Below are 52,140 nucleotides of genomic sequence, written 5' to 3'. Positions count from 1 at the left end.
TTTCATTATATCGTTGTCTTGATTCGCTCATGGACAGACACCTCTTAGATAATAGTTAAGATTATTATTACTTCTACACTAAGAGACGTCCACTTTTAATTCTAAGTGCAATCCTACAGCTATTTCTGGCCTACTTCCTCCAAATTGTCATTTAACTGGAAAAAATCCAGTTATTTGAGCCGATTTTGGTCATTCGGGGGAGATTAGGCTAATTTAACTGCAGGAAATCCAGTTAATATCTCAAAGATGGTTATTTCGGCCAATTTAACTACATGAAATCCACTTATTCCAACAGACTCTCATCAAAACGCGATATCTCCTGAAAACTCCAGTCATTTCATCCAAACTTGCCCACTCGAGCTCAATCCCACCGAATCAACTACTTGAAAGATATCTATTCCACGGGTAACACCGTCGTGCTTTCTTTTTTCTCTTTGTTCTGTGCTTTCATCAATTTATCCTTCATTTCATCCCTCATCGGTCGACGATCCTTCAGCGACATGTGCTCAGGTGTTTCTTGATACGTTTTCCTTCTGCCAATTCGGCGCAAATTTTCTGGCACTAAGTTGAATTTTTCATCTTTCATGAGTGCGATGATGCCGGTGCTTTCTGGCTGTTTCTGAATGCCATAGATCTCATTGAAATATTCATCGGCTCGGCCTGGTATATAGTTTTTCGGCTCGGGGTAGCCCACAATCACGCCTTCGTAATTACGTAGGATGACCTTATCCTGACTTTGCGAGATTAAATAGTTGGGTTGAAGCGCAATTTTCCCTCCACCGCCGGGTGCATCGACTACAAAGGTAGGTACTGCATATCCCGAGGTGTGCCCGCGAAGGGATTCAATTATCTCTAGCCCCTTCGAAACTGGCGCCCTGAAATGACCAATGCCTTCGGATAAATCACATTGATAAATATAGTACGGACGAACACGTATTTTCACAAGCTCATGCATGAGCTTCTTCATAATATACGTGCTGTCGTTGATACCAGCGAGAATCACCGATTGATTACCGAGCGGAACGCCTGCATTGGCTAGCATTTCGCAGGATTTTTTGGCTTCTTCCGTGATTTCCAAAGGATGATTAAAATGCGTGTTCAACCAAACGGGATGATATTTCTTGATAATCGAGCACAAATGCTCCGTAATTCGCTGTGGGAAAACTACAGGAGCCCTAGTCCCGATCCGAATGATCTCGACATGGGGAATCGCTCGCAAATTTTTTATAATATACTCCAAAATATTGTCGTTAATGAGCAGGCCATCCCCGCCAGAAAGCAGTACGTCACGCACCTCCGGTGTATTACGGATATAGGCGATCGCATCGTCCAATTGCTTCTTGGGTACGCCCATACCCACCTGGCCAGAGAATCGGCGCCGTGTGCAGTATCTGCAGTACATCGAGCATTGATTCGTTACCAAGAATAGAACCCTATCAGGGTATCGATGAGTTAATCCTGGAGTAGGGGAGTCTTCATCCTCGAAAAGAGGATCCTCGAGATCGTATTTGGTTTTCAATAATTCTGCGGAAATAGGCACCGATTGCATGCGAATTGGGCATCGCGGGTCATCTGGATTCATCAAAGATGCGTAGTAAGGCGTAATATTTAAAGGAATAGTCTGCGTTGAAATGCGAACGCCTTCTTCCTCCTCAGGTGTTAGATTCACTACCTTTTTCAAATCGTCTAGGGTACGAATGGTATGGGTTAGCTGCCAAAGCCAATCATTCCATTGCTCATCCGTTACATGTTTCCAAAGTTCAACTTGCTTCCAGTCACGTCGTTCCATCATTGCACCTCCAGCATGAATATCTTCTCATGAGTAGTAAGATGCAAAAAGGATGCCAACATTTCACTATACACCATGAAAATGAAAAAAGTCTCCTGTTGGGAGACTTGAGTGTTTTGTGTCGTTGGTAGTTAATGACGTTAAAAGAGAAATCCCCTTCGCCGACGAATGAGAAATCGGAAAGCTGACTTAAATAATAAGAACAACAGTGGACTTTTCTTATGAACAGGATGACGAACGGAGCGAGGCACTAAATAATTCATAGGAGTAACGTACTCTGATACAACTTCTATTTCTGCAGTTATGCCATGTGCACGGAATAGTGGCACTTCTAAAGTACTGGCGACCTCGCTTTTACTTTCTAGCAGCAAATCTATTTTTCGCTCATATTCCGTAATACGATTAGTCAGCATGAGATTCTCTTCTTTGAGTTTATTAATATGTTCATATAGTAATTTCATCGTAAGCTTCGGTTTCTCTTGTGATTCATTGGTATCTGTATGGTAAATGGGGGTTGGCAGAGTCATCACTTCTTCATCACTTTTTGCTTTGTTTACCACATTACTTCCTCCTTTTACGAATGGATTTCGCAATAAACAAGTCACGCTTTGAATGCTTGTTTATATCGTAAAGGATTTGGTGAGTGATGTTGCTCGAAAATCGTTGTCGTTTTGTAATCTTTCTTGGAGAAGAATAGGATGAAATCTCAAACTTGTATCATTTAATCATCAAGGCTTCCTACCAATCCCATAGCGGTTCAACTTATATTGCAAAGCTTGGCGCTTAATGCCTAGCGCTTGCGCCGTGAGCGTAATGTTATAGTGATGAAAAGCTAGCGCATCCGTGATCGTTTCCTTTTCCAATTGCTTAACTCTATCAGGTAATTTACTGGCAGATCGCACTGCCATTTCATCGTTCCAAGTAGCTGTAAGTATAGATGGTGACGGTATTGTATTAGGATTTCCCGCGAAATAGGCGGGGAGGTGATGTTCTTCGATCATTTCACACTCCAGCTCCATCATGTTATAGGTGGATTCGATCGCATGACTCAATTCCCGAATATTGCCAGGCCAATGATAGTTCATTAAGCATGCCAAAGCCGAAGGAGATACGCCACTAATTTTCATACCGAACATGTGGTTGAATTTTTCAATTAAGTGGGAAGTGAGGAGAGGTATATCTTCTTTTCTTTGGACAAGTGGCGGTAGGTATAAATTCACGACATTCAGCCGGTAAAAAAGATCACTGCGCAGTAAGCCCTTGGCTAAAGCTTCTTTCGGATCGATATTCATGGCAGTAATGATGCGAACATCGACTTGTTGTTCATGGGTTCCACCGACTCGCCGAACGATGCCGTCTTGGAGGACCCGCAATAATTTGGCCTGCAGAAATAAGTCCAAGCTATTTAACTCATCGAGAAAAAGCGTTCCCCCATTGGCTTGCTCAAACAATCCAGCACGGTCAATTGCCCCCGTAAACGCACCTCTTGCGGTGCCGAACATAATCCCCTCCATCAGCTCGTTGGGGACAGCTGCGCAATTTTGGGCTATAAATAAGCGGTTTCGACGGGCTCCTGCATTGTGTATGCTTTGGGCGAACAATTCTTTTCCTGTTCCGGTAGGTCCAGATATCAACACAGGCGAGCTCGTACGTGATGCCTTTTTGGCAAAGGCAATGGTTTGCTGAAAAGCTTCGCTTTGGCCAATTAAATCACTGAAATGGTAGCGAGCTGAGCTTGCATTTTTCTTATCTTTTAACGGAGATTCGTAGATTTGATGCCTGAGATCAAGAATTTGATCATGGAGATGAACAATACTAGTTATATCCTTCGCCACTTCTAAGGCCCCGATGATTTCGCCATTTTCCAATAATGGGTAAGTACTGTTAATGGTCGTAATCCTTTTCCCGGTTACACTCACATAGGTCTGAATTTTCTCTCGTATTTCAATCCCCGTTTGCAGGACTTTCATGAAAGTACTCGTTTCATTCGTTAGGGAAGGAAATAGGTCGAAGAAGTTCTTACCCACCACTTGTTCCCGCTTAAAACCATCCGTTTCAGCCATCTTCTCATTATAAAAAATGGTAATACCCTTGTTATCAATCAGGTGAACACCGACATCAATGATCGTCAACATTTGCTCAAAATATTTCGTTCCATGCTCGTTCTGCTCGGACATTATGTTCACCCGCCTCACGAAGAGTGTTCTGTGGTTCAATTAACAGCTTATGATTTATTTTTTGGAAAATGACAAGTGTGATACTGCCGAGAGTCATGGATAAGAAGTCCAAGGTTGAAAAATAAAAAAATCCTTGTTCTGAGTAAGAATTTTTCATCGTTAAATTGGGAAAAATATACAAACAATACATTAGAATGGACGCCAAAATATGAACTTTATATGGGAAGCTTTGATCATACTATTTGTTGGTTTTTGTTTGATGCGAATTGCCGGTAAAAAAACAGTTTCAGAAATGACGGGTCTTGAGATCATTACACTATTATCGATTGCATCAGTCATAGGCCATGCAATTTCTGGAGAAGGATTATGGAAGACAACCGTGATATTGACAATTTTTGTAGCCTTTCTAATTGTTGTGCAGTACCTGGCAATTAAATTCCAATGGATTGAATTCATATTTATGGGTAAGGCAACGCTCGTTATTCAAGACGGGGAAATTATACTCGAAAACATAAAAAAGTTGCGAATGTCCGTTGAACAATTAGAAACAAGGCTTAGGGAAAAAGGCATTACATCTGTGTCAGATGTAAAAGTAGCGACAATTGAAATAAGCGGTCATCTTGGATACGAGTTGATGAGACATGCAAAGCCAGTAACTATGGGAGAATTGGATAAGATTTTAGCTCAATTACACTTCATCCAACACCCGCAGAAATATAGGGAGAGTGCAAATCTGTTTGATGAGGTTATTGAATCACAAAAAAATATGTCACAGGATTAATAATTGAAGATGGCCATTCGTACATTTCACAGCTAGAAGGAGTTGCATCTACGTATGCATCTCCTCTTTTTTTGTATTTGCTTCTTTTTATGATGAAAGTGATTTCAGTGAAGGGACAGGAATAAAATAAAGGAAAAAGTATTGGTGAAATTGGCGATCTAATGAATGAAATTGATAAGAAGGTGGGTTTTCTGTGAGCACACAAGTCTATCAGCCCAAGAATCATGTCAGGTTTGTTACGGCGTCAGCTTTATTTGATGGACATGATGCTTCCATTCAAGTTATTCGAAGGATTTTACAAGCATCGGGGGTTGAAGTGATTCATCTTGGTCATAATCGCGCCGTCGATGAGGTCGTTCATGCAGCCATACAAGAAGATGTGCAAGGCATCGCTATCAGCTCATATCAAGGCGGTCATATTGAATATTTGACGTATATGTATGACCTTCTCGAGCAGCATGGTGCTGGGCATATTCGAATTTTTGCAGGCGGAGGCGGGGTCATCGTTCCCTCGGAGATCCAAAAATTACACGCTTACGGGATTGCCAAAATCTTTTCACCTGACGATGGACGTGAACTTGGACTTCAAGGCATGATTAATTACATGATTCGAGAGGTTGACAAGCCCACACCAAGGAAGCTTGCGGATGAACTCCCTGTATCGAATGAAAATCGTTGGGGGATCATCGCAGGCGCCATAACTACTGCTGAAGAAGTCGCTGAAACTGGCCCAATTACGCAATCCTTACTACAGTCTCCAAACGCACAAACCACTGCAGCAATCGCACCAGTCCTTGGCATTACTGGAACAGGAGGAGCTGGGAAGAGTACGCTCACGGATGAATTGGTTCGGCGCTTTCTCGCGCAATACCCAGATAGAAGCTTAGCCATTATATCGATCGATCCCTCTAAAATGAAAACAGGCGGCGCACTCCTTGGTGACCGGATTCGTATGAATGCTGTGAACAGCCCTCGGGTCTATATGCGAAGCTTAGCAACTCGGCGAGCAAAATCAGAATTGAGTCTTGCAACCAAAGAAGCCATACAAGTGGTCCAAGCTGCTGGCTATCATTTGGTGATCGTCGAAACGAGCGGGATTGGACAAGGGGACTCCGCCATTGTGGAGCTATGCGATGTTTCGATGTATGTCATGACAAGTGAATTTGGTGCAGCGTCTCAACTGGAGAAAATAGACATGATCGATTACGCTGACGTTATTGTCATTAATAAGTTTGAACGACGCGGTTCGGAAGATGCATTACGCGATGTGCGCAAACAATTTCAGCGGAGCCACGGCTTATTTGACAAACCTGCTGAGGAAATGCCTGTGTTTGGCACGATTGCCAGTCAATTCAATGACCCTGGAACAAATGTACTATTTGCCAAAGTCATGAGGCTAGTTGAGGATAAAACAGGCGGTGATTGGCCAACAGATGAACCGGCGAACATTCAACCTGTTACTACAAAGAATGTCATCATTCCACCTGACCGAACCGGTTATCTCGGTGAAATTGTGCAAACGGTCCGACAGCATAAGAAGTTCTCAGCTCAGCAGGTCAAAATAGCACGTAAGCTATTTCAACTGCAAGGAACGAAAGAGATCATGATGTCAGATCACCATGGGCAAGCGGAGACCACAGAGGAATGGCAAATTGTGATTGCAAAGTTGAACGAAAGATTAGCACATTATACGACCATGCTTGATCCAGAATGTAGGAAGTTGCTACAAGAATGGCCGCTAATTCGTCAAGCCTATTCACAGGGTCAACTTGTCACCCATGTTCGTGATCGAGAAATGATAACAGTTATGTTTACCGAATCGCTCTCCGGTACTCAGATTCCCAAGATCAGCCTGCCGAAGTATGAAGATGATGGTGAAATCCTTGGTTGGCTGCTGAAGGAAAACTTACCAGGATACTTTCCTTATACGGCTGGTGTGTTTCCATTTAAACGGACTAATGAAGAACCTAAGCGCCAATTTGCTGGAGAAGGAACACCTGAGCGCACCAACCGTCGATTCCATTATCTCTGTCAAAATGATGAGGCGAAGCGATTGTCGACGGCTTTCGACAGTGTTACCTTGTACGGGCAAGATCCTGACTATCGCCCTGATATATATGGAAAAATAGGCAACAGCGGAGTGAATGTATGTACTTTCGCTGATATGAAAAAACTGTTCTCAGGGTTCGATTTATGCCATCCATCCACTAGTGTTTCCATGACCATTAATGGACCTGCACCCATGATCTTGGCCATGTTCATGAATACTGCGATTGAGCAGCAAGTGGATTTCTATGTACAGAAACACGGCAATCAACCGACTGCCGAGGCATATGAGCAAATAAAGGCATGGACGCTTCAAACCGTTCGCGGCACCGTACAAGCGGATATTCTAAAAGAAGATCAAGGGCAAAATACTTGTATTTTTTCTACAGAATTTGCATTGAAAATGATGGGAGACATTCAGCAATACTTTATTGAGCATAAGGTGCGTAATTACTACTCCGTAAGTATTAGCGGCTATCATATTGCAGAAGCGGGAGCGAATCCCATAACGCAATTGGCTTTCACAATGGCGAATGGATTTACCTTTCTCGAATATTATTTGAGCCGTGGGATGCGTATCGACGATTTTGCGCCGAACCTCTCCTATTTTTTCAGCAATGGTTTGGACCCCGAATATACCGTCATGGGAAGAGTCGCTCGGCGGATATGGTCAACCGTCATTCGAAATAAATATGGCGGGAATGAGAGAAGTCAGAAGCTAAAGTATCACATTCAAACATCAGGTCGCTCATTACATGCGCAAGAAATGGACTTTAATGATATTCGTACCAGCTTGCAGGCGCTCATGGCTATATATGATAATTGCAACTCGTTGCACACGAACGCCTATGATGAAGCGATTACGACGCCGACAGAAAATTCCGTACGCAGAGCGATGGCGATTCAATTGATCATCAATAAGGAATATGGCTTGACGAAGAACGAGAATCCGCTTCAAGGTTCTTTTATCGTGGATGATTTAACCGATCTCGTGGAAGAAGCCGTATTAGCTGAATTCGAGCGAATTCATGAGCGGGGCGGTGTATTAGGTGCCATGGAAACACAATATCAACGTGGCAAGATCCAAGAAGAATCCCTTACCTACGAGCACAAGAAGCATGCTGGAGTGCTGCCGATCATTGGCGTGAATACCTTCATAAAACCAAATGCAGTTAACGATGCGGTGGAAATAGAGTTGGCACGCTCAACAGTAGAAGAGAAAGAAACGCAGATTCTTGGGCTTCACGCATTCAAGGAACAACATAAGTCGGCATGTCCTGCAGCTCTGGAGCGATTAAAGCAAACGGCCCGCAACAATGGGAACCTTTTCGAAGAACTCATGGAAACGGTTAAGGTGGCATCCCTAGGGCAGATCACATCAGCATTGTATGAAGTCGGCGGACAGTATCGGAGGAATATGTAGGAATTAGAGGTCAATAAATTCATGTGGCTCTCTCGTCCATTCCATGATATATATGAAATGACTCAAATTTGTTGAATGGAGTGAGATGAATGAGAATCGCCACACAATTGTATACGCTTCGCAGCTATTTACAAACCCCACAGGACATTAGCGAAAGCTTGAAAAAAGTGAAGCATATGGGGTACCAGGCCGTACAAGCATCAGGAGTCGGACCTATCGGCATTCATGAATTTAAAGCGCTTACGGATCAAGAAGGCTTGACCATTTGCGCAACTCACATCGGTTACAACGATTTATTAAACGATATGGATTCCGTCATTGAGAAGCATTTGGCATGGAATTGCAAGTATGTCGGCTTAGGCAGTCTCCCGCCTGAATTTCGAGAGACCAGCCAAGGCTACGCAGCTTTTGCCAAACAAGCATCAGAATTCGGGAGACAACTGAAAAGTGCTGGTTTACAGTTCATCTATCATAATCACGACTTTGAGTTTGCCAAATATGACGGAAAGACTGGCATGGAGATTTTACTTGAAGAGTCGGACCCAACTTCCGTAGATTTTGAACTAGACGTGTATTGGGTGCAAGCTGGCGGAGCTGATCCGATCGACTGGATTCGCAAGGTGGACGGACGAATGAAGGTTGTTCATTTCAAGGACATGATGATTACTCCGGATCGGAAACAACGCTTTGCGGAAATCGGCGAAGGGAATATGAATTTCAAAGGTATTATTCAAGCCTGCGAGGAGATCGGTGTAGAGTGGGCCGCGGTAGAGCAGGATGACTGTTATGACCGTAATCCTTTCGAAAGTTTGGAGATCAGCTTTGCTAATCTTGCAAAATTAGGCATGGAAGCTTAGCTGTTCAGATATAAGATGAAGAAAGCCCGCGATCCAAGGTGGGTTTTCTTTTGTTCAATCAAGCTTGTCTAATCATGTGTTCTAACCGCAAAGCGGCTGAGTATATTTTTAGGGAAGGTTTTGGAGCTGCTTGGGGAGGTTGATCCGATTGCACGCGTATTTCTTACTATGGTTTCTCCTTTCGGGGGGCTGGGCACAGCCGGGACAGCAGGGAAACCCGTTGGATTCAATTTGTTCAAATACAAATGTAAGCGCAACCAAAAGTTCGCAAATCGACATGAAATCAATCCATTACACGAACAAAGCACTTTTCTTAACCTATCATCATCTGGATGATCAGGAATCGTTCATCACCATTACTCCCACCAAATTTAAACAGCATCTGCAAGCTTTAAAAGATAAGCACTATAACGTAATCACGATTGAAGATTATGCTTGCTTCCATGCACATCGGAAAGCCTTACCTCCTAATGCGGTTGTTATCACTTTTGATGATGGATACAGATCCTTTTATGAGAAGGCATTTCCGTTGCTTAAGCAAATGGGGTATCCAGCGACGAATTTCCTTATTTTAAGTGATGTTGAATCTGACAATCCTTCCTTGCCATTTCTGTCTTGGAATCAAATTCTAGAAATGAAACGCGAAGGCTATAGCTTTTACTCACATACCTATGATCTTCATCAGAAAAAACGTGATGAGGCAGGGAATTTAGTGCCACCATTGACTAATCAGCTCTTCCTACCCAAGGAGAACCGAGTGGAATCGGAAGAAGAGAGAAAGCAGCGTGTGAAAGAAGATTTGCTGTTGGGTGAGGCATTTCTGAAGACGAAGCTTCACAATCAGTTTTCGTTTCTCTGTTTCCCATTAGGGGAATACAATCAGTCAGTTATCCAGGACGCGAAACAGATTGGATTTACGTTGTTTTTCACAACAAGAGAAGGCATTAATACAGGCAACAGTGAAGAAATCACACGTATAAGTGCAGGAATGCCGTATGTTTCCTCTGACATTTTGCTCAAAAAAATGCAGCTTTATGATCAGAAGTAGTTATCATTCGATAGAATGCCCGAACATTCATACACAAAAAGCTTAGTCTGCCGGTCAGTGCCGCACAAACTAAGCTTTTTTAGTGACTAACCCGCAGTTTGTTCTTCTAACTTATCCTCCTGCATGCTGGGTCTGTTCTTGGGTCTATACACACCGAGCATCATGCCTGTACCTAGTGCTGTACATTCAAGTGGTTGATCCGCGATGTGTACGGCGACGCCAGTCTCTGCGCGAATACGCTCATCGATCCCTTCCAGTAACGCGCCGCCTCCGCAAAGTAGTATCCCTTGTTCCATTACATCGCCTGCAAGTTCGGGTGGGCAAAGCTCCAGGGTCGCCCGAATCGCTTCGATCAATGCACCTAAGAAATCATTAACCACGGTGTAAATTTCACTCGAGACCAAGCGGATTGAACGGGGTAAGCCATCTACCAAATCACGTCCTCGAATGTCAAGCGTACGTTCATCCGTTGAAGCTATTGCAGTCCCAATTTGTTTCTTAATGAGTTCCGCGGTTGGTTCACCGATTTCCATGTTATATTGTCGTTTCACATAGTCCATAATGTCACGATCAATCGATAAACCTCCCCGGTTTATCGTATGACTTGCGACAATACCTCCGAGCGATAAGACGGCTACTTGGCTCGTTCCACCACCAATATCGAGTACTAAGTGACCAATAGGCTCGTCTAGCATAAGTCCTGCACCGAGTGCTGCCGCAATTGGTTCCTCTACAGCAATCGCTTTTTTGGCGCCTTTATGGACGATTGTTTCTTCAATCGCACGCTTTTGCACATTCGTAATACCACAAGGAACGGTAATATAAATTTGCGAGCTGCGTAGAAAAGAGGGACGACCTTGAATCTTTTTTATAAAATATTTCAACATGATGCTTGTCTTGTCAAAATTAGCGATGACACCATTTTGTAAAGGGTACGTGATATCCACATGGGCAGGAGCACGACCAATCATCGCTTGTGCTTCAGCACCTGCGGCCAGCAACTCACCTGTATTTAGATGAAAGGCGACTACCGATGGTTCATTAAGCACAATCCCTTTTCCTTTTTCGAAAATAACGGTGTTGGATGTACCTAAATCAATTCCATATAACTTATCAAACTGCTTGAACATTACTTATTTCCTCCTCAGATTGTAGTTAGGCATGGCTTGGAGGTGGCATTCACGTCTGTATAGTATTCTTGTTATAACTCGGATTTAAGGGGGCGCATGCCAAATTACCAGAAAAATGTAGTTTATAGAAGGGAATAATTGTCATAAAAATAGCATTATTTGTAATAGTCACTTTAGCCAATTATTGGATGAATTGATTATTAGGAGGACTTACCGGAGTAACCACGAATACCTAAATAATCCAATTCTGAGGTATAAACGAAGGTGAAGGTGGAAGTATGAAAACAACCATCCCTGATCGATATAAACTGGTATTAGGTGTAATGCGTCAATGTGGTATTATGGATTAGCTGAATGAATATCTAATTGATAGAAAAATGTAAAATCATCTCATGATACGAGGGACTAACAATGAGTTTAAACATAAAATCGGTTATCGAAGCGTTAATAGCCCCGGTCGGAAGGCTCGAGCAAACCGTCGATACACTAAAATTCGGCAATCCTGATACAGAGGTAACTGGGATTGTGATCGCTTTCATGCCGACGCAATTTGTCATTGAGCAAGCCATACAGCGTGGAGCGAATTTAATTATTTCGCATGAAGGGCCATTCTTTTCACACCATGATGATAGCTTAAAGCTTGAGAATGACCTCGTATATGAGGAAAAAAGACAACTGCTGGAAGCATCGGGCATCGCGTTATTCCGGTTCCACGATTATATGCATCGCTATAAGCCGGATGGTGTCATGGAGGGGCTAATTCAGGAGCTCGAATGGGAGCCTTTCGTACAAGAGCATTATGCTGCGTCCTCCATCGTGCAAATTCCCTATGAAACGGTAAGAGGAATTGCTGAACATGTAAAGGACCGCCTCGGTATTGCTTATGTAAGAGCACACGGTGATCTTGGTATGGCGTGTACGAAGATCGGTTTGCTCGCGGGCTATCGAGGCGGAGCTCAGAATGCGCTTCCACTTTTTGAAAAAGAGCAACTGGATCTTATTATTTATGGTGAAGGCCCGGAATGGGAAACGCCTGAGTACGTACGGGATGCTGTATTTCAAGGAAGGCACAAGGCATTGATTGTTCTTGGGCATGCGGAGAGTGAAGAGCCGGGAATGAAGCTGCTAGCTAATAATCTTACAAACAGGTACCCCGAGATTCCTGTTCATTACATCAAAGAACGTCCGATTTTCCAGGTTGTATGAGTTGTGATGTTTATAAAGTAAAGGAGCAGTTGCCGCGGCAGTCTGTTCTTTTTATCGTTAAGGGAATTATGGATTTTACAACAACTTTTCATATGAAAAGGGAAATTATCCCAATCCTGACACTGGAAATGGTAGTATGGAGATATGGTTAAATTTTCAATAAGCACCATTCATTCAATCCGTTATTGAAATAGCGAGAAAATCGATAGACAATAATATTAAAGTCTAACCTGTGGAGATTTTGGTAGATGAACTTAAATGATATTCTAAAACACATAAATAATAACTTTCCTAATTTCGGTAATGAAATTCACCTGAGATTCGAATTAGGCGAGCCATTCAAAAATGGAACTGATGAAAGAATGCAACAAGTGGTATATAGAGTCACTACTTTGTTCGATAAAGTATTCGCTCAAAGTGAAGAACTATTCGTTGTGATTAAGGATTGGGAATCTCATTTCGATCCGATGTTTGGTAATACCACTCCTGCGTATGTTTATGATCTATTTGGAGAAATGAATTATGAACAACAAACGTTAATTGAAACAGACGAGGAAGAAGATGAGGACGGAAATACAATACATATCAATAAAGAATGTGATTTGAGAGTATATAAACTTAGGGTTTCTAATATCCCATATAGAGATATCCTTGTAGGTATTGGAAATTATGAACAAGGCCGAGAACCTTCGATTGGACAAAGCGTATATTTTTTGGATGTGAAGAGGAATCTCATATTCCACATGTATGATGACAGAGGTTGCATCATTCACTCAACTTCTACACGCCAGCTGAAAGAAATCTATTTAGCATTTAACGACTGGTTAGTTGATTATTGGCGAGAGTATTTTGTGCGCTTATTTGAAAGTAAATGAGTACTATCAGAGCACGAAGATGAGGTGAAAGTGTATGGAATACATCAGGGATTACGCTATGTATGCATCGGTATTTGGCATGTTTAGTTTTGTTTGGTTCGGTTGGGCACAAGAACGTCCCAGATCTAGCTGGCGAATATATATTGGGATTGCATCTGGTATTGCGCTATTGGTTTGCTTATTGGGTGTCTATTTAAGCGTGAAGAACTGGGATGCACCATCCGCTTTGAATGAGGCGTCCGCTTTTCGCAATTATTTGATTTCGTTTTATGCTGAATTTGTTGTGGCTGGTGCGGGAGCTTTTGTACTAATCAGAACGAAGCGCAAAGCATATATCGCTCCTTGGGTCGCTTTTGTTGTTGGCATTCATTTTATTAGCTTGAAAAGCGTATTCGATGATCCCAGCTTATGGATTCTTGCGACGCTTATGGTTGTTGTCTCGATTGTTGCCGTATTTGTGTCACCCAAGCTCCAAGTGGCGAGCAGCGCGATTACGGGCATTGGTGCCGGCACGGTTTTATTTGGATTTGCCCTGTTAGGATTGATACGATTTATGGCCATACAGTAATCAGTCAAGCACCTCCCTTGCTCGTATACACATACACTGTAATAACTTAGAATACATTATTCTAAGCAGCGGTGATGAGGAGGGGTACATGTGAGATACACAGTGCAATATATACCTCTAAGCAAAATTAAGCAGGAAGGCAACATTACGAAGACTTCACAACGAAAGAAAGAGTTCAAAAAAGTTGCCCAGGATCTTATGCACCTTTTGATTGTGTATAAAAGCAGAAAAGATGGCGGGTATATCATCCAAGATGGCCATCAGCATTTCGATTTCATAAAAAAGCACACCAATAAAAATCGAGCAGTATGTCTCGTAGAGGAGAGCAAACTATCCGATAATTTTGGAAAACTGGTTCAACGATTCCGAAAACGACAACTGCCTTTTGAAGTTCCCTATCTCAAACCAGATCGGATTGAAGTTAACAGCTGGAATATCATTCGTAAATTTCTGAAACGTGAACCCCGCTTTCAAAAGTTGTCCCATAGACAGCAATTGAAGGTGCTTCGGTTAGGTATTCAATATAGGAAAACAACCGTTCAATCGATGCAAGCAAAAGTAGAAGAATTATTAAAAAAGATGGTTATCTGATTATATAATAAAAATAAGTAACTTTAGTGGAGGAGCTGCTTAATGTGGCTCTTTTTTGATTTCGTTGAAGTATACAGATTTTACTTGAAAGACATGAATGGTAAAATAGGATTTGAGATTGGTATTATTTTGCGAGATATGAAGGAGGCAAATATATAATGAAACTTCGCTGTGCGATATTAGATGACTACCAGCAAGTAGCGATGACTGCCACAGATTGGTCCCGAATTATGGACAAAGTGGAGGTCAAGAGCATAGATCGGCATATTGATGAACCGGATGAATTGATTGAACAGATCGCCGACTGTGAAATTGTCGTGATTATGCGTGAACGGACGCCTTTCCGCGCTTCGCTGCTTGCCAAGCTTCCCCGCTTGAAGCTGCTCATTACCACAGGTATGCGCAATGCATCGATCGACATGACCGCTGCTGCGTCGCAAGGCATTATCGTTTGCGGCACGGGAGGTGCTGGCAACGCAACCGCAGAGCTCACATGGGCATTGATTTTGGGGCTTGCGCGCAACATTGTGCAGGAGCATGGCGCGATTCGCAGCGGTCAGTGGCAAAGCACGATTGGAACGGATTTGTACGGCAAGACGCTTGGCGTACTTGGACTCGGCAAACTAGGCAGCAAGATCGCCAAATTTGGCCAAGCATTCGGTATGGATGTGATGGCGTGGAGCCAGAACTTAACGATAGAGCGGGCTGACGAAGTTGGCGTGAGATTAGCTGCTTCCAAAGAGGAACTTCTTGAGAGCAGCGACTTTGTATCTATCCATCTTGTATTAAGCGACCGAACAAGAGGACTGATTCAAGCGGCAGATCTAAAGCGAATGCGTCCTTCCGCATATCTGATCAATACGTCACGCGCACCGATTGTGGATCAGTCTGCACTTGCTGAGGCTTTGCAAAACGGCTGGATCGCCGGCGCAGCGGTAGATGTTTTCGAGGTGGAGCCATTGCCGAAAGACGATATCTACCGGTCGCTTCCGAATCTTCTCACGACACCACATATTGGTTATGTATCGAAAGCGAATTATGAAGCATTTTATAAAGATGTTGTTGAAGATATTGAAGCTTTTCTAGCGGGATCGCCAGTCCGAACGCTTGCTTGAATAAACTCTCCAGTCATTTTCATGCGGGTAGGGTAGGGTAGGGATGCCCAAGGACGCAGCTTGATTAGTAGCGTTTCTAGCCACGGATGATGCCGTATGGATAACGGGTCAAGTGTTGCATTCCACTATTGGCTTTCACTAATTTGCATACGAACACAAACAGATACCCCCAGCATGCCGGGGGTATCTGTTTGCGCTTATTCCAAAGCGTTTTCAAGATTCTTAAATTGATTAGAAAACATCCGGGAATACGTGCCGTCTTGACTCATCAACGAGCTGTGATTGCCTTGTTCAGCGATCTCGCCACGATCAATGACCATAATCGTATCTGCGTCCCGAATTGTATTCAAGCGATGCGCAATAATGAAGCTTGTGCGCCCCTTCATGATGGAGAGAAGGGCTTCCTGAATATGAAGCTCCGTCCGCGTATCAATGCTGCTTGTTGCCTCATCCAGAATGAGAATGGAAGGATCCGCCAGTATGACACGCGCTATTGCAAGCAATTGGCGCTGCCCTTGACTTAAATTACCGCCGTTCTCGGAAAGCAGCGTATCGTAACGCTTGGGCAGTCGGCTGATGAAGGTGTCTGCATTCGCAAGCTTTGCTGCAGTAACTACTTCAGCATCCGTCGCGTCAGGTTTACCGTATTTGATGTTCTCTTTAATCGTACCTGAGAACAGATAGGTATCCTGCAGCACGATACCAAAGCTGCGGCGCAGACTATCACGGGTATAAGATTTGATATCCCGTCCGTCTATCAAGATCGTGCCGCTTGTCGCATCATAGAAACGGGTCACCAGATTAACGATTGTCGTCTTGCCTGCGCCTGTGGGGCCAACGAGTGCAAGGCTGCTGCCTGCTGGCACCTCGAAACTGACTTGCTTGATAATCGGCATATCCGGACGATAACCGAAGGTTACGTCCTGGAAGGTGACTTGACCGATTGGCTTGTGAAGCTCAATAGCCCCAGCTTCATCTTCCACTTCCTCTGCCTCGTCCAACACCTCAAAGGCACGTTCTGCCCCTGCAACGCCAGACTGCAGCACGTTATATGTGTTCGCGATTTCATTCAGCGGTCTAACAAATTGGCGCGAATAGCTCAGGAAACTCGCAATGACGCCGACTGTGATGTGGCCTTTGACGGCCAGAACGCCGCCGACAATGGCAACGGAGGAAAAGCCAATGTTATTGATGACGCTAAGAAGCGGCATCAGAAAACCCGACCAGATTTGCGCCTTCAAGCCAACCTCATACAATCGACCATTCACACTATTGAATTCATCGATCGCTTTTTTCTCTCGATTGAAAGCTTTGACTACAAGAAGTCCAGTAATCGTTTCTTCAATATGTCCATTCAGCTTGCCAAGCTGTGCCTGCTGTTCTTTGAATAGCACGCTGGTACGCTTTGTTATAGTTCTTGCTAACAAGAACACGAGCGGAACAGTAATGAGGCTCGCCAGAGTCAAGGTGGGGCTTAGAATCAGCATCATCACTAAGGAACCGACAATAGCGATTGAACCTGACATTAACTGCGTTGTCGATTGCGAGATCGAGTTGCTTACGTTATCAATGTCGTTCGACAGCCGACTCATGATATCACCATGCGATCGGCCATCAAAAAAAGCAAGAGGCAGCTTTTGCAGTTTCGCAAACATCGTTTGCCGAAGTCTCTTCACTACGCGTTGTGCAAGTCCAGCCATGACCCAGCTCTGCAAAAAGGTAAGCCCGCCATCAGCGATGTATGTGGAAATCAGAACGATTAAAACCACATCCAGGACGTTATAATCAACTTGGCCTCCAGCCATCGCATCTACGGCTACACCTATGAGATAAGGTCCGGCCAGCGTCAAAGCAGAGTCTGCAATAATAAAAAGAAAAACAATTGTCAGCCATTTTCGTTCCGTATTTAAATAAGACCAGAGACGGCGGAGGGTGCCTTTAAAATTCTTGGGCTTGACGGCCGGAGTGCGTCCACCCCTCGATAGAGGTCCCGTGATCATTGGAACGTCAGGGGTTTGTTGACGCGATCCTTCATTCGGCTTTGACATGATTAGGCAGCTCCTTTCCGAATTGGGATTGACATATTTCTACATAGACACGACAGCTCTTCATTAATGACTCGTGAGTACCGATGCCGACAATTTCACCATCGTCCATGACTACGATTTTATCCGCATCCATAACGGAGGTAATGCGCTGCGCAATGATCAAACACGTGACACCTGATGCGAATTCTTTGAGGGATTTTTTGATTTTCGTCTCAGTCGCAGTATCTAATGCGCTTGTACAATCATCGAGAATCAGAATGTCTGGTTTCCGAACGAGTGCACGGGCGATAGAGAGTCGCTGCTTCTGGCCGCCGGACAAGTTCACGCCTCGCTGACCTAGCCTTGTTGCAAAGCCTTCGGGGTACGCAGCAATAAAACTATGCGCTTCTGCCATAGTTGCGGCGTGCGTAATCTCATCGTACGTTGCATGTTCGTGGCCCCATCGCAAGTTCTCTTCAATCGTGCCGCTGAATAGAATTGTTTTCTGCGGCACGATGGCAATACGATCTCGCAGCTTGACAGGGTCCAACTGACGGATGTCAACACCATCCACGCGGATCGAGCCAGAGCTTGTATCATAGAAACGGGGGACAAGACTCACGAGGCTGCTTTTACCAGATCCAGTGGAGCCGATAATTCCTATCGTTTCACCGGGAAGGCACGTCAAATTGATATTTCTCACAACAGGTTCTCCTGAGGCTCCTTCATAAGCAAACGAAACATTCACAAAGTCTATCCGGCCTCCCGGACGATGGACAGGAAGTGCAGAGCCGTCATCCCACGTCATTTCATTCACCGTACTGAAAACTTCACCGATCCGATTGGCGGATGCTTTAGCTCGAACGAACATGTTGAACACCATTGAAATCGTCATCAATGCAAACAATATTTGCGTCATGTAGTTGACGAATGCGACGATATGCCCGACTTGCATCTGTTGGTGATCAACCCGCGAGGCGCCAAGCCATAGTACTGCAACAATACCGAAATTTACAGTCAACAGGATAGAGGGGTTAAAGATAGCTAGCAGCCTTGTCACCTGAATCGATTTGTTTTGGTAATCTGTATTGGACTTCTGAAACTTATCCGCTTCGTGGTCGAAGCGATTGAAGGCTTTGACAACACGAACACCGGATAAATATTCCCGCATGACCCTATTAACGCTGTCCAATGCCTTCTGAACACCAACAAAGCGGGCAAAACCTACTTTTAAGTTCAAGGCCACGAGCACACCTACGATTGGAACCACGATTAGAAGCACGACAGACAGTTGCGGATTGAGACGCACAGCCATAATCAAACTCCCGATACAGAGGAGAGGCGCTTTTACAAAAATACGCATAAGGCCATTCACAAAATTTTGCACTTGTGTCACATCGTTCGTTAATCGCGTAATTAATGATGCGCGTTCGAATTGATCGAGATTCGTGAATGAGAGCGATTGGATTTTTTTAAATAAATCCCTTCTAAGCTCCGTACCGAATTTCTGTGAAACATGGCTGGCCACAATATTTCTAAGCGATGCTGAGACAGCCCCGAAGGCAGTAATCATCAGCATAACGCCGCCCATCCTTAATACATAATCAAGCCGTTTCTCCGCAACGCCAACGTCCAAAATATGAGACATGATCGTCGGTTGAAGCAAATCCGCAAGCGCTTCCATGCTAACAAAAAAGACAGCAACTAGAAATAGCTTCCAGTGCTTACTGACATACTTCTTCATAAAACCCATCGTGCACACTCCTTTTTCCCTGGTCAAACTCTACTTTGAACGATACTCCCATTTGGGCAAATTGTCATCCATAAATGCTAAATGGGTTGATTGAAATTCTCTATATCAAATGTTAATCTAATCCCAATTGCAAATGGAGTAACATTATTATGAGAATTGATTCACATCCCTACCCAAGTGTTGGAAGCCGTATTAAAATGAGATGGGGGAGGAGTGACTAAGAATGGGTTATCAATCGAAGTTCAGAGAGCACTCATTCAGCAAAAAAACAGACTGCCTGAATGATTATCGGGCAGCCTGTTCAAATAACGAGCAGATTAGCTTATGTGGTTCTATTATTTATCATTCGTAATCAGCCCATGGTTGTCGAGTCGACTCTACTGTCTCCCCGGATTTAATAGCTTGCTCAATCAGCATGCCGATATAGTGATCCTGAGAAGCTTCTGGAAGACCATAAAACCCGGGGCCACCCTCCGCATAAACCGCCATTTTCTTCAAGCATTCGGCAATAGCAATTTCATCGTCATAGAGCCTAGCAGGCACGTATGGGTTTTCGTATACCCAACGTTCCCCCGCCATAATACCTTTCAGAAAATAGCCTTCTGCGTTCTCATACTCGCCTTTATTGATGCGCTTTAATTCCATTTGAATCTGTGTGCAAGAAGGATCTTGAATGCTAATCCGATTATCGAATATTTCCCCGCGTTCCCCCCTGATACATAAGTGGTTTGAACGGGTCCATGAACGATGTTGATCTTTAGTGAAATCGTAAATCCCTAGCTTTCCGCCAAAATCCAACCAAGCAATATCTCTCTCTGATTTGATTAATTTATCTTCTGTAGGCGGACCACCGCGGTTCGGACCAGCAACCCAATCCGATTCAAATCTCATTCCCTTAATACGGACATCGTCAAAGCGGACTCCTAACATTTTCCGAATTAAGCTTACTGCATGATATAACTGAGAAATGGATACGGTCACTTGATTTACATTGCCTAACTGTCCAGACTTAATAATCGTATGCCGGGCTTCTTGTATAGGTTGGAATTGATATTGTTCGGCAACTTGAATTCGCGCGCCTTGACGGGTAAGCTTGTCGTGCAGTTGCAATAATCCTTCTAGATTAGGTGCAGGAGGAGTTTCTGTAAGTACAGGAATTCCTCGTTCCGCCAATTGCAGCATATAATCGCTAGCAGCCGATACTTGAATAGAAAGTACAACAAAGTCCGGTTGTTCATTTGCCAAGAGTTGATCCAGTGTTCGATAAACAGGCACTTTCCATAAGTCTTCCATCTCTTTGCCCTTGGATTCGTCACGAATAACCATTCCACTAACACAAAATTGTTCAGGAAGTGCCTGTGCAATTCTTAGAAAATATTGTGCGCGAAAGCCTCCGCCGCCTATGATACTGAATGTTATTGGTTTCCCCATCAATCACACCGCCTTCTTCAGTCGTAGCTTCGTTTTATCAAATATAAATTGCATAGTCAAGCTGAACGTTAGTTCGTCGATAGTGTCAAATAACGATATGTAATATTAAAAGGCTGCCATAAAGGCAGCCTTTGTGTTTCTATCGATAATTTTTATGATTAGAATACGGGTCCACAAGGGAAAAATGGCCTTCTATCTACAAGGAAAATAGCTAATAAATCAAACAGAACTAAAGGAAGGATGAAAGGGAGGAATGAGATTTGCGCATCCTTACCATTACGTGTCTGTTTTAAATAGACTTTATTATTGTCCACTTTCACAATCGTTCCTTTAAATGTGCCTTGTGTCGTTCTGATCATAACTTCTCGATTGAGGTACTTTTTACAAATCAAATAGGATTCTGAGCGTTTCAAAATGAATACCCCCTTTCTAGCTTTATTAATCTAGTATATGTCCGTCCAGTAGAACTAGTGTGTGTATACACAACTATTAATTTGGGGGAAAGGTAGAGAGGTTGACTGTACACTGCAAATTATCTTTGCATGAGATGATCGATATAATAATCTTGTGTCTTTTAAGTAACCTAAGCCATCGCCAATAACCCTCAGGAGAATGCTCCTGAGGGTTTTGTAGTCAGAATCTGATCTGCAACGAAAGAGGAACTTTACAGCCATTCCCCTTTTGCGACTTGTATCGTTTTGCCACCAACATGAATGATAATGCGCTCATCTTCCTTGTATGCTCGTTGATATAGGATAGAAGGACGCTTTATTTCGAAGCCTTGTTCCACACGAATATCAATGGAATCTTTGCCGAAGTAACGATGTTTGATTAAATAACCAGCTAAATCGCCATTCGCACTGCCAGTAGCAGGGTCTTCGGGAGCGCCATAATAATCTCCGAAAACTCTAGAGTTTAAATGATTGTCATTGTGATACGTCTCCGGGCAAAAGACAAGTACCATCTTAGCTGTCAGCCGTTCGATTAGGCGGAAATATAACTCACGATTCACTTTGCATGTTTTTATTGCTTCAAGATTTTTGAGCGGCACGATGAGCGCTGCCAAACCTGTTGAAACCTCTTGAATGGGAAAACGGGTATCGATGGACGAGATGGGTAAGCCAAGCATATTTGCGACAGCTTCTGCATCCACGACTTCGCCAAAAATCGGTTGCTGCTGCTGCATCCAAGCCATACCGATCCTATTTGTATCGAAAGTGACAGGAATGGTTCCTACTTTAAGCTTCAACCTAATCTGTTCGACTGGGTTTTTAATGATCTCATTTTGAATGACGAAAGCTGTTCCCAAAGTTGGATGACCCGCGAATGGAACTTCTTCGCTTGGTGTGAATATGCGGACATCGTATCCTTCTGCCGTGAGCTCATCGGACAAAATAAACGTTGTTTCAGAAAAATTCATTTCACGAGTGATCGCGAGCATTTCTTCGGAAGTTAGCTGCGCTGCATGCCTGAATACAGCGAGTTGATTGCCTTCATATTTGTTTTCGGCGAATACATCAACAATAGAAAAAGTAAGCGGCTTAACGGACATCTCTTCAGCTCCTATGGACGAATTCATATAACAAGTCTAACATACATTTGTCCAAATCCAATCCTCATCGAGAGCCTGACCCCCTGAAATCGAAAAATTCGACGAATCGTTATAAAAGCTATGCAGAAGGAGTGAATTACGATGGCGAATAATTACAAACGTTTCTTTCAAAATCAATTTGATAAAGCGAAAGCTACCGCATCTGAGTTCATTTCATCAAGAAGTGAAGAACAAAAAGAGAATACGATTGAACTCAATCCGCAATATGTTGTTGAGCTGCAAGCAATCGCAGAAATGCAGCATACAAACGTGCAAGCGATTGTCAATGGAATCATTGTCCAATACTTGGCAAGCGCACCCTACGAATTACCCCCTATCACAGTGGATCAAAAAGAAGATAACCCGCTTCTGTATTTGGATGGAATATGTAAAATAGAGGATTAAGGAGTGCTGACAGATGGAAGATCGCTTGAATACACAGGATGCTATTTTCATAGATGATACAGCGTTAGCCGCGCTTATGAACCCCGAGGACCCCAGGTATGCGAAAGCCCGTTCCTTGTTTCTGGATTTTCATGATCTTGAACGTAATTACGTAACGACCAATTCCATTATATTTGATCTACACGAATGGCTTCGCAACGAATACAGCTATGAGCAGGCAGAATATTTTCTGAACGCAATTGAAAAAGCAGTGAGTAAAGGCAAGTTGGCGGTCATCTCCAGCGGCCACGAATTTGAGAGAGAATCGCGCAGACTGATTATGGACAGACCCGAGCTCCGTTTCTCACTCAGCGAAGCACTTACTGCTGTGACCATGTCCTATTATCAAGTAAAACGCATCTTTACTTTCAATCGCAATTTCAAGATGATGGTCAATTTGGATAAGGATATTCGGATCATTCCATCCAATTAAAAGATTTAGCTAGAAGGGCTGCCGCGTGGCAGCCCTTTTTCACTCCGCTACTAGGCACCATTTCAGCGATTAGCCATCAGCTTCCTCATATTGAACGGACTGCCATACTTTGATCAAGCCTTCGCTTATCGTTTCAATAACTACTTTATCGGTAAAATATCGGTGATGCGACGCAATGCCCAAACCGAATAGCAACACTCTGGAGACTACTTTGAACAACTGCTTGATTCGATTAGAAATCAGAGGAAAGATCGATAAGGGAAGAGTGATAACTAGGAGTAGGAGAGATAAAATCTTCCGCAACATGGTGTTACTCTCGAGCTGCACGTCCTTCACGTCCAGGTTTACATTTTGATTGAATTGTGAAATGGGATAACCCATAATATCGCGATCATAATACATATTTACCCATTCCCCGTAGCGATACCGGTCTGTTTCTTTGGCAGGGATTTGGATGGATTTTTCATCAGAATGCATAAATCTTAAGCTGAAGAGTGAGATCGGACTGCCTAGTGAATAAAATGAGGCGATTGTTTGGCAAACTTCGAGATGATTACTTTCCACGGGAGGAACAACGTTTTGATGATATTGCATGTCGTAAATATAATTACTGGATACAACGGTCCCGAGGCTATGCGCGATAACGCAGACGGGAGCATCCGGCCCAACCTTACAACGGAGTTGATGGAGCGATTCTGCAATTCTTTGATGGATTGCCGTATACGTTGAGTTCGCTATTTGGCTGTCATCCGTTCTATTGGAACCGAGGACGTCAACCGCGTATTTAACTATAAATGATCTGGCATAATCAAATTCAAATTCATCTTCAAACTCTTCTTTCATTGTTTTCCTTACTATATCTTTTCTTACCTGGACGATATCCGCCCAGACAACCTCTTCGAATACAAAATCCCGTATAGAGATTTCTATACCTGCAAGCTCGGCAAGTCGTTTGCGGAGCAATAATTGCATAGGCTTTGAGTATCCCATCTTTTTCTTGCCCATCCCATGGATGATCAAGATCCCCACCTGTTTTTTCATCGTCTTTTCACTCCATTCCATGACAATTAATGAAGGATATTTATGGGAAATGCCGAATTTTTAACGAAACCAATACCAATTAACAAAAGTGAGGAAGAAGATGAATATAGTTCTAATAGGTATGTCTGGAGCTGGCAAAAGTACTTTAGGTGTGTTGCTTGCAAGAGCTCTAGGCATGGAATTTGTGGATACAGATATTGTTATACAGCAGCGTGAAGGTAGGTTGTTACAAGATATCATTGATCATGATGGTATTGAGAAATTTATGGAAGTTGAAGAAATGATTGTGTCTGAATTGCAATTAATGAATTGCGTAATATCTACCGGTGGAAGCGTTATATATTCTGAAAAAGCAATGAATGTCCTTAAGCAGGGGGGACAGATTATTTATTTACATGTGCCATTTGAAGAAATTAAAAGGAGGCTAAACAACATAACAACCAGGGGCATTGTAATAAAAAAAGGATATAGTCTTAAGGACGTTTACGAGGAAAGAGTACCTTTATACAGATCGTATAGTGATAGCACGCTAGATTGCTCAAATAAGGATATAGAACATTGTGTTAGTGAAATTATTGCGAAAGTACACGAACGTGAATCCTAGCAAAAGGAGAGAATCTTGTATGAATCGTATTACCTTTCATAATCGCATATCCATTCGTGCGACTGCCGAAGATATTTACACCTACCTGATGAATCCTGGGAATCTCACCCACCTGCACCCGCTCATTATTGGCGTCAAGCCACTTCGAAGTGTGAGCCCGGGGAGTACCCGGGTTGAGATACAGGATAAGATCATGCTGTTTGGACGGATTCCTTTTTATAAAAAATATGAAGCTTCATTCACTCCAATCGAGGAAAATCGGCAACTGCGCTTGGAGACGTTCACTTCACCTAGGATTCATATTCAAAACACTATTACCCTTACCGAATCGGACTATGAGACACTGGTGGAAGAACAAGTAAACATTGAAGTTTCTGCATTAATCGCTGGTTTCGTAATGAAGCAAATCGAATTTTCACACGGCGAGATGCTAAAAACACTCAAAATACGTTTAGAATCAGGAGTCTTCATCCTATGAAACTAACTTCGCTTCGTGTTCAAAATGGTTCTGGCTGGACAATATTCATCTTTGGGGCTCTTGCATTTTTACTCGGACTTGTGGGTTTAATCTATCCCGAAGTTCTTTTAACTCTCCTTGGTTTTACAGTAGTAGATAGCGCTGCACGTGCAGATGGTGATTATACTCTTGTCTTTATGATGGCTTCATCCATGGCTTCCTTTAACATGGGAGCGTATTACATCCTAGCTGCATTAAAAAATCTTAGATCCTTCTACTACTGGACTGTCCCCTTCAGAATGATCACATTTACGGTCTTCATTCTAGCGGCACTCAATCATCTTGCTCCTATGCGCTTCATCGGAGTTGGAGCGTGGGAGGGCGTAGGGGCCCTAGCAACAGGAATTACCCTGTACATTGAATCACGTAGTCGTGTCTCCCGATCCTCATAATCTGTTCTTTGCTTACGTTCTTTTTAGTTTCTGCATCCACTTGTGCTTAAACTTCTGACGATTGTCCTCTTTCTGTGACCAAGATTTTGGATCAGAAAGCGCGTCCATCATATGGCCGATTTCAATGGCAGATATGCCGAGACGTTTGGCAATTAGGGGGACCATTATTCTCCCTGGAACGCTGGCGCCAACCAATACAAGATCTATGTCTTTCCGGTATTTGCTGAGTTTCTGCATCGCCGAATCGATTTTATTATAGTGATTGAGTGGTATGGTCATAACAACGCGTATATTCTGAGACTCTAGTTGTTTGGCAGCCATTGGGGCAGCTCGCCCAATAAGTGCTACACGATGATTGCGAATCAATCGATGCAAGTACTTCTTTTCGTACAGTTGATCGTTGATGAATGCATCGGTTATGATTGCAGGGCGCCAACCTGTTTTCCTCATATACAATTGAATAAGTGGAATGCTAGGGCCAAAGTGTGATACGCCAACAATATCAGCCGCTCGAACTGATTGGTTTAATTCCTTCAACAGTTTACGAGAGGGGGGGAGATCAACGCCGAGAAACGCAGACACTTCATACAACGAATTGATATCTCTGCGTGCGAGAAGTTTCGCCACCACATCCCCGATGCGAATGATGGAAATCGGTTTTCGCAACCGGATCGATTGTTCCAACCTCCTATAAACGTAAGTGGGACCGACCATTTTTCGGCCATAACGAGCTTCTATGATTTTTCTCCGTTTTACTGCATTAAATATCATGTAATACACCTCTTTTATCAAGATTGAACATGGTATTCTATGATTTTGCCGAAACAGGGTGCACCTATTTTGTAGGACGACAAGAATATGTCTCTTTTGTACAGTTCGCAGAAGAAAATAGGTATGGTAGATAGAAATATATTTGGCGGCATAAGAGGACAAGAACATATATCTATAGAGACCGCACATAGTGCGGTTTTACTATTCTATGGGTATACGTTCTTGTCTTTTTCGATGCTATTTCCATTTTCAACCAAAAAGAAATAAACTTTTTACAGTTTATACTAAATTTTTTCAGGTGAACGATCAAGAAATGCTTTGATAAAATAATATATGTAATCGCTTTCAAATCTAATGATGGAAGGAAGTGGTGACGGCAGCGCTACAGGCTGCTCAGCATCAAAGTGGGAATAATTGCAATTTAACCAAACTGGAGGAATGCCAAATGAAACAAAAAAGAATGAAGTTATTTGTTGCAATGTTACTTAGTTTAGCGCTTTTAATTCCTGCAGTAATGGTCCAGGCAGCAACAACGATCACATCAAATCAAACTGGCACCCAAGATGGCTATGATTATGAGCTGTGGAAGGATTCCGGAACAACAAGTATGACACTCAATAGTGGAGGCGCTTTTAGTGCGCAGTGGAGTAACATCGGGAATGCATTATTCCGTAAAGGGAAGAAATTCGACTCGACCAAGACACACGCTCAACTTGGAAACATTTCAATCAACTACAGTGCAAGCTTCACTCCAGGCGGCAATTCCTATTTGACTGTCTATGGCTGGACGAAGGACCCACTTGTAGAATTTTATATCGTTGATAACTGGGGCACTTATCGTCCGACAGGAACGCAAAAGGGCACCATTACTGTTGACGGAGGTACATATGACATCTATGAGACTACTCGGACAAACCAACCATCCATTATAGGTACTGCAACGTTTAAGCAATATTGGAGTGTCCGTCAGTCGAAACGCACGAGCGGTACCATTTCTGTTAGCGAACACTTTAAAAAGTGGGAGAGCTTAGGAATGCCAATGGGTAAGATGTATGAAGTCGCATTTACAGTTGAAGGCTATCAAAGCAGCGGTAGTGCTAATGTGACAAGTAATACGCTGACTATCGGTGGCGGCGGAACTTCTCCGTCTCCGTCTCCAACTCCTCCTCCAGGCACAAGTACGAAAATAGAAGCTGAGAGTATGACCAAAGGTGGTCAGTACACCGCGAATGTCAGCTCGCCGTTCACTGGAGTTGCCTTATACGCTAACAATGATTTAGTGAAATACACGCAGAATTTCACGAGCGGTACCCATAATTTCTCACTCCGTGGTGCTTCGAATAACGCCAACATGGCCAAAGTTGACTTGAAAATCGGAGGACAGACGAAAGGTACCTTCTACTTCGGCGGAAGCAGTCCAGCGGTCTATACCCTCAACAATGTCAGCCATGGAACCGGAAATCAAGAGATTCAACTCGTTGTAACAACCGATGATGGGACTTGGGACGCTAATATTGATTACTTGGAGATACAGTAAAAACTCCGAATCGTTATTCCAATTGAATTCTGATCATTTTTCAATCAAAATCCCAGCGGGATCATCCCCGCTGGGATTTTCGTGGTACTGCTATCTTACTTCTTTTTGCGCGAGTTCTTTTTCACCAGCTTAGGCAAATGTTTGATGCTTTTTAGCATACTGCCTTTGCACAATGGGCATTCCGGGGTTAGGGAAGTAGCCAGTTCCTCTCGCATCCAAGCTTTGCAATCGTTATTTTTGCATCTCCATATGGGTATTGGGGATAATTCCGGTTTGGTCAGTTCTGATTCCAAATCATCACACCTCCTGCATGAATTAACCTACCCGAATGGAATAATCTTCATTCAACGGAGGAAGGAAATGGAGAGAATTTTGGAGAATTTACCTACCATGACATCGAAGCAAGAATAGGAGGAATTATAAAATGACCATCCATTACGAAGTCATTTCTGATGATAACATATTTTGCATCAAGGATTTATGTGATGAATTGATGTCCTATCAAAAATCTAAAGCTTTCTTCCGTCCGGAGTTGTTTGACAGCATGAGTTTTGAAACGAGAATGATACCATCCGTGAAGAATGCCACTGCAAATCATATCGTAATAGCTAAAGAAGAGAATGAAATTGTTGGCTATGTGTATAGCAATATTTCGTCCAAGATGACATATTCGAATGAATTTGCTACTTTTTTTGACCTAGATTCCGTCAACAGAGAGGAAGTAGGGTGTCTTTCTCAGTTTTATATCAAAGAAGGTTATCGGAATTCAGGCATCGGTACCGTTCTGTTCGACAAGTCTATGGATTGGATACAGTCGTTTCCATCCATAGAGGATCTGTTCATCTTCGTATCCAATGGTAACGATGGCGCGTTGAAATTTTATCAAAGCAAAGGTTTCCGTATTAGTCACCAGATTCTCGACGGGTTTATAACCGTCTTACGAAAGCAGAAAATATAAAGGAGTCTAATAAAACTGCTGATCAACGCCCTTTACATGCCATTTGCTGGCTGTAAGGGGCTTTTATTTTCAATCGGGACAATAGAATTTCATCCGTCAATAAGAGGAATTGTCCCCTAGAATGTTCTTGAGGATGCCAGTAGAATCACAAGTAAGAGCCCATCATTTGGCTCAGCGTATCCTAGTTTGCTTTTGAAAGGAAGTGAAGGGCTTCAGGATTTGATAAGACGCTACTTATTTCGTTGGCAAGCGCTTTCAAAATGGCGAATCGGAGGGATTTGTAATATGAAATGGTCTAGGAAATGGATTCAATTCATGCTTTTGCTCATGCTTGTGATCACATTATTACCTAGTATGGCAATGGCGTCTGCATCAGGTGCGCCGGGTGCACCGAATTTGAAACAGAGCAATTGGGATAATAGCCCGAACTACACAATCGGCTTCGACATGTGGTGGGGAAACAACGGTACATCATGGAAGCTATATGAGAATGGTGCTGTCATTTACACAGGGACGTTAACGGACAATTCGCCGAACGCTCAGGCGGCTACTTACGCTTTTACTAATAAAGCATCAGGTACATATGTATATAAAGTTGATCTCATTAATTCATTGGGTACAACGACGTCCGGTACTTTGTCCTATACGGTAGCCGGCGGCGGCAGTGCTGATACACAGGCTCCTACAGTACCAGCAAATTTGGTTTTCACGGGTAAAACATCATCTTCGATAGCATTGTCCTGGAGTGCTTCAACCGACAATGTAGGCGTTACGGGTTATGATGTGTACAGAGGAACTACGCTCGTAACGACAGCAACCGGTACTTCCTATAACGTGGCTGGTCTTTCAGCCAACACCGCTTACACGTTTACAGTGAAGGCGAAAGATGCTGCCGGAAACGTATCAGCGGCAAGCAGCGCAGTGACAGTAACGACAGACCCGGCTCCAGTCGATACACAACCACCCACAGCGCCAGCAAACCTAACTTCGATGGGCAAAACTTCCAGCTCTGTTACTCTAACATGGACAGCATCGACGGACAACTTTGGCGTTACTGGCTATGAAGTGTTCAACGGCAGCACAATCATAACGACTGTACCCGGCACTAGCTATAACGTGACGGGCCTAACAGCCAATACCGCGTACTCATTCATTGTGAAAGCGAAAGATGCGGCAGGCAACGTCTCTTCAGCAAGCAATTCTGTAACAGTAACCACAGATGCTCAATCTTCCGTTCCAGCTTGGGCACCTAACGTAGCTTATCACTTGAATGACCGCGTTTCTTATAATGGATCGATTTATAAATGTATGCAGCCGCATACTTCACAGGTAGGGTGGGAACCAGCAACAACAGGTTCGTTGTGGCAATTGGATGGCACAGGTCCTGGACCAGATACGACATCACCTACAGCACCGACCGGTCTTGCAGCCACGAATATCACCCAGAATTCACTTAGCTTGTCGTGGGCGGCTTCCACAGATAATATCGGCGTAACCGGGTACGAAGTGTATCAAGGCAGCACCTTGCTTCGTACGGTAACAACAACGAACGATCAGGTTATAGGTCTGACGGCAAATACCAGCTACACCTTTACGGTTAAAGCCAAAGATGCAGCTGGCAACGTATCTGCCGCAAGCGTCTCGGTTTCCGCTACAACGCTGGCGCCAGATACGCTGACACCAACAGCTCCGACGAATCTGGCCGCTTCGAATGTGACTTCATCATCTGCAGTATTATCTTGGTCGGCATCGACAGATAACGTTGGCGTAACGGGATACACAGTATCTTACGGCTCCACGAATGTGAACGTAACTGGAACAAGCACAACGATCACTGGGCTCTCGCCGGCGACATCTTATACATTTACAGTAAAAGCCAAAGACGCCGCAGGCAACGTATCGGTGGCGAGCAATGCTGTAACGGTAACGACGCTGACGGGTCCAGCGGATCAAACAGCTTGTCGCCCAGCGGGGCTGTATGATACAGGCGTAACAGGCATACCATATTGCAACGCCTATGATGCCAATGGCCGTGAGAAACTGCCGAACGGACTAGAGCGCCGCATTATCGGCTATTTCACGTCCTGGCGAACGGGGGTCAACGGACAGACCAGATATATCGCTTCCGACATTCCATGGTCCAAATTGTCGCATATTAATTATGCTTTTGCTCACATTGACAGCAGTAATCAAGTCTCTGTCGGCAGCCAGATCTCCACGAACGCGGCAACGGGTATGACATGGCCTGGTGTAGTTGGGGCAGAGATGGATCCGGCATATAGCTATCAAGGTCATTTTAATCTTTTAAATAAATTTAAAAAGCAATATCCTGGTGTCAAAACGCTTGTCTCGATCGGCGGCTGGGCAGAAACCGGAGGCTACTTCGACGATAATGGTATTCGGGTGTCCAGTGGCGGCTTCTACACAATGACGACAAATGCGGACGGTTCCATCAATCAAACGGGCATCAACACGTTCGCAAACTCTGCGGTAGCATTTATTCGTCAGTATGGCTTTGAAGGCGTGGATCTTGATTACGAGTACCCGACAACGATGGAAAAAGCAGGGAATCCGCTCGACTGGACGTTCTCCTCATCTCGACTTGCAGGCATGCAAAAGAGTTATGACGCTCTTCTGAAGACATTGCGTACGAAGCTTGATCAGGCTTCTGCTCAAGACGGTAAATACTACATGCTAACGATTGCTTCACCATCTTCCGGTTATTTGCTGCGTGGGATGGAGACGTTTAATCCACTTAAATATTTGGATTACGTAAATGTCATGAGTTACGACCTGCATGGCGCTTGGAACGAATATGTAGGTCCAAACGCATCGTTGTTCGATGACGGTAAGGACGCGGAGCTGGCTGCGGCAGGCGTATACACGACGACGGAGTATGGCGGTATCGGTTACCTGAACACAGATTGGGCCTATCACTACATGCGGGGAATGATGCAGGCCGGACGTATTAATATCGGTGTGCCTTACTACACCCGCGGATTCAAAAATGTGACAGGCGGAACGAACGGGCTCTGGGGTACGGCGAAATCGACGAATTGTCCGGCCGGCTCAGGACTAACGGCTTGCGGCGACGGCGCAGTTGGGATAGATAACATTTGGCATGATAACGATACGAATGGCAATGAAGAGGGCGCAGGTTCGAACCCAATGTGGCATGCGAAGAACTTGGAGAATGGCATCCTGGGCTCCTACCTCAACAGCTATGGTTTAGGATCAGCGACACTTAACGGCACCTATACGCGTTACTATGATGCGACGCTTGTCGCGCCATGGCTCTGGAATAATACGAAGAAAGTATTCCTTTCCACTGAAGACGAGCAATCGATTAATGCGAAAGCAGACTGGGCTATTAGCAACAGCATAGGCGGATTGATGATCTGGGAATTGGCTGGGGACTATGCTTGGAGTGCAAGCAAAGGTGAGTACGGAGTCGGATATACATTAACTAACGCCATTCATAATAAATTTTCCAATACGACACTATATGGTAATCAAAATAGTACGACAGCGCCTCCAACTAACACGATCAATGCGAAAGTGGAGTTCACAGGCTTCAAGTTAGGCGATCAAAACTATCCGATCAACCCTAAATTGCGTTTAACAAACAATAGCAGTTTGACGATTACAGGCGGTGCAGTACTCGAATTCGATGTGCCAACATCGGTTAACGCATTGTTCAAAAGTTGGAACGGTGACCAAGTCAGCGTTATCTCGACTGGGCATTCCGGCAACAACATCGGTGGATTAAAAGGTGATTTCCATCGCGTAGCGGTAACCCTGCAAGGCTGGAAGTCGATTGCTCCGGGCGCATCAGACCTTTTCGATCTGGTTTATTATTTGCCAATCAGCGGACCGGCGAACATCACATTAACCATTGATGGCGTGAAGTATGCTGTAACAGGGCAATAAATTATTTTCACAGCGCAAGAGATCGTATGGAAGTCGATGACTTCTGTACGGTCTTTTCTTATGCTATTGTGATATGAAAACAATCGGCTCATAACAAAATACCACAGTAACACATCTGCTTCACCTACAATATGATGGGTCTAGACATACAATCAAAAGAGGTGAGCGAATGGCAGTCGTAAAAGCGAGACAGCAGGATATTGACATGTTAGCACGGTTGCTTCGAGCTGAAGCTGAGACCGAAGGCGAAACGGGTATGCTTCTTGTTGGAAATGTTGGCATTAATCGGATAAGAGCGAATTGCTCCGATTTTAAAAATCTCCGGACAATTCCCCAAATGATCAACCAACCGCATGCGTTTGAAGCGTTGCAGCACGGGTTGTACTATCAAAACGCAAGAGAAAGAGAGCGTCGCCTAGCACGACGAGCTGTGAATGGGGAGCGGGTTTGGCCAGGTAAATTTTCACTCTGGTATTTTCGACCGGGAACGTTCGACAACCCTGGACCATGTCCGGATACCTGGTATAATCAGCCGAAAGCTGGCCGCTACAAGAAGCACTGTTTTTATGAGCCGACCGCGAAAGAATGTGAAAATGTATATAATACGTTTTAAAGATGACTACAGAGTAAGTAAAGGCACTCAGACTTCATGAAGTCTTAGGTGCTTTTTTTTGTCGCTTTATAGGTTGGGGGTTTATTGTTTGTTACACATTTCATAAGCATTGTAAGAATAAACATGATCTGCATCACCAATAATAAGATTACACCCTAAAGGTAGATTAAGGAAGGAACTCCAAGCCATGGACATTGATGCTTTTTTAGCTGAAGTCCTCAGCTCCAATGAGGATTGGCATGTAACCACGAAGGATGCAGTATCGATAATAGATCCGATTATTGAGAAAGATGCCTTTTTTTTCGACAAACATGATGATTACCTAGAATCAGGATTTTAAGAGAGTCATCACAAACTAAATCTGCCATAAAGCCGCGCATTTGCGGCTTTTTTATTTATTGATTTAAGTTATAATGCGTGGTGATTATTTGAACGAATATCTTTACAAACGAACATACATTCGTTATTCTGATTATGGGGGAATTTCCCAATAGCCAGAGGGAGTGATAAATGATGGAAGTTATCAAAACGAAGGTCGAAAATTCTCTAACAGTCCTGTTGGTATCCGATTTTGAAAAGTCGAAGAAATATTATGAAGATGCCTTAGGGTGTGAAGTAAATGAGCATTGGGCAATTCGAGATAATTTTGGATTAGGATTTAAATTGATCCAAGCAGCAGATATAGAAGACGTTAAACCTAACAAGGGTACTTGGAACACTTATGCTTATGTAAAAACACAAGATGATCTGGATGCTTTATATATTGAGCTTAAAACAAATGGTGCAATTATCGTTTCTGAGCCTATAGCAACCGAATATGACTGGGGAGTTTGGAAGGATTTTTCGGTTCAAGATTTAGATGGGTATGTAATCGGTTTCGGTTCTGGTAATAAAAACACTTGATGGTTTTGCGCAATAGACACAAAGAGATGGCAGCCAGTTAATCGGCTGCTGTTTTCATATATAATGGATCGAAATTCGCATACTGATTGCGTGCCGCGGAGGGTGTTGCATTCTCCAACATTGACAGCAGATGTTCCAATTAAGTTTCTGTGCTAATATGGAAAGAATAAGTTTACAAGAATGGAAAGGATGTACACATGCTAATAAATCAATTAATTTCGAACAATATTAATCGATTAGATGCGGCACTACCGGTAGATAAATCGTTGGGAATTGCTGGTTTGTCTGGATCGGGTAAAACAACTTTTTGTCAAACCATCGGTGAAGAATCCAAGAAGCGTCTCGTTTCTTTATTGCCAAAGGCTGAATATCAGTATTTATTTCCTGAAATTATGGAAACCAATTTCAGTGCCATCAAGATGGAAGAAATGCCTTTAGTCCTTTTTCTCGGAAAATCATCAATTTCATCTAATCCGCGTTCAACCATTGGCACACATACTGGCGTATTTAAAGAGATTCGCGTGCGCATGGCTGAGCAATTTAATCAATCTCCAGAAGTTTTTTCCTTTAATAATGCGTTAGGCTGGTGTCCAGATTGTAAAGGGCGCAGCACGACCCAAAATGTCGAATGTCCCAAGTGCGAGGGTAGGCGCTACAATCAAGAAGTTGAGCAATATAAGATGGAATTATTTAATCAACCACATAGTATTTCTGATATCAATAATTTAAGCATTGAAACGATTCTTTCTCTTGCAGAGGAATTACACATCAGTGAAGCGAAGCAGCATATTCTCCAAAATATCATCAATATGAATATTGGTTACTTAACATTAAACCGTATAATGGGTACATTGTCAGGTGGAGAGATAACACGAATGTACTTGGCAGAATTCATGGCAACAAGTGAAAATACGGTTATTATCATTGATGAAATCTCTGTGGGTCTTGATCATCAAACCCTACTGAAAATTTTAGAACAGATAAAACAATTGGGGTATAAGAATCAAATTTGGCTCATCGATCATTCTGACACGGTGCTGGATACAACAGATGAGCAATTGTTCTTTGGACCTGGCAGTGGTAAATACGGTGGGAAAATTGTTGAGGAATCACCACGTCCAAAACCAATTATTCAGGAACGAAATCAGGCATTGCCAACAGAATACTACCAATTTCAAGATCTTTACTGTCGTAATATACAAATGGCTGACATTCAGATTCCCAAAAATAGACTTGTAACCTTTACGGGGGAATCAGGATGTGGTAAATCTACACTTGTTAATGAGTGTATAGTCAAAGATTTTCAGAAGCGTTATCCCAAAGATAAGCTGGTCGTGGTGGGGCAAGATCGAAACCAATCGATTTCCAGTCGGTCAACTATTGCAACTTTTCTTGATATTAAAAAGAAACTCACCAAATATAGTGAGGATATTGATGATATTTTTCAGCGCTCGATTGAAGATATTATTGAAGAACTGCCGGGTGAGGATATTGCTCATAAACGCCTAAGCTTACTGATCAAGCTTGGACTTGGTTATTTGACTTTAGAAAGAAAAACACAGTCCTTATCGACGGGTGAATTTCAGTGTGTCCATTTAGTTTCTGAGCTGTTTGCCAACTCTAAAACTCCGCATACGCTTTTTATTTTTGACGAGCCTTCAAAAGGGTTATCACAAAATATTTTGAACCAATTTATCGATAGTGTAAGGGACATTCTGCAAGATGAATCTGTCTCTATCCTGATGATCGAACATAATGCCTACATGCTAGATAGCTCTGATTTTATTGTTGATTTTGGAAAGAGACAGAATGAACCTGTTCGACATCTTGATGTTGTTAGTCATGCTGATTATTATCGCCAAAAAAACCGGGAAGACAGCAATGCCCCATTGTCTATTTCGTCTAAACTCAAGCCGCAAGAAGGAATTCAATACTTACAAGAAAATCAGTTGGACTATTTTAAAAAGGCAGAAAACGTCTATAAGGGCGGTATTCTAAAAAGTTTATCGTCAATGGCCCGACTCATCTATGGTGAATACGAATCTGATACAATTGCGCCGGTCATCGCAATTGATCTTGAACGACACCTATACAGCCAATATAGTTTTCTCTATGAAATTGGTGGACTGATCAACCATATTGTGGCTGCTCATCCGACCAATAAAGATACAAGAAGCTTCGATTTCTATTATCAAGACAATCATTGTCCGAGTTGTTCGGGTCGTCGAGTCATTGAACAATTTGATATGGGTGTTCTTATTCAAGATAAAACAGTACCATTCTGGGATGGCATGTTACTTCCAGAAGTTATGGATGTCTTGAGGTATTATCAGCATGCCAAATTGCACTTCCTTTTTGAAGAGATAAAGAACGAACTTGGTCACGATATGAATAAAAGTTTTAATGAGATGTCAGAAGCAGAAAAGCATACTTTCTTATATGGTTATTGGGAAAAGTCATTTTATGATAAAGCAGGGAAGGCTTCGAGAACATGGGAAGGCTTTAATCTCATCCTTGGGCGTTATATGGTTATTTCGAAGAACCTTCCTCTTAAAGAGCAAATGAAAGCCTCAAAAGAAATGATTAGCTGCCCAGTATGTCAAGGAACCGTGTTAAACCATCATAAAAAGCTTAAGTTTGGAAGCACGGATATCCGTGAGATTATTCAGCAGCCGATTGATCAGGTCATTAAAATCGTTGGGAAGTTACCAGAACTAGAGAAACTAAAGTCCATTGTTGGCGGCGAACTTGCACTTACGGAAGATGTCTCCTTACTTCCAAGGGAAACACAAGTTGCGCTTAAAACGCTTGAAGTGGAACTAGCAAGCTTTGTGGGCTATGAAGTGGTTTTACAAAATGCCGTACCATTTTGGGACAAGATTAAAGTTAACCTCGAGGCGATCAGCAGAAAAAACTTAATTACCATCTGTGATTTTGCCAATATTGCTGAAACGAGAGAGACCATTATTGATAAGTATTTCACCAATGGAAAATATAAAAAGCTAACTTATGTCTATGAAGCATTTGGTTACAGTAAAATTGTTACCCAAATTAATAAGATCAAAGCAAGTCATCCATGCCCATTTTGTGGCGGTAAGAAAGTCATCTCAGAAGATGGACTCCATGATGGCGTACACAAATTATCGGTGCCATGTGTGAGCTGTTATGTAAGTGGCATCAATGATGAAGGGCGTAAGGAAGTCGTCGATGGCATAGATGTACAAACATGGTTAACTGGCAAAGTAAGTGATGTTGTTGCTGAAAACTTAGTAACTGAGGCAGTTGCAGATATTCCGATCTTCAATCGTATTCGTGAGTTGAATAAACGAGATATGATGGCGGTTTATCATTGCCTGAAGTGAATTTTCCATCTAAATTCGTTCATTGAAATAAAGTCGGATTTCCTTATCAAACGGGAATCCGTCTTTTTGTAGCGGCTAAGACTTCGTACATAAAATATTGCAAAAATTTGGACTAACAAATATCATTTATAATGATGATCCGTCATGAATCTAGTAAGCCACGTCCAGGCATTTAACGATCAAGGAGAATAGACATGAGATTTACCCCATACCACCTTAGCATCACGATACTTACAACGATTTTGGGTCTGGGTGCCGCGTATGTGTTCCACATTCCGTTGGCAATTGGATTTGTATTCGGTTTAGGTGTATTGATTGTAATTACTTTGCGGCAAGGAGTGCCAGTAAGGACACTTGTGCACAGTATGATTAACGGCATGCTGCATACCAAGGAAGTCATGTATATTTTAATGCTCGTTGGTCTATTAATCCCTGCATGGACTGCTAGTGGCACCATCCCTTATCTAATTGATACAGGGTTAGGACTGCTTGATCCCGCTTATTTTGTCAGCTTTTCATTTGTATTCGCAGCAGGCATATCAATGATTTTAGGCACGTCTACGGGCACACTAAGTTCAGTAGGTATACCGCTTATAGGGATGGGAGCACTGTTAAATATACCACTTCCTCTAGTAGCAGGCGCACTTGTATCCGGAGCGTTTGTAGGAGACCGAACATCGCCATTTTCGAGTGCGAATCAGCTTGTCGCTTCATCCACCGGTATGACGGTCAAAGGGCAATTTCGTTATTTGCTGCCAACGACGCTTTTAGCTTTTGGAACCGCGCTCGCATTCTTTGTAATAGAGGATGTAAGAGGAGATTGGAACGGAGCTTTATCGCTTGGCAGCACGTCGAATGGCTTGATACTCTCGGTTGATTATGCGTCTCAGTTTCGATACAGCCTCTGGCTATGGCTGCCGGTTGCAGTGCTTCTAGGAACAATCCTGCTGCGATTCAAAACCCGGTACGGGTTCATTCTATCCATTGGTATCAGTATTGTGCTGGGAACGCTCATTCAAGGCATTGATGCCTTCCAATGGCTGCATCATTTGTGGAATGGATATTCTGCTGAGCAGTTGCCATCCTTGCACAGTAAGGGGGTATCCAGCATGATAGGGTTAATTATCTTGATCGCACTTGCTGGGGCCTACAACGGTATATTGGAAGAAACAAAAGTTATGCAGCCGTATATGATTAGCTTATTTGGAACTTCCTCATCGCTAGGCACGGCAACTGTTCGTACCGTTTTATTCGGACTGGCTCTGGCGTTGCTAGCTTGTACACAGACACTTCCGATCATGATGACTGGACGCAATTTGCTGCCGCTGTGGGAGCGAAAATTCCCCAAAGGACATCTTTCCCGCGTAGTGGCGGATGCACCACTCATTTTTTCTGCCATGGTGCCATGGAACTTGTTAGCTATTCTGTGTGCAACGATTGTAGGAGTCCCTGTTGAACGTTATGTACTCTTTGCGGTATTCCTATGGACGCTTCCGCTGTATACATTCATAATATCCTATATTATGGATAGAAAAAGCAGCAGGAGTAAGAAATTGAAGAGGAGTGTTCTTGATGACAAATAGTAGCATGAATCGTAAGGTTGATGGATTTTTAAATAAAGCAAAAAAGTGGAAAGAAGAATTTGAGAAGTTGAGAAGTATCGTTCTTGATTGTGAGTTGACTGAAGATTTTAAGTGGATGCATCCGTGTTACACATTTCAGGATAAAAACATCGTTTTAATACATGGCTTTAAAGATTACTGTGCGCTTCTGTTTCACAAAGGTGTCTTGTTGAAGGATCCCGATGGGATTCTAATTCAACAAACAGAGAATGTGCAAGCAGCGCGCCAGATTCGGTTCACCGATGTTCGAGAAATAATTGCCATGGAAAAAGTCTTGAAAGACTATATTTATGAAGCCATAGAAGTTGAAAAATCCGGTTTGGAAGTGAATTATAAAAAGACTACAGAATATTCCATGCCTGAAGAATTTCAAAATAAATTAGATGAACTCCCTGCCTTGAAAACGGCTTTTGAAGCATTGACGCCAGGACGGCAAAGAGCGTACCTTTTTCACTTTTCTGAACCTAAACAATCCAAAACCCGAACGTCTAGGGTTGAAAAATATATGCAGCAAATTCTAGGTGGGAAGGGATTAAATGATTAGTATGCTAAACATGAATAATATCTATCTCATTTCAGATATACCAGGTTATCCGCCTCAAATTAGTCGGTTACTGTCGATGATGAACTATGCAAGGTTTACAACATTAGAGTCTACGAAAAATTTATCTGTACATCAATTGGATTTTTTATTAGATTCTGAGAGCAATTCAATTGGTGCATTGTTGATGCATTTCGCAGCGGTAGAATACGCCTATCAAGTGGAAACTTTCGAAAAAAGAGAATTGAATGATGAAGAAATGTCGATCTGGGGAGCAGCTATTCACCTCGGTGATGTAGGTCGGGAAAAGATTAGAGGAAATGATCTAAGCTATTATGTAAATAAATTAAATGAAGTTCGAAATCGAACGTATGAATTATTTAAAACCGTTGATGATGACTGGTTATACAAAGAAGAAGAGTTCTGGTATAACAAACAAGCTAATCATTATTTCATGTGGTTTCATGTTATAGAAGATGAAATCAATCATAGAGGACAGATCAATTTGATTAAGAAAAGGGCACATCCCGCCACCTAACCGCATTGCGGCAGGTTCTTTGGAATAATGTTGAACAATAGTTCAGGAGTTGCTTAGAGCAGCTCCTTTTTTTCTTGTAGCTTATTGTCTTTACCTATAAAGGTCATATGAATAATATATTAGACCAATAGAATCTTAGGATATATGCTGAATTAATCAACAAAAAAAGCTGTCAAATGTAAAATTTACCATGTAGGCGACTGGCGTTTCCCCATTTCCATTACCGTAACAAATAACTTGAAAAATGAGGTGACAGTATGTCGCTCAGACAGACCGTGATCAAACGAAAAGAAATGCTGCTTATTACTGCCGTTGCTCTAGGCACCTTGCTTAACCCGCTCAATACGACGATGATTTCGGTCGCTTTGGCCCGGTTGCAGGAGGATTTCCAGCTTACGTTTGCCGACGTATCGTGGCTTATTTCCACCTATTATTTGGTCAGCGCGATTGGTCAGCCTCTTATGGGCAAGTGGAGCGATTTGTACGGTCGCAAAAAGGTGTTTATGCTTGGGCTGCTGCTCGTCACTTTGTCGTCGAGTCTTGCTCCGCTGTCTCCCAGCTTCGGTTGGCTGATCGGGTTTCGGATTATTCAGGCTTTAGGTAGTTCTGCTTTGTTTCCGTCCGGCATGGGGATGATACGTAGTCAAATCACTTCCAATCAGGCGAAGGCGCTTGGGATCATATCGATATTCTCCAGCACCTCGGCTGCATTCGGTCCCTCACTCGGCGGATTATTATTACATTACGGAGATTGGCCTCTCATTTTCCTTTGCAATTTTCCATTTATTATTGCATCATTTTTGCTCGCATGGAAACTGTTCCCGAGCGATCCTAAAGCAGCCGGAAGCGCGGCCGATATGGATTGGCGAGGCGTAGCGTTATTTTCTGCGGCCATTTTCATGTGGCTACTGTTTTTCCTGTCGCTGATTGACGGGTTAAGCCTATGGAAGCTCATAGTAAGCGCGGGATTGTCGTTCTGGCTTTACCGATACGAGCTCAGCCAAAGTAAGCCTTTCATCAATGTTGCTTTTTTACGGAAAAATATGAATGTTACCCGTATCTACGCGCAGTTTATTTTGACCAATATCGCGTTTTATTCCATCATGTTTGGTATTCCGTCTTACTTGCAGAGTGTGCAGGTGATGGACCCGCAGAAGACGGGTATTGTCATGTTGTCTATCGCCGGCTTTAGTGTGCTTGTTACCCCCCTGGTCAGCCGCTGGATTTACATAAGCGGATCCAAACCGCCGTTGATTGCAGGAACGGCTTTAGTTGTTGGGGGAAGCTTGTTGCTGCTGCTCATACAGGACCAGGCGAGTTCGGTGACGATCTTCCTTGTCCTTTGCGTGCTCGGGATCGCTAACGGCTTTAACAATTTGGGCATGCAGACGGCGCTATATGCTTTCGTAACGAAAGAAGAAACCGGCATTGCCTCCGGACTTTTCATGACTTCCCGGTTTATCGGAACAATACTCTCTTCGAGCCTGCTTGCGGCACTCTTCGGCAAAAACATAACGACTCCGCATCTGCATAGTATGGCATGGACATGTGCGGGAATTGGCGTACTGATGCTTGCTTTGACCATGCGCATGCCCAGAGGGAACGTGCAAAAAGCCGTTGAATGACAAAATGGAGGCTCTAACATCTCATTGGAAGTCTGAGACATTAGTAGAGGCAGCAATTTAGTATTGAAAAAACGAATTGAGAAAGGCAACAATCCAACGGATCGTTGCCTTTACTCAACTAAAAGAGCAGAATACTTTTAAAAAAAGTGAGCTTATCATAATCTATTTATCATAAATGATTTTGTTGAAATCGGTACAGGTACGTAAAAAGTCAATGGGTGGGCCGACACATGCTCTACCACTTAAGATAAGTCTAAAATGACCATGAGCAATGTCTCCAAATTGTCCAGTCAAAGTCAATTCTAGAACGAATAAACCAAATTCTCCGCCTATGCTAAATGTTGGATTCTTCAAACTTATCGTTCCGGATGAAATAGATGCCCCGAATATTCTCACAGTAATTTTAATACTTGGTTCACTGGGATCAACATCTAAGTCTAGACCTAACCCATCGATCAATCGTACAGAAAGACAAGTATGACCCGCAGGGCATGAGACAATTGGTGGCTGAATTAAATTATCAACAATACGTTGACTAAGAACAACGTTTCTACTAATTCTTTTAAGTTGTATATTGATCATTCTCAAACTCTTTTTGATCTCGGCCGTATATTTTGTGCACGCTAAGAGACGTTCTATCATTCTTTGATTCACAAGAACATTTTGGTTGATTATTTTTAGTAGTCTTAGGATTCTTTTTAACGCATTTTTATCGAATTGTTTGCGTGAGAGAACGAGTTTAGTTCCAATCGTGTGCTGATTAATGAGAACTCTACGGTTGATAATCCTTAATTGTTTTCTAATCTGCAGTAAGAGCTCTTTTTCATTTCTGGATGTCTGTTTAAATTCAATTATTTTCTTTCTATTAAGAAGAACGGCATTGTTAATAGCTATCAGTTGTTTTTGAATCCTTACTAAACTATCATTATTGGTTCTTTTAACTGTCACTACTAGCACCTCCTTTGCAATACAATAATATATGTGGAATTTCATATTTTGATATAGGACAAACACTCAAATTCTCACCCGATGGAGACCAAAAAAATTCGTTCAGATTAAGATATTTGCAAGGAACGAAAGAATCGCAAATGTGGAAAGATCGAACTGAATTCGCGCGCGAAGTGCAACGAGTAAACAGGGAGTTCCCCCATTCTTATAATCTATTATTCGGGACATTGCGCTGCTCCTGCGGCGTTGCCTATGAGCAAGGATGTTTATTGAAAAAATGATGCTAATAGGAAAGGGCTGCCTTTTGGGTAGCCCTAATTATGTCTATATTAACTCTGTTTACATAAAAAGGAAGTCTGGGATTTAAAGCGAATAGTATATTTTAGTACAATCAAAACGCCTTTAAAATTCATAATGAAAGGATGTTTGCATTGCCACTTACAGAAAAGAAAGTATTGGATTCAAATAATGGGCTGGAATTGCAAGATTTAAGAGAAGAAGAGATAATTAAGGTTTGTTTTAAAGGGGCGACTTTTAAATATAATGATATGAGGGACACTTCAATTGCTCATTCGAATTTTGTGAATTCAAAGTGGAATCATATCTATTTTTCGAATGTAACTATTAATATGATTCAAATGGGAGGAACTATATTTGAGAATATTGTTCGTCCATCAGCGGAAAAAAGTCATTTACTTGAAGAGCCTGGAACTGACAATTGGGTAAACATCGAGCCAGTAATCTTTAAAAACAGTGATTTGAGTACTGCTATATTTGACTCATGTAATCTTACGAACGTGGAACTCAAGAACTGTAATATTAATGGGTTAAGTATTGATGGAATATTGATTAAAGATTTATTAGAACAATATAAGAATAGGAATTAATCGATTGTAACGGACTTGGACGAAAGGCTCTTGATGAAATCGAACGATATGGGTTTTACATTGACTGAAACGATAGTAGAGGAGCCTCCTTCGCAGGAGAGCTCCTCTATTTTTATTAATGTAACTGGCAGTTTACGCTGAACCAACTTCATTAAAAATGCTTAGAGGTAAGTAGGCCGAAACAATCCAGTTAGGCGAATCGACGATTTCGCTAATCTTAAGATCCACAGCAACGGAACACAGGTGATAGGACTCCTCCCGCGTCAGATTGTAGGTTCGCACTAGATGATCGATCATATATCTGATTGACTGCTTTGCTGCCTCCATTAGGTCAGGTTCAATACCAGTCGTAGCAAAATAGCCTTTGGTGTCAGCTTTTGTAAGTGGACTAGGCGTAATAAATTGAGGTGCAGGGATCGTATGGCCCTTGCGGAGCTGAAATCGAAGCGTGACCTGCATAGGTGCCTCGATGCCGGTGATACAGACCTCGCCATCACCTTGAGCAGCATGGCAGTCTCCGGCAGAGAAAAGGGCACCGTTCACGAATACGGGAAGGAAGACGGTGGAGCCTGCCACTAGATGGCGTATGTCCATGTTTCCTCCTGAAGTTCGGGGCGGGGTTGTGTCGTGCGTACCAGGTTCGGCAGGCGCGACACCCATACAGCCGCAGAACGGTTCCAAAGGAATGCGTATACCTGGCTTGAAATCGGAAAAATCTTCCTTCAGGTCCCACAGGGTGATATAATCCGTGAACTCGCCTGGCAAAAGACCACCAACCGGCACACAACGGGTCCATCCCCAACCCTTGTGTTGAAACCTTAGAATTTCCACGGCGATACTGTCTCCCGGCTCTGCACCCTCAATGAAAATGGGGCCTGTTAATGGATGCCCTTTCGTTTCTCGAGGACCAAGCATTTCTTTGACGGGACGATCCGGTCGGATATGGCCGTCCGATGCTTCCCGGCAATCCATAGTAACCATGTCGCCCGGCTTGATCGTTAACCTCGGTTTGAGCGAGTTATCCCAAGTGTGGTGAACTGAAGAATCATCGAGAAAATGGGCAGTCATAATAGCCACCTTATATTGGTTTTTAGTTTATCCTTCTATACATATTTAAAATATACCTCTGTTTATGACTGTTGGTCATATTTAACAAATGTGCAGCATAGTTTGATGTTTTGACGAATATAAAATGTGTTGGAATTTCAGGATTACAGAAGTTGCCCCAGCGTACATTCGACCATCTATATGAATAAATATTACAAAAGGAGCTATTTCGAATGGAATATACAATTATCGAATATGACCCTTCCTATGCGTTACAAACGGTTAAGATGTGGAGAGAGAGCAAGGAACAAGCGATTGGGCAAAAAGCAATACATTCTTTTGAAAATCATGTATTTTTTCTGAATAATATTTTGGTCAAAAATAATAAGGTATATCTTGCAATTGAAGCTTCAGAGGAGCAAGTAGTAGGCATACTAGCTTGTAACGAGAATTGGGTTAATCAGTTATACGTTCATACGAAATATCAAGGGAGAGGATTAGGGTATAGGCTCCTGAACCTCGCCAAACAGCAATCAGAAGGTAGTCTATTTTTATACACCTTTGAAGTCAACAAGAAAGCACAGAAATTTTATGAGAGAAACGGATTTAGGATTGTTGTCAGAGGAAATGACAATGAAGAGCAGCTTGATGATATAAAGTATGAATGGACAAAGCTTTGAAGACATTGTGGACACGTACATTAATCGAGACGCAGAACGAGAGCTCAATAAACAATAAGAGAAGGCTACCGATACCAATGGGTCGGTAGCCTTCTCTGTTAACTGGCAGTAGAGCGTGGAAGTGGCTGGCTACTATGTTGCGCAACACATAGAGAAATATTTAATGAAAGTACAAGATCAGGATGGAGATTAGTACCTTGACACTTTGAAATGTGGTCCTCCATTTCGTTTACACGAATTACTGAACCGTCACACAGATTGTTGTGAGGAAGTTTGCATTGTTGATTGAACTTGACTAAGCATTGTTTGTGCTTGTGCAATTTCAGATGTTGCTTGCTTTAGAGCTTCTTCACAAAGCATTGGATTAGCAGCGGATTGTTCAATTGCTTGACCAATAAGACTTTTGGCAAGTGTTGTTGCAGCTTCTGCTTTCTTTAATTGGTTTGCATCAATTTGTTGTGCCAATTTCGAACCTCCAAGAAAATGTATTTGTCATAAACAACTGTTATATATTTTTCGATTTCTTATGATTTTATGTATGTAAGGAAAAGGGAGTTGTAGGACAATCTAATGACATTCATTTCAAAAAGAACTTCGGTGAATATGCTTTCGTCAATTTCATTTTTGATTGAAAAATGTAATTTTTCTATAATGGTCCAGTTATTTAGAAGATTTGTCAGCGAGTATCATTTCTCTCATCCGATAATCATTATCTCAGAAAAATGGAAAATATGAGCAAATGATTGTTTCGGAACCGCATACAAAACTGATAAGCTGATGAAGCTGTTCGAAATAATTGAGCCCGTTTTGAGCTTTGATGATGAGAGGGGGGACAAAGCGTATTTGAAAGCGGTTTCGAAGGCGTCACAACCAATTAATCGCGGGAGGAATTAAATTGAAAAAACGTGTTGAAAAGGTAACGAGTTTCGTCTTATTGTTTGCAATAGCGCTATCTATATTTGTAAGCGGAATTGGCAATACGGCAGTACATGCTGCTGCTCCTTCATTGGTCAAAAGTGGAGGCTGGAATGAGACGGCCTATGTAGAATGGGCACCTGTAAGTAATGCGACGGGGTATAATGTATTTGTTAAGCCTGCAAGTGCAGCAGATTCTCAATATGTACAAATTGATACGCAATTAATCAGACAATACGCTACATATTGGAGAGCTGATGCTGTAGGGCTTGCAGCTGGAAGTTATGTAATGAAAGTTGAAGCAGTACTGTCAGGTGGTACAACAGAAAGTACGGTTTCTTCTACGATAACAGTAAAGGCACATGACAGATCTGGATTTGCTTTTGCAAATCAATCAACATTTGGCACAGGTTCAGGTGCTTATAATGAAGATGGTACTCTTCCGAGCGGTGCTCAAGTTATTTATATAACATCTGCGACTGCACAAACAGTATCGCTTGATGTGAAAGTCGATAGCGCAGGTACTAAACAAACAGCTGTTGGTTTAGGTGCAATTCTGGCACTAAGACAAAAAGGCTATGATCAAACACCACTTGCAATCAGATTTATTGGAAAAGTTACAGATGCTAACATGGGTTCATCAATTAACAGCGGTGGATTTCTTCAAGTAAAAGGTGCTTCAGCTTATACGCGAATGAATACTACAATTGAAGGTATCGGTAACGATGCTACTGTTTATGGATGGGGATTCCTAATTAGAAATGTCGGTAATGTAGAAGTAAGAAACCTTGGTATTTTGTTATTCCAAGACGATGCCGTTTCAATGGATACAGGCAATGTTAATATTTGGGTACATAATAATGATATTACCTATGGAAAAGCAGGATCAGATGCTGACCAAGTAAAAGGTGATGGTTCAACTGACCTTAAAGGCGCATCAACGTATACTACAATATCTTACAATCACTACTGGGATTCCGGAAAAGCTGCTCTAATCGGTTTGAGTGAATCAACTGAATTCTTTGTAACATTCCATCATAACTGGTTTGACCATTCAGACTCACGTCATCCACGTATAAGAAAAGGAACTATTCATATCTATAATAACTTCTTTGATGGAGTCTCCAAATATGGTACTGGTATTACAACAGCAGGTTCGGCCTTTGTAGAATCAAATTATTACAGACATTCTAAAAATCCAATGTTGATTTCCTTACAAGGTACTGATATTGCAGGTGGGTCAGCAGGTACATTCTCCGGTGAGAATGGTGGTATGATTAAAGCATACGATAATAGTATCGTAGATCTTGTTGGTGGTATTATTTATGCAAATTCCAATGCAGGATCAGCTCCAGCTAATGCCACATCATTTGATGCGTACTTAGCTTCGACAAGAAATGAGACAGTTCCAAGTTCATACAAAGCATTAGTAGGTGGAACAGCTTATAATAACTTTGATACTACGATCGATACGGGAGTAAATGTAGCTGACATTGATAGCGTAAGCACTGTTGAACAAGTTGTTACCGCAGAAGCTGGACGCCTAGGTAATGGAGATTTTACATGGTCATTTAATGATTCAGTTGATGACACATCGTCTGACATTAATTCAGCACTGATGTCTAAAATACAAAGTTACACAACTCAACTTGTATCTGTAGGTGGTAATTCAACACCACCAACGGGTACACCGGCACCAACGGCTACACCAACAACTACACCAGCACCAACGGTTACTCCAGCACCAACGTCTACACCGGGTACATCAATTGTTCATAACTTTACTACAGATGGAAAAACAAGCAGCTTCTTCACTATTGTAGGGAACCTTTCAACAAGTAAGGGAACAGTGGTATATAACGGATTAACACTAACGCAATGTTTAAAAATGGAGAGTTCAACCAATATTGGTTTTACCACAACAACTGCTAAAACATTAACATTAGTGTTTAATCCAGCAAACGGACTTAAAGTCAAGATCGATGGAACCGATTATGCTATGACAAATGGTATCGTCACTGTATCACTTGCGCCTGGGGCACATTCCATTACAAAGACTGATGTTACAAATCTTTATTACATGACACTAGAATAAATAGCATTACGATATACCCATTCACGACGAAATTGAACTTGAAAAACTTCTATGATTAATGAGCAAATACAGAACGAAAGTTGAAGTGACGTCATTAAAGAAGCTGCCGGAACGATCGGCAGCTTCTTTACGGTAACGAGTATTTTGTCGCGGTATTACTTTTTGATAAAATTCACCGTTCAATTTAAGTCTGGGGATAATTGTCAAAAAGGAGTGTAGCTTTAATTGCGGCATTATTAATGACTTTTGAATATATTCGCTTTAGAATTCAAAAACAACAATATATATATGGACCGAGCTGAAGGCCAGGAAAAGTATCGGTGGAAACTTAGGTGTTAGACCTGCGGAGCAGAAAGGGGAGGTACATGAAAATGAAGATCGTCACGGCCACCCCCTCAAGGGATAACAAATACCACGGCCAAGGACCTAGATAATTAAGCAGCGTATCATCGGACGGTTTTTCAGCGACGAACAGGTAGTTTCCTCCTGTTATCCAATTTACGGGAACGATTACTGCCAAAAGACCGTTCATAATCAGAAGTACTCTCCAAATCGAACGCCACGTTGGCCGATAGCCATGCACCCAGGTCATATACAAGGCAACCCAAACAATGGCGCCATGACCGATAAAAAAGTAAAAATAAGTGAAGTGGGGAAATCCAGACAGGATGGCCGCTGGTGTCAGCAATGCCTGTATGGCACCGCCGGCGCCTGCAAAGTATAAAAATTCATAAATCCGATAAAATGGAAAAAGCAGTATGACGATGGTCAAGATGTAGCTGATGCTGCATAACTGGAGGGGAAGGGACTGCTCGAAGGAAAACTGCTCAAAATAAAAATACCATCCGTACAGTAAGACTTCAAACACGATGAGGAGCGTGCAAAGTCCAAACCTGATTCTTTTTTTCCAGTCGTCGTGGCGAAGAGAATATCTAAACCGATACAGCAGCAGAATTATAAAAGCTATACCGACTAGGGGGAGAATATGTTGTGGAGTAAACATGGCAAAAGGATACTCTGTTTCCGAAAACCAGTCCATAAAAATATCCTTCCCTTTTATTGGAATGTAAGCTATTATGCGAACTATTTTATCCATACTTGAAATGGTACAAACCTGAATGACAAAAGAAGACGGATCTGTGGAGCTGCGTGATGGTGCCTTTCCATGAATACATCCTTTTACATTTACAAATAATGTAACTAGTACGTGAAGGGAGGCAAAAAATGAACAATCAACGCGCTCAAGAGATTGCAGTTTCACCTACCATGGTTGATGTCACTTATAACGGGACGCCAATCTACATTCAACATGTCGACGAAAAGAATGAAACCGCCAGAATTTATCCTTTGGATCAACCAGAAAACGAGCAAAGTGTGCCTTTAAGCAGTTTAGTCGAAAACTCTCAAATGTTAGAACTTGAAGACATTAAAATGATATGCCCATCGCCAAAAGATTGAAAAGAAGTAAGAAAAATCGGGTAAGGGGGTTCATTAATCACCGCGTAAATCGCGGTTTTTTTGCGTTATGGGAAAAGGTTCTTATCACGGTCAATTAACAAGAAGAAAATAAATTCATGTAGATCAGGCATACTGGAACGGGCCATCCGTATATTCTTGTTATACATCCAGTCCTTCAAGAACCCAGCAGACAGATCATCAGAGGGGCGATTCAACCATGACTGATTATACGGAACGTAACCGCGCGCATTGGAACGCCCGCACCGCCGTTAATGCCGCTAGATACGATATCGCGGGGTTCAAGGCAGGCAAATCCACCCTGACCCCGATAGAACAAGAGGAACTGTGCGATGTGGCGGGTAAGTCGTTGCTGCACCTCCAGTGTCACTTTGGTTTGGATACGCTCTCCTTGGCTCGTCTCGGTGCGCACGTTACCGGGGTAGATTTCTCCGAGGATGCGATTGCGCTCGCCGAGCGTTTGAGCCAGGAAACAGGGCTAGAAGCGCGTTTTCTCTGCTCGGACATCTATGAGCTGCCCAATGTACTCGACGAAACGTTCGATATCATCTTCACGTCAGGCGGTGTCTTGTTTTGGCTATCCGATCTTGGTCGGTGGGCAAAGATCATCGCGCATTTCCTCAAACCAGGCGGTATCTTGTATCTACAGGAGGAGCATCCGTTTCTCAATGTCTTTGATGATACTGCTAATGTGACGGATTTGCACACGCGCTACCCTTACTTTCACACAGAGCAACCACTTCGTATCGAGGGTATCCTGCCATATTCTGATCCAGCGGCCAATCAGCGGAGCGTCGAGTATGTCTGGAGCTACAGTTTCAGCGATATCCTGAATGCCTTGATTGCTGCTGGCCTGCGCTTGGACTATCTCCATGAGTTCTCCCACGGGGGCAACAGACGTTTCCCGTTCATGGCTCAGGGCGAGGACGGACGGTGGCGATGGAACGACTCCGCCAACGATATTCCACTCACGTTCTCGCTGCAGGCCACAAAGGGATAACGTGGGTATCACCTGAAGAGTGAATCTCATTGACAATACAAATTATAAAACTTATAATTTTCAATATATTGGAAATGGCTATGAAGTAGGAATTATACTGTGCTGGGTGCACCCATTATTGTGCTAAGGTATATACATCTTTTATTTGGTGTCTACCTGAGGAGGTCAATATCGTAAGGTATTGGTAAAGTTGGGTGGTAACACGTGAGGATATAACTCTCGTCCCTTTAGGGCGAGAGTTTTTTTGTGTTTTTTAATTGAAGAAAGCTGGAGAGCTGTCACTGGGGAGGATTAATATGGAATGTCTTGTGAGTAAGGGAAGTATTAATTATGAAGTATTTGGAGAAGGACGCCCAATCATTGTATTACATGCAATGGGCACTGATCATCGATCAATGAAGGCATGGCTAGAGCCCATTTTTGGGGTGAGGAAAGAATGGCAGAGAATCTATGTAGACATACCAGCCCATGGAAAAAGCATAATATCTGATCAAGTGAAAGGTACTGAAGATATGCTTGAAATGATTGTTGAATTTATTGAGCAAGTCATTCCTAATCAGAAATTTTCAGTAATCGGAGCATCATTTGGAGGGTATCTAGCACAAGGAATTGTTTATAAAAAAAGAGAGTTTGTCTGTGGCATGTCTTTGATTGCACCTGCTCTTCATCTTCCAGGGATTGAAAGAACCCTACCAGCAAAAGTTGTATATGATGTTGATCAAAGTTTAATTAATGAACTTGATGATGATATTAGCCATGCTTTTCAGATGTTGATGGTGTATCAAAATAAATCAAACTTAATAAAATTCTTAGAAGAGGTTCAGCCTGGACGCATACTTGCTAATCATCAATT

General features: G+C 42.6%; 46 protein-coding genes and 1 pseudogene (1 of these 47 only partly in view). 31 read left to right on the top strand and 16 right to left on the bottom strand.

The window, feature by feature from the left end; all coding sequences use genetic code 11:
* Positions 1-394: 394 nt before the first annotated feature.
* From kamA to AC58QC_RS16205, 3 genes are all read right to left on the bottom strand, one after another.
* The gene (kamA, locus tag AC58QC_RS16215; RefSeq protein ID WP_497416152.1) at positions 395-1,789 is read right to left on the bottom strand and encodes a lysine 2,3-aminomutase; all 1,395 of its coding nucleotides are present in this window, start codon (positions 1,787-1,789) and stop codon (positions 395-397) included.
* Between the two features lie 140 nt (positions 1,790-1,929).
* Positions 1,930-2,349, bottom strand: a complete 420-nt coding sequence (locus AC58QC_RS16210; protein WP_497416151.1) for a hypothetical protein — start codon at positions 2,347-2,349, stop codon at positions 1,930-1,932.
* 168 nt (positions 2,350-2,517) lie between these two features.
* Entirely contained in the window at positions 2,518-3,966 is a 1,449-nt protein-coding gene (locus tag AC58QC_RS16205; RefSeq protein WP_497416150.1) for a sigma-54 interaction domain-containing protein, read from the bottom strand.
* A gap of 208 nt (positions 3,967-4,174) precedes the next feature.
* On the opposite strand from AC58QC_RS16205, the gene AC58QC_RS16200 reads away from it, so the two are divergent.
* The 4 genes from AC58QC_RS16200 (at position 4,175) to AC58QC_RS16185 (ending at position 10,121) form a co-directional block, all read left to right on the top strand.
* Positions 4,175-4,747: a DUF421 domain-containing protein gene (locus AC58QC_RS16200; protein WP_497416149.1), complete on the top strand. Its 573-nt coding sequence runs from the start codon at positions 4,175-4,177 to the stop codon at positions 4,745-4,747.
* A 193-nt stretch (positions 4,748-4,940) separates the two neighbouring features.
* On the top strand, positions 4,941-8,216 hold the full coding sequence (gene icmF / locus AC58QC_RS16195) for a fused isobutyryl-CoA mutase/GTPase IcmF (RefSeq protein ID WP_497416148.1): 3,276 nt from the start codon (positions 4,941-4,943) through the stop codon (positions 8,214-8,216).
* 89 nt (positions 8,217-8,305) lie between these two features.
* Positions 8,306-9,073 carry a sugar phosphate isomerase/epimerase family protein gene (locus tag AC58QC_RS16190; protein ID WP_497416147.1) on the top strand — a complete coding sequence of 256 codons (768 nt, stop codon included), beginning with the start codon at positions 8,306-8,308 and terminating at the stop codon, positions 9,071-9,073.
* Positions 9,074-9,221: 148 nt separating this feature from the next.
* Positions 9,222-10,121 (top strand): polysaccharide deacetylase family protein, encoded by a 900-nt coding sequence (locus AC58QC_RS16185; RefSeq protein WP_497416146.1) that lies wholly within the window; start codon positions 9,222-9,224, stop codon positions 10,119-10,121.
* Positions 10,122-10,207: 86 nt separating this feature from the next.
* Here AC58QC_RS16185 and AC58QC_RS16180 read toward each other — a convergent pair whose 3' ends face one another.
* Positions 10,208-11,251, bottom strand: coding sequence for a rod shape-determining protein (locus AC58QC_RS16180; protein WP_497416145.1), 1,044 nt, complete (start codon positions 11,249-11,251; stop codon positions 10,208-10,210).
* A gap of 411 nt (positions 11,252-11,662) precedes the next feature.
* Here AC58QC_RS16180 and AC58QC_RS16175 point away from each other — a divergent pair, with 411 nt between their 5' ends.
* The 5 genes from AC58QC_RS16175 to AC58QC_RS16155 all read left to right on the top strand — a co-directional run bounded on the left by AC58QC_RS16175 (position 11,663) and on the right by AC58QC_RS16155 (position 15,606).
* Positions 11,663-12,457 (top strand): Nif3-like dinuclear metal center hexameric protein, encoded by a 795-nt coding sequence (locus AC58QC_RS16175; protein WP_497416144.1) that lies wholly within the window; start codon positions 11,663-11,665, stop codon positions 12,455-12,457.
* A gap of 248 nt (positions 12,458-12,705) precedes the next feature.
* Complete coding sequence (locus AC58QC_RS16170) at positions 12,706-13,332, top strand: DUF3885 domain-containing protein (protein ID WP_497416143.1); 627 nt, start codon at positions 12,706-12,708, stop codon at positions 13,330-13,332.
* A 34-nt stretch (positions 13,333-13,366) separates the two neighbouring features.
* A complete protein-coding gene (locus AC58QC_RS16165) occupies positions 13,367-13,900 on the top strand; it encodes a hypothetical protein (RefSeq protein WP_497416142.1) in 534 nt (177 codons plus the stop codon).
* A gap of 90 nt (positions 13,901-13,990) precedes the next feature.
* Positions 13,991-14,491, top strand: coding sequence for a hypothetical protein (locus tag AC58QC_RS16160; RefSeq protein WP_497416141.1), 501 nt, complete (start codon positions 13,991-13,993; stop codon positions 14,489-14,491).
* A gap of 158 nt (positions 14,492-14,649) precedes the next feature.
* Positions 14,650-15,606 (top strand): D-2-hydroxyacid dehydrogenase family protein, encoded by a 957-nt coding sequence (locus tag AC58QC_RS16155; RefSeq protein ID WP_497416140.1) that lies wholly within the window; start codon positions 14,650-14,652, stop codon positions 15,604-15,606.
* 197 nt (positions 15,607-15,803) lie between these two features.
* On the opposite strand, the gene AC58QC_RS16150 is transcribed toward AC58QC_RS16155, so the two are convergent.
* From AC58QC_RS16150 to AC58QC_RS16130, 5 genes are all read right to left on the bottom strand, one after another.
* Positions 15,804-17,606: an ABC transporter ATP-binding protein gene (locus tag AC58QC_RS16150; RefSeq protein ID WP_497416169.1), complete on the bottom strand. Its 1,803-nt coding sequence runs from the start codon at positions 17,604-17,606 to the stop codon at positions 15,804-15,806.
* Between the two features lie 31 nt (positions 17,607-17,637).
* The gene (locus tag AC58QC_RS16145; RefSeq protein ID WP_497416139.1) at positions 17,638-19,386 is read right to left on the bottom strand and encodes an ABC transporter ATP-binding protein; all 1,749 of its coding nucleotides are present in this window, start codon (positions 19,384-19,386) and stop codon (positions 17,638-17,640) included.
* A 342-nt stretch (positions 19,387-19,728) separates the two neighbouring features.
* Positions 19,729-20,817, bottom strand: coding sequence for a Gfo/Idh/MocA family protein (locus AC58QC_RS16140; protein WP_497416138.1), 1,089 nt, complete (start codon positions 20,815-20,817; stop codon positions 19,729-19,731).
* 158 nt (positions 20,818-20,975) lie between these two features.
* Complete coding sequence (locus tag AC58QC_RS16135; RefSeq protein ID WP_497416137.1) at positions 20,976-21,230, bottom strand: hypothetical protein; 255 nt, start codon at positions 21,228-21,230, stop codon at positions 20,976-20,978.
* A 251-nt stretch (positions 21,231-21,481) separates the two neighbouring features.
* Positions 21,482-22,369 carry a PhzF family phenazine biosynthesis protein gene (locus AC58QC_RS16130; protein WP_497416136.1) on the bottom strand — a complete coding sequence of 296 codons (888 nt, stop codon included), beginning with the start codon at positions 22,367-22,369 and terminating at the stop codon, positions 21,482-21,484.
* Between the two features lie 141 nt (positions 22,370-22,510).
* Between AC58QC_RS16130 and AC58QC_RS16125 the strand changes: the two genes are divergently transcribed.
* Positions 22,511-22,813 (top strand): hypothetical protein, encoded by a 303-nt coding sequence (locus AC58QC_RS16125; protein ID WP_497416135.1) that lies wholly within the window; start codon positions 22,511-22,513, stop codon positions 22,811-22,813.
* A gap of 13 nt (positions 22,814-22,826) precedes the next feature.
* Positions 22,827-23,285, top strand: a complete 459-nt coding sequence (locus tag AC58QC_RS16120) for a type II toxin-antitoxin system VapC family toxin (RefSeq protein WP_497416134.1) — start codon at positions 22,827-22,829, stop codon at positions 23,283-23,285.
* 69 nt (positions 23,286-23,354) lie between these two features.
* On the opposite strand, the gene AC58QC_RS16115 is transcribed toward AC58QC_RS16120, so the two are convergent.
* The gene (locus AC58QC_RS16115) at positions 23,355-24,326 is read right to left on the bottom strand and encodes a hypothetical protein (RefSeq protein WP_497416133.1); all 972 of its coding nucleotides are present in this window, start codon (positions 24,324-24,326) and stop codon (positions 23,355-23,357) included.
* A 100-nt stretch (positions 24,327-24,426) separates the two neighbouring features.
* Here AC58QC_RS16115 and AC58QC_RS16110 point away from each other — a divergent pair, with 100 nt between their 5' ends.
* Genes AC58QC_RS16110 through AC58QC_RS16100 form a run of 3 tightly spaced genes read left to right on the top strand, consistent with a single transcriptional unit; the run spans position 24,427 to position 25,839 of the window.
* Positions 24,427-24,930 carry a shikimate kinase gene (locus AC58QC_RS16110; RefSeq protein ID WP_497416132.1) on the top strand — a complete coding sequence of 168 codons (504 nt, stop codon included), beginning with the start codon at positions 24,427-24,429 and terminating at the stop codon, positions 24,928-24,930.
* A gap of 19 nt (positions 24,931-24,949) precedes the next feature.
* Complete coding sequence (locus AC58QC_RS16105; protein ID WP_497416131.1) at positions 24,950-25,408, top strand: SRPBCC family protein; 459 nt, start codon at positions 24,950-24,952, stop codon at positions 25,406-25,408.
* Complete coding sequence (locus AC58QC_RS16100) at positions 25,405-25,839, top strand: hypothetical protein (protein WP_497416130.1); 435 nt, start codon at positions 25,405-25,407, stop codon at positions 25,837-25,839. The genes AC58QC_RS16105 and AC58QC_RS16100 overlap by 4 nt, the downstream gene beginning before the upstream one ends.
* Positions 25,840-25,851: 12 nt before the next feature.
* On the opposite strand, the gene AC58QC_RS16095 is transcribed toward AC58QC_RS16100, so the two are convergent.
* Positions 25,852-26,610, bottom strand: a complete 759-nt coding sequence (locus AC58QC_RS16095) for a GT-D fold domain-containing protein (protein WP_497416129.1) — start codon at positions 26,608-26,610, stop codon at positions 25,852-25,854.
* Positions 26,611-27,055: 445 nt separating this feature from the next.
* Here AC58QC_RS16095 and AC58QC_RS16090 point away from each other — a divergent pair, with 445 nt between their 5' ends.
* A complete protein-coding gene (locus AC58QC_RS16090; protein ID WP_497416128.1) occupies positions 27,056-28,147 on the top strand; it encodes a glycoside hydrolase family 11 protein in 1,092 nt (363 codons plus the stop codon).
* 95 nt (positions 28,148-28,242) lie between these two features.
* Here the strand turns inward: AC58QC_RS16090 and AC58QC_RS16085 are convergent, their stop codons facing one another.
* Complete coding sequence (locus tag AC58QC_RS16085) at positions 28,243-28,440, bottom strand: cold-inducible protein YdjO-related protein (RefSeq protein WP_497416127.1); 198 nt, start codon at positions 28,438-28,440, stop codon at positions 28,243-28,245.
* A gap of 131 nt (positions 28,441-28,571) precedes the next feature.
* On the opposite strand from AC58QC_RS16085, the gene AC58QC_RS16080 reads away from it, so the two are divergent.
* The 10 genes from AC58QC_RS16080 to AC58QC_RS16035 all read left to right on the top strand — a co-directional run bounded on the left by AC58QC_RS16080 (position 28,572) and on the right by AC58QC_RS16035 (position 42,239).
* On the top strand, positions 28,572-29,105 hold the full coding sequence (locus tag AC58QC_RS16080) for a GNAT family N-acetyltransferase (protein WP_497416126.1): 534 nt from the start codon (positions 28,572-28,574) through the stop codon (positions 29,103-29,105).
* A gap of 285 nt (positions 29,106-29,390) precedes the next feature.
* Positions 29,391-33,035 (top strand): glycosyl hydrolase family 18 protein, encoded by a 3,645-nt coding sequence (locus tag AC58QC_RS16075; protein ID WP_497416125.1) that lies wholly within the window; start codon positions 29,391-29,393, stop codon positions 33,033-33,035.
* A gap of 169 nt (positions 33,036-33,204) precedes the next feature.
* A complete protein-coding gene (locus tag AC58QC_RS16070; protein ID WP_497416124.1) occupies positions 33,205-33,648 on the top strand; it encodes a cell wall hydrolase in 444 nt (147 codons plus the stop codon).
* 187 nt (positions 33,649-33,835) lie between these two features.
* Entirely contained in the window at positions 33,836-33,988 is a 153-nt protein-coding gene (locus tag AC58QC_RS16065) for a hypothetical protein (protein WP_497416123.1), read from the top strand.
* Positions 33,989-34,161: 173 nt separating this feature from the next.
* The gene (locus AC58QC_RS16060; protein ID WP_497416122.1) at positions 34,162-34,551 is read left to right on the top strand and encodes a VOC family protein; all 390 of its coding nucleotides are present in this window, start codon (positions 34,162-34,164) and stop codon (positions 34,549-34,551) included.
* A 197-nt stretch (positions 34,552-34,748) separates the two neighbouring features.
* Positions 34,749-37,913, top strand: a complete 3,165-nt coding sequence (locus tag AC58QC_RS16055) for an ATP-binding cassette domain-containing protein (protein ID WP_497416121.1) — start codon at positions 34,749-34,751, stop codon at positions 37,911-37,913.
* A gap of 194 nt (positions 37,914-38,107) precedes the next feature.
* The gene (locus tag AC58QC_RS16050) at positions 38,108-39,496 is read left to right on the top strand and encodes a Na+/H+ antiporter NhaC family protein (RefSeq protein ID WP_497416120.1); all 1,389 of its coding nucleotides are present in this window, start codon (positions 38,108-38,110) and stop codon (positions 39,494-39,496) included.
* Positions 39,486-40,079, top strand: coding sequence for a YdeI/OmpD-associated family protein (locus tag AC58QC_RS16045; RefSeq protein ID WP_497416119.1), 594 nt, complete (start codon positions 39,486-39,488; stop codon positions 40,077-40,079). Before AC58QC_RS16050 ends, AC58QC_RS16045 begins: the two co-directional genes overlap by 11 nt.
* A gap of 1 nt (position 40,080) precedes the next feature.
* A complete protein-coding gene (locus AC58QC_RS16040; RefSeq protein ID WP_497416168.1) occupies positions 40,081-40,614 on the top strand; it encodes a DinB family protein in 534 nt (177 codons plus the stop codon).
* A 257-nt stretch (positions 40,615-40,871) separates the two neighbouring features.
* Positions 40,872-42,239 carry an MFS transporter gene (locus tag AC58QC_RS16035; protein ID WP_497416118.1) on the top strand — a complete coding sequence of 456 codons (1,368 nt, stop codon included), beginning with the start codon at positions 40,872-40,874 and terminating at the stop codon, positions 42,237-42,239.
* 162 nt (positions 42,240-42,401) lie between these two features.
* Here the strand turns inward: AC58QC_RS16035 and AC58QC_RS16030 are convergent, their stop codons facing one another.
* On the bottom strand, positions 42,402-43,187 hold the full coding sequence (locus AC58QC_RS16030; protein WP_497416117.1) for a hypothetical protein: 786 nt from the start codon (positions 43,185-43,187) through the stop codon (positions 42,402-42,404).
* Between the two features lie 431 nt (positions 43,188-43,618).
* Between AC58QC_RS16030 and AC58QC_RS16025 the strand changes: the two genes are divergently transcribed.
* Entirely contained in the window at positions 43,619-44,074 is a 456-nt protein-coding gene (locus tag AC58QC_RS16025; RefSeq protein WP_497416116.1) for a pentapeptide repeat-containing protein, read from the top strand.
* Between the two features lie 132 nt (positions 44,075-44,206).
* Here AC58QC_RS16025 and AC58QC_RS16020 read toward each other — a convergent pair whose 3' ends face one another.
* Entirely contained in the window at positions 44,207-45,142 is a 936-nt protein-coding gene (locus AC58QC_RS16020) for an acetamidase/formamidase family protein (protein WP_497416115.1), read from the bottom strand.
* Positions 45,143-45,354: 212 nt separating this feature from the next.
* Between AC58QC_RS16020 and AC58QC_RS16015 the strand changes: the two genes are divergently transcribed.
* Positions 45,355-45,801, top strand: a complete 447-nt coding sequence (locus AC58QC_RS16015; RefSeq protein ID WP_497416114.1) for a GNAT family N-acetyltransferase — start codon at positions 45,355-45,357, stop codon at positions 45,799-45,801.
* Positions 45,802-46,050: 249 nt separating this feature from the next.
* Here AC58QC_RS16015 and AC58QC_RS16010 read toward each other — a convergent pair whose 3' ends face one another.
* A complete protein-coding gene (locus tag AC58QC_RS16010) occupies positions 46,051-46,266 on the bottom strand; it encodes a hypothetical protein (RefSeq protein WP_497416113.1) in 216 nt (71 codons plus the stop codon).
* A gap of 430 nt (positions 46,267-46,696) precedes the next feature.
* Between AC58QC_RS16010 and AC58QC_RS16005 the strand changes: the two genes are divergently transcribed.
* Positions 46,697-48,811, top strand: coding sequence for a pectate lyase family protein (locus AC58QC_RS16005; RefSeq protein WP_497416112.1), 2,115 nt, complete (start codon positions 46,697-46,699; stop codon positions 48,809-48,811).
* Positions 48,812-49,139: 328 nt separating this feature from the next.
* On the opposite strand, the gene AC58QC_RS16000 is transcribed toward AC58QC_RS16005, so the two are convergent.
* Positions 49,140-49,850, bottom strand: coding sequence for a YwaF family protein (locus AC58QC_RS16000; RefSeq protein ID WP_497416111.1), 711 nt, complete (start codon positions 49,848-49,850; stop codon positions 49,140-49,142).
* A gap of 185 nt (positions 49,851-50,035) precedes the next feature.
* On the opposite strand from AC58QC_RS16000, the pseudogene AC58QC_RS15995 reads away from it, so the two are divergent.
* The 3 genes and pseudogenes from AC58QC_RS15995 to AC58QC_RS15985 all read left to right on the top strand — a co-directional run.
* Positions 50,036-50,212: pseudogene (locus tag AC58QC_RS15995) on the top strand (small acid-soluble spore protein H); the annotation flags it as partial.
* Positions 50,213-50,486: 274 nt separating this feature from the next.
* Complete coding sequence (locus tag AC58QC_RS15990) at positions 50,487-51,287, top strand: class I SAM-dependent methyltransferase (protein WP_497416110.1); 801 nt, start codon at positions 50,487-50,489, stop codon at positions 51,285-51,287.
* 296 nt (positions 51,288-51,583) lie between these two features.
* On the top strand, positions 51,584-52,140 hold the 5' portion of the coding sequence (locus AC58QC_RS15985) for an alpha/beta fold hydrolase (protein ID WP_497416109.1). 274 nt of this gene lie beyond the right edge of the window; only the first 557 of its 831 coding nucleotides appear in the window; the start codon lies at positions 51,584-51,586; the stop codon falls past the right edge of the window.

The sequence above is a fragment of the Paenibacillus sp. J22P51 genome (assembly GCF_059692215.1).
The sequence above is the reverse complement of the archived record's forward strand: the minus strand, read 5'-3'. Positions and strand labels throughout refer to the sequence as shown.

Coding starts and splice junctions, on each gene's coding strand:
- AC58QC_RS16080 (WP_497416126.1), top strand. CDS start 28,572: ATGACCATCCATTACGAAGTCATTTCTGATGATAACATATTTTGCATC.
- AC58QC_RS16145 (WP_497416139.1), bottom strand. CDS start 19,386: ATGGGTTTTATGAAGAAGTATGTCAGTAAGCACTGGAAGCTATTTCTA.
- AC58QC_RS16125 (WP_497416135.1), top strand. CDS start 22,511: ATGGCGAATAATTACAAACGTTTCTTTCAAAATCAATTTGATAAAGCG.
- AC58QC_RS16130 (WP_497416136.1), bottom strand. CDS start 22,369: ATGTCCGTTAAGCCGCTTACTTTTTCTATTGTTGATGTATTCGCCGAA.
- AC58QC_RS16050 (WP_497416120.1), top strand. CDS start 38,108: ATGAGATTTACCCCATACCACCTTAGCATCACGATACTTACAACGATT.
- AC58QC_RS16110 (WP_497416132.1), top strand. CDS start 24,427: ATGAATATAGTTCTAATAGGTATGTCTGGAGCTGGCAAAAGTACTTTA.
- AC58QC_RS16200 (WP_497416149.1), top strand. CDS start 4,175: ATGAACTTTATATGGGAAGCTTTGATCATACTATTTGTTGGTTTTTGT.
- AC58QC_RS16000 (WP_497416111.1), bottom strand. CDS start 49,850: ATGGACTGGTTTTCGGAAACAGAGTATCCTTTTGCCATGTTTACTCCA.
- AC58QC_RS16150 (WP_497416169.1), bottom strand. CDS start 17,606: ATGATCACGGGACCTCTATCGAGGGGTGGACGCACTCCGGCCGTCAAG.
- AC58QC_RS16205 (WP_497416150.1), bottom strand. CDS start 3,966: ATGTCCGAGCAGAACGAGCATGGAACGAAATATTTTGAGCAAATGTTG.
- AC58QC_RS16105 (WP_497416131.1), top strand. CDS start 24,950: ATGAATCGTATTACCTTTCATAATCGCATATCCATTCGTGCGACTGCC.
- AC58QC_RS16035 (WP_497416118.1), top strand. CDS start 40,872: ATGTCGCTCAGACAGACCGTGATCAAACGAAAAGAAATGCTGCTTATT.
- AC58QC_RS16065 (WP_497416123.1), top strand. CDS start 33,836: ATGGACATTGATGCTTTTTTAGCTGAAGTCCTCAGCTCCAATGAGGAT.
- AC58QC_RS16180 (WP_497416145.1), bottom strand. CDS start 11,251: ATGTTCAAGCAGTTTGATAAGTTATATGGAATTGATTTAGGTACATCC.
- AC58QC_RS16175 (WP_497416144.1), top strand. CDS start 11,663: ATGAGTTTAAACATAAAATCGGTTATCGAAGCGTTAATAGCCCCGGTC.
- AC58QC_RS16045 (WP_497416119.1), top strand. CDS start 39,486: ATGACAAATAGTAGCATGAATCGTAAGGTTGATGGATTTTTAAATAAA.
- AC58QC_RS16055 (WP_497416121.1), top strand. CDS start 34,749: ATGCTAATAAATCAATTAATTTCGAACAATATTAATCGATTAGATGCG.
- AC58QC_RS16140 (WP_497416138.1), bottom strand. CDS start 20,817: ATGGGGAAACCAATAACATTCAGTATCATAGGCGGCGGAGGCTTTCGC.
- AC58QC_RS16165 (WP_497416142.1), top strand. CDS start 13,367: ATGGAATACATCAGGGATTACGCTATGTATGCATCGGTATTTGGCATG.
- AC58QC_RS16070 (WP_497416124.1), top strand. CDS start 33,205: ATGGCAGTCGTAAAAGCGAGACAGCAGGATATTGACATGTTAGCACGG.
- AC58QC_RS16115 (WP_497416133.1), bottom strand. CDS start 24,326: ATGAAAAAACAGGTGGGGATCTTGATCATCCATGGGATGGGCAAGAAA.
- AC58QC_RS16155 (WP_497416140.1), top strand. CDS start 14,650: ATGAAACTTCGCTGTGCGATATTAGATGACTACCAGCAAGTAGCGATG.
- AC58QC_RS16020 (WP_497416115.1), bottom strand. CDS start 45,142: ATGACTGCCCATTTTCTCGATGATTCTTCAGTTCACCACACTTGGGAT.
- kamA (WP_497416152.1), bottom strand. CDS start 1,789: ATGGAACGACGTGACTGGAAGCAAGTTGAACTTTGGAAACATGTAACG.
- AC58QC_RS16190 (WP_497416147.1), top strand. CDS start 8,306: ATGAGAATCGCCACACAATTGTATACGCTTCGCAGCTATTTACAAACC.
- AC58QC_RS16090 (WP_497416128.1), top strand. CDS start 27,056: ATGAAACAAAAAAGAATGAAGTTATTTGTTGCAATGTTACTTAGTTTA.
- AC58QC_RS16120 (WP_497416134.1), top strand. CDS start 22,827: ATGGAAGATCGCTTGAATACACAGGATGCTATTTTCATAGATGATACA.
- AC58QC_RS16040 (WP_497416168.1), top strand. CDS start 40,081: ATGCTAAACATGAATAATATCTATCTCATTTCAGATATACCAGGTTAT.
- AC58QC_RS16060 (WP_497416122.1), top strand. CDS start 34,162: ATGGAAGTTATCAAAACGAAGGTCGAAAATTCTCTAACAGTCCTGTTG.
- AC58QC_RS16100 (WP_497416130.1), top strand. CDS start 25,405: ATGAAACTAACTTCGCTTCGTGTTCAAAATGGTTCTGGCTGGACAATA.
- AC58QC_RS16015 (WP_497416114.1), top strand. CDS start 45,355: ATGGAATATACAATTATCGAATATGACCCTTCCTATGCGTTACAAACG.
- AC58QC_RS15990 (WP_497416110.1), top strand. CDS start 50,487: ATGACTGATTATACGGAACGTAACCGCGCGCATTGGAACGCCCGCACC.
- AC58QC_RS16075 (WP_497416125.1), top strand. CDS start 29,391: ATGAAATGGTCTAGGAAATGGATTCAATTCATGCTTTTGCTCATGCTT.
- AC58QC_RS16095 (WP_497416129.1), bottom strand. CDS start 26,610: ATGATATTTAATGCAGTAAAACGGAGAAAAATCATAGAAGCTCGTTAT.
- AC58QC_RS16170 (WP_497416143.1), top strand. CDS start 12,706: ATGAACTTAAATGATATTCTAAAACACATAAATAATAACTTTCCTAAT.